Here is a 55,492-nt window from a genome sequence, read left to right on the forward strand (position 1 = left end):
CGCCCTGCCCTTCGAGGACATGCTGACCAACGCGCCGCCGGGCAAGGAAAAGATCATCGGCAAGATCAGCCGTGCGGTGATCAACCCGGCCTGGGACCTGCTCGTCGACAAGATCGGCCGCACCGAAATCGAGCAGATCGAAGAAGAAATCCGCAAGGTCGGACGCGGCACGATCAGCTGGACCGCACTCGGCCACCGGCTGTGGCCGCAATGCGCGCAAGCGCTGCGCGAGACGATCGTGCGCGGCGAAAAGACCGTCGCCTTCCGCGCCGAACTGATCCCGAAGCTCGGCGGACCGGAAATGTGGCTCGATCTGCAGGACATCGCCGACGTCATGGAGATCGCTGAAGAAATCCAGATGATGCGCGACAATCTGCCGCCCAAGCCCATCGTGGCGCTGACCGACCAGGACATCGCGGCGATCGGCAATGTCGTGATGGCGGTCGACGCCAAGATGAAGGCGCGCGCGCCCGTCGTCGTCTATGCGCTGGTCGCACGCCTCGACCAGCCAACCGAAATTCTGTCGATTTTCGTGCGCGTCGCGGAAAAGGGCATGGCCGGCTCGACCGGCGAGCTTGCCTCGATCACGACCGAAGTGATGGTGACCGACATGGAGCAGCGTTTCGAGGACGTGCGCCGATCGCTCTCAGCCGGCGACGGCGAGCGCAAGACGAGCGTGCGCGAGGATCTGGCCAAAGAGGTCGAGCACCATCTGGTCGGCATCCAGAAGGGCAAGGACTTGCTGAAGGGCACGTCGGGTGCGGCCGCCGCCAAGCGCCTCGACCGCGTGCGCATGAAGCTCAAAGACATGATCGCGGCCAACATCATCGAGAACACGAGCAAGGAAATCGCCTCGGTCCTTTCCGATCTCAAGCGGCTTGCGCCCATGGCGGCGGGCGAAGGCGACATCGCCGAGATCCAGCAGATGGAAGACCGCCTGCTCGCCCTGCAGCTCGCCTCCAAATTCGCGGGCGATCTCGGCCTCACGCAAGAGGTCAAGGACGAGCTCAAGCGCGTAGAAACGCAGATCGAAGGCCACACGGGCAAGATGTTCGGCGATCTGCGCTTGAACGGCCTCACGCCCGAGCAGCGCGACGCGATCGAAGCCGATCTATTCTCGAGCGTGCGCATGCTCGAACTCGTGTCGGGCGCCGAGCGCGCCGAAAAGACGCTGCTCGAAGGCCTCGACATCATCGACATCAAAATCGCCGAAGCCGCCAACGCCGCCCGCTGAGCCGGGCGGGGCGGGCGTCGGCTTCAGCGCGCTTCGATCTGCGCAGGCCCTGCGTGGACTGGCCGTGCCTGCAAGCGCGCCGGGGCGCGCCATTCCATGCGGTCAAAAGCGCCGCAATGCGTGCATAGGGCCAGCCACGTCTCGTGCGGCTGGCCGCACGAAGCACACGTCCAAGCAGGATCGGGGTTCGCGTCGGCCGCACGCGCCAGCCAATGGCGCACGCCGTCCGCGTCGTCGCCTTGCGCCTCGGCAATGCGCTGCATCAGGCGGCAGAGGCCGAGGCTGGGGGCGGGCCCGTTTGGCACGCCTTCAACCACGCCCTCGGCCGCAAGGGCCGCTTGCGCATGGCGCTTGGCCTCGCCCCACAAATCGGCCGCAAGGGCCGCCTCGGCAAGGGCGATATGGGTTTCGCGATGCAAGGGCGCGAGCTTGGCGAGCCGTTCGACCTGCTTCACCCATTGCAGCGCATTGGCCACGGGCCGAGCCAAACGATATGCCGCCAGCAGATCGGGATGCGGATGGCGCGCCCATTCTTTTTCGACGAGATTGCCCGCCGCACGCGCGCGCGCATCGCGCGCATAGAGGGTCGCAAGCGTTGCCGCCACTTCCGGCCGGTCGGGTGCAAGCCGCCAGGCGCGCTCGGCGGCGGCGATGGCACTGCGCAGATCGCCTGCCGCACTGAGTGCGCGGGCATGCGCATGCAAGGCCGCTGCCGCCTGTCCGTCGGCGACGGCAGGCTCGAGCAGTCTGTTGCGGCGGGCCTGGATGAGCGTTTCGCCCGCTTGTGCCCAGGCACCGCTCTTGGTTTCAAGCTCGACGAGGGCGGCCGACACCCAAGTCGCATCGGGCCGCAGCGCGCGCGCGCGCCGTGCAAGTTCGAGCGCCTGGTCGGTCTCGCCGCGCTTGATCGCCGCCGCCACGAGCCCACGCAAAGCCGCAAACTCGGTTTCGGGCAAGGCGCGCATCGCTTCGAGATATTTGTTCGCATCGGCCTCGTCGCCGGCAAGTTGCGCTGCCTGTGCGGCCAGCAAGTGCACGACCGGGGCGGCCCCGAGCTTGCCTTGCGCCGACCGCGCTTGGCGCCGCGCCTCGCTTGCGTCGCCCGACGCGATCGCGACGAGCCCGCGCGTGACGGCTTCGTAGCCTTTGCGCGTGCGCCGCGCCTGGCGCCAATCGGCAAAGCGCTTGGGCGTGCCCATCGTCGCCCGCCACACGCGATCCAACAGGATCAGCACGAAGCCGATCGCGGCCACGAGCACGGCGAGACCGCCGAACGAGGTGTCGAGCCGCCAGCCCGCGAACTCGACGCTCGCACTGCCCGGTGCGCCCGCAAGCCACGCGACCACGAGCATCGCAAATGCGGCAACCAGCATCAAAGAAAGGGTGCGGCGCATGGTTCTGCGGCCCCGCTCAGCCGCCGCCCGCAGCGGCAAGAGCGGCAATTTCGCGCTCGACCGCCAGGCGCAGACGCACCGCTTCGATCCAGTCGCGCGCCGGTGCAATCCACGCCGCCCCTTGCACGCCGTCGAACGCGGCAATTGCACCCGCAAGGTCGCCCGCATTCGCCATCACTTCGGCGCGCGCCACGCGCGCACTTGCATCGTCGCCTGCGATTTCGCCCACGCGCCGGATCGACAACAGCCCCTGAACGCGTTCGAGCAATTCGCCCCAGCGCCCGGCAACGTCGCCCGTGCGCGCCGCGGCGACCATCGCGTTTGCAAGGGCCGGAAAGCGCCGGGACAGGCTCGCGCGCGTCTCGATCCCGCGCTCGGCCGCCTGGGCCAGTGCGAGAAAATCTTCAGGCCGACGCGCCTCGCCCGCCATCTCGCGCACAAGTGCGAGCTCGGCGGCAAAGGGCCGGCCGACCATCGCAGCATCGCGCAACTGCCCCACAGCCAAGCGAAACTCGGCGCGCCGCACGGCCGCGCGATCGGCCGTCTGCTCGACAATGCCGCCTTGCAGGCGTTCGACCTCGGCCTGGATACGCGCAAGTTCGCCCGCCAAGCGGCGATTCTCGGCCATCATCGCGGCCAAGGCCGATTGCGTGCCTGGATCGACCGTCGCACGCGCCTCGAGCGCTTCGAGCCGCGTTTCGAGCGGACCAAGATCGACGGCGGCGCTTGGCGCCGCAGATGCAACTGTCGGCGCCGGTCGCTGTTCGATCTGCGCCAAGCGCCGATCGACGGCGGCCAGGCGCTGTTCGAGCGCACCGGTTGCCGGCGGCACGGCGACCGTCGCCGATACGCCGCTCTTGGGCGCCCCCATCGTGTTTTGCCAATAGAGCGCACCACCCGCCCCGATGCCGCCGGCGAGCAATGCCATCACGAACGGCAGCAATACGCCGCGCGACGCTGCCGGCGGTGCGACGGGCGGACCGCCGGACGCCGCCGCCGCCGCAGGCTTTGCAGCAGCGGGGCGCGGCTCTGGCCCAATTGCAGGCGCATCCGCTGTCTCGGCCAAGCGGTCGATCGCTTCGAGTAGGGAAGCTTCGTTGGGCTGTTCGGCGGCGATCGCGGCTTTGAAGCGGCAGCCTTGCTCGCGCGCGATTTCAAGCGCGCTGGGGGCAAGGGCAAGGGCCGTCACGCGCGCCAACGAATCGCCAAGCCCGGCATCGTGGACGAGGCGCGCGAAAATTTCGGCCGTGCGCGGCGAGAAAAAAGTGACCACGTCGATGCGTCCACTGCGCAACGCCTCGGCCGCATCGTCGGGCAGTTTGGTGGCCGTGTCGGCGCGATAGAGCTGCACGCGGCGCACGGTGAAACCTTCCGCGCCCAGCACGCCCGCAAGATCGCCCGCAACGGCCGTACCCGTTGCGTGGATCAGCGTGCCGTCTTTGGGGTCGAGGCGCTTTTGCACCAACGCCGCCAAAGTTTCGACGTCGCCCGAAGCGCTTTCGACCGTGCCGAAACCGGCATTGCGTGCTGCCGCCGCCGTCGCATCGCCCACGCAGAACGCTTTGAGGTCGCGGTTCTTCTGCGTATGCGCAAAAGCGCGCACGCCGTTGGCCGAGGTGAACAGCACCGCCTGCACGCCCGCAAGATCGAGCGGCGGCGCATCGTCCACGACGATGTCGAGCAAAGGCGCCACCACCGCGTCGTGCCCGCGCATGGCAAGGGCGACCGCAAACAGATCAGCCTCGCCGCGTGGCCGCGTGACCAGGATCTGCAGGCGGCGCTTGGGCCCCGTCATTGGAAATAGCCGGGGCCAGCCCGGCCCTTGAGTTCTTCGCCCGCGTCTTCCCCCATCGCCAGCGCGTCGCTCTTGGGGCCTTCGCGCGAAGTGGTCAGCAGCCCGCTGCCGTCGGGGCGCACAACGAGACCGTCGAGCCGCAGACGGTCGCCCGCAAGCCCAACCGCAAGTGCGCCGATCGGCGTGCGGCACGAACCGTCGAGCCGCTCAAGCAGTCCGCGTTCGGCCGTGACGGCCACATGCGTGGGCGCATCGTCGAGGGCGGCGAGGTAGCTGCGCGTCTGCGCGTCGTCGAGACGGCATTCGATGCCGATCGCTCCTTGCGCTACGGCCGGCAGCATGTCGGAAGTGGACAAAACGGCACTCACGTCAGCCAAGCGCCCAAGGCGCTTCAAGCCCGCATAGGCGAGGAACGTGGCCCCGACCGTGCCATTGCGGACCTTTTCAAGCCGCGTATCCACATTGCCGCGCAAGGGCACGACGACGATATCCGGACGGCGGGCACGCAATTGCGCCCCGCGCCGCAAGCTCGCCGTCCCCACGACCGTGCCCTTTGGCAGGTCGTCGAGGCCTGCCACGCCGGGGCCGGCAATCAGCGCGTCGCGCGGATCTTCGCGTTTCAGCATGGTGACGATGCCAAGCCCTGCCGGCAGGAAGGTCGGCACGTCCTTCATGGAATGGACGGCAAGATCGATTTCGCACGCCAACAGCGCTTCCTCGATCTCTTTGGTGAACAAGCCCTTGCCGCCCGCTTCCGCGAGCGTACGGTCCTGAATCCGGTCGCCGGTGGTCTTGATCACCGTGATGGCGATCGCCCCTTCGGCCGCCAACGCCGGATGGGCTGCTGCCAGCAACCGCTTGGTTTCGTTGGCCTGCCACAGCGCCAGCGGCGAGCCGCGCGTTCCGATCCGCAATAAAGCCGTCATGGTTCCCCTGTCCTTGTCGCCCTTTATCGCGTGCCGTGCGGGGTTGCTGCAAGCGCGCTTTCAGGTGCGCCCCGGATCGGCTAAAGCTGGCGCCGATGAAGCCGATTCTGGGTCTCGAAACCAGCTGCGACGAAACCGCCGCCGCCCTTGTGGCGCCGGACGGGCGCATCTTGGCGCAGCGCCTGCTCTCGCAGACGCGCGAGCACGCGCCATTCGGCGGCATCGTGCCCGAGATCGCAGCGCGCTCGCACCTTGCGCACTTGCCGCGCCTTGTGGACGAGACCTTCGCCGCCGCCGGCCTCGGCTGGAGCGATATCGAAGCGGTGGCGGCCACCACGGGGCCAGGCCTCATCGGCGGCGTGATTGTCGGGGCAACCTTCGGCAAGGCGGCTTCCCTCGCGCGCGGGCTGCCCTTCGTGGCGGTCAACCATCTCGAAGGGCATGCGCTGTCGGCGCGCATGGGCGCGGATGTGCGGTTTCCGTATCTGCTGCTGCTGGTCTCGGGCGGGCATTGCCAATTGCTCGGCGTGCTCGGCGTCGGGCGCTATCGCCTGCTCGGCAGCACGCTCGACGATGCGGTCGGCGAAGCGTTCGACAAGGTCGCCAAATTGCTGGGCCTGCCCTATCCGGGCGGACCCGAGATCGAGCGGCTGGCGCACAGCGGCCACGCCAAACGTTTCGATCTGCCGCGTCCGCTTGCGGGCCGGGCCGGCTGCGATTTTTCGTTCGCCGGTCTCAAGACCGCCGTGCGCTTGCTCGTCGAAAAAGTCGGCCCGCTCGACGAAAACGCCCGCGCCGACATTGCCGCGTCGTTCCAGGCGGCCGTTGCCGACACGCTCGCCGACCGAACGACCAATGCTGCGCGCATGTTCGTTGCGGAACTTCCGGCAGCATCCCATTTGGTCGTCGCCGGCGGGGTTGCCGCCAACCGCACCTTGGGCCAGCGTTTGGCAAAGACGGCCGAACGCTTCGGCCTCGCCTTCGTGGCGCCGCCGCCAGCCTTGTGCACCGACAATGCCGCCATGATCGCCTGGGCCGGGATCGAACGGCTGCAGCTCGGGCTTGTCGACGGACTCGGCATTGCCTGCCGGCCGCGCTGGCCGCTCGAAGAACTCGCGCGCGTGCCCGCCGCATGAGCCGCAATTTCAAAACCATTGCCGTGATCGGCGCAGGCGCTTGGGGAACGGCGCTAGCGCAAACGGCGGCGCGCGCGGGCCTCAAACCCACCTTGTGGGCGTACGAGCCCGCGACCGTTGCCGAAATCGCCGAGCGCCACACCAACAGCGTCTTTCTGCCGGGAGTGGCCCTCGATCCCACGATCGCAGCGACGGCCGATCTCGCTGCGGCCGTCGCCGATGCCGATATCGTGCTGGCGGCGACACCCGCCCAGCATCTGCGCGCGACCTTGCAGCGCTTGAAGCTGCCAACGGACGTGCCGCTGATCCTCGCCACCAAAGGGATCGAGCTTGGCACCGGCGCCTTGATGAGCACGGTGGCGCAAGCGGCGGCCCCCGGCCATCCGATTGCGATCCTGACCGGACCTACCTTCGCGCGCGAAGTGGCCCTCGCCCAGCCCACGGCCGTGACGCTCGCCGCAAGCGACGCCACACTCGGCCGAGCGCTCGCACAGGCTTTGGCGACACCGCATTTTCGCATCTACCGCAACGACGACGTGGTCGGCGCCCAAGTCGGCGGGGCCGTCAAAAACGTCGTCGCCCTTGGCTGCGGCATCGTCGCGGGCCTCGCCCTTGGCGACAATGCGCGCGCGGCCTTGATGACGCGAGGGCTGGCCGAAATGGTACGCCTGGGTGTGGCCCTCGGCGGCCGGGCCGAAACCTTGATGGGGCTCTCGGGCCTCGGCGACCTCGCACTCACCTGCAACAACGACCAGTCGCGCAACATGCGCTTCGGGCGCGCACTCGGGCGCGGCCTCACGCCTGCCCAAGCGCTCGCCGACCCGGCCTTGGGCTTGGCGCATGCCGTGATCGAGGGGGTGGAGGGTGCCGCCTCGGTCGGCGCCCTTGCCCGCGAGCGGCGCGTGGACATGCCGATCGTCGCCGCCCTCGACGCGATTTTGCACCACGGTGCGAGCGTGGCGCAGACCGTCGATGCGCTGCTCAATCGCCCGCTCAAAGAGGAATGAGAGATGGCTTTCTGGCTGATGAAAAGCGAACCCGACGTCTATCCGTGGTCGAAACTCGTCGCCGACAAGCGCGGCTCTTGGGATGGTGTTCGCAACCATCTTGCCAAGCTCAATCTCAAAGCCATGAAAAAGGGTGATCGCGCCTTTTTCTACCATTCCAACATCGGCAAGGAGATCGTCGGCACGATGGAAATCGTGCGCGAAGCCTATCCCGATCCGAGTGCGGAAAAGGGCGAATGGTTCATGGTCGACGTGGCCCCGCTCACGGCCGCCGCAACCCCGCTTGGCCTTGCGACGATCAAGACGCTGCCCGAGCTTGCCGAAATGTCGCTCCTCAAAATGTCGCGCCTGTCGGTGCAGCCGGTGCGCCCGGCGGAGTGGAAATTCATCTGCAAGCGCCTTGGCATTGCCCCATGACGGTGCTGTGCCGCCTCGACGAGATCCCCGATCCGGGCGGCAAAGGGTTTGTGTTCGGCGAGGCCGAGAAACGCGAAGAAATTTTTGTCATGCGCAAGGGTGACAAGGTCTACGGCTATCGCAATCGCTGCCCGCATGCGCTGGTCCCGCTCGACTGGACGAGCGACCAGTTTCTCGACCCCTCGCGCACCATGATCATGTGCGCAATGCACGGCGCGCTCTTCGCGATCGAAGACGGGCGCTGCATTGCCGGGCCGACGCGCGGGCGCGGGCTTGCCGCCATCGCCGTGCGGCTGGTCGAGGACGGCGCGGCAAGCCCCGTTCTGGTATGGGACAAATCGACCGATTGACGGCCAAAATGGGCCTCGAACGGCTTGCAACCGGACGGACGGCGCCCTAAAACCGACGTTAATAGTCGTTCTACGACGGCCGCCCGAGCGGCCGCGCCAACAGGGAGTCCCCCCAGATGTCCAACGAGTTGTTCCCGGTCCCGGCCAACATCGCCAAATCGGCGCTGATCGACGCTGCCAAGTACAAGTCGATGTACGACCGGTCGGTGGCCGACCCGGCAGGCTTCTGGGGCGAGGCGGGCAAGCGCATCGACTGGATCAAGCCCTATACGAAGGTCAAGAACACGAGCTTCACGGGCGACGTGCCGATCAAATGGTACGAGGACGGCACGCTCAACGTGTCGGCCAACTGCCTCGACCGGCACTTGGCCAAACGCGGCGACCAGGTTGCGATCATCTGGGAAGGCGACGACCCGAACGAGCACAAGCACATCACCTACCGCCAGGCCTACGAAGAGACGTGCCGCATGGCCAACGTGCTCAAGAAGCACGGCGTGAAAAAGGGCGACCGCGTCACGATCTATCTGCCGATGATCCCGGAAGCGGCCTACGCGATGCTCGCGTGCGCGCGCATCGGCGCCATCCATTCGATCGTGTTCGGCGGCTTCTCGCCCGACTCGCTCGTGAACCGCATCCAGGACTGCGATTCGAATTTCGTGATCACGGCCGACGAAGGCCTGCGCGGCGGGCGCAAAGTGCCGCTCAAGGTGAATGCCGACGCCGCCCTCAAGAGCTGCCCCTCGGTCAAGAAGATGCTGGTCGTCAAGCGCACGGGCGGCAAGGTTGATTGGGACCCGGCGCGCGACCTTTGGTACCACGAGGAAGCGGCCGGCGTTGCGGCCGAATGCGCGCCAGCCGAAATGGCGGCCGAAGATCCGCTCTTCATCCTCTACACGTCGGGCTCGACCGGCAAACCCAAGGGTGTCTTGCACACATCCGGCGGCTATCTCGTCTATGCGTCGATGACTCACCAATACGTTTTCGACTACCACGATGGCGACATCTACTGGTGCACGGCCGACGTGGGCTGGGTCACGGGCCACAGCTACATCGTCTACGGGCCGATGGCCAACGGGGCCACGACGCTGATGTTCGAGGGCGTGCCGAACTATCCGGACAGCTCGCGCTTCTGGCAGGTGGTGGACAAGCACAAGGTCAATATCTTCTACACGGCCCCGACCGCGATCCGCGCGCTGATGCGCGAAGGCGAAGCGCCGGTCAAGAAGACGAGCCGTGCCTCCTTGCGCATCCTCGGCTCGGTCGGCGAGCCGATCAATCCGGAAGCCTGGCTCTGGTACCACAACGTGGTCGGCGACGGCCGTTGCCCGATCGTCGATACGTGGTGGCAGACGGAAACCGGCGGCATTCTGATCACGCCGCTGCCGGGTGCGATCGCGACCAAGCCCGGTTCGGCCACCAAGCCGTTTTTCGGCGTGCAGCCCTTGCTCGTCGACAACGACGGTAAGCTGCTCGAAGGGGCGACCGACGGCAATCTGTGCATTGCCGACAGCTGGCCAGGCCAAGCGCGCACCGTGTTCGGCGACCACAAGCGCTTCATCGAGACCTATTTCTCGACCTTCAAGGGCTACTATTTCACCGGCGACGGCTGCCGGCGCGACGAAGACGGCTATTACTGGATCACCGGCCGCGTCGACGACGTCATCAACGTCTCGGGCCATCGCATGGGCACGGCCGAAATCGAGTCGGCCCTCGTCGCACACCCGAAGGTCGCCGAAGCGGCGGTCGTGGGCTATCCGCACGACATCAAGGGCCAGGGCATCTACGCCTACGTGACGCTGAAAGCGGGCCTCGCGACGTCCGAAGAGCTGCGCAAAGAGCTGGTCGGCTGGGTGCGCAAGCAGATCGGCCCCATCGCCTCGCCCGATCTGATCCAATGGGCGCCGGGCCTGCCCAAGACACGTTCGGGCAAGATCATGCGCCGCATCCTGCGCAAGATCGCCGCCAACGAACATTCGGCTCTCGGCGACACTTCGACGCTCGCCGATCCGAGCGTGGTGGACGAACTCGTCAACAACCGCATGAACAAGGGCTGACGGCGCGGTCGATGGCTTGTGGCGCGGGCAGGGTTTGCATTCCCTGCCCGCCCGCCCCTATATACCGGGCATGGTCGGACGCATTTTCACGGGCTTTGCCTGGCTCGGTTTCCTGTTTTGGTCGCTGCTTTGCTTGGGCGGCTGGGCCGTAATCGCGCTGGGCGGCGACATGCTGCGCTGGATCGCAGGCGCTGCCCTTGCCCCCGGTGCCGGCGGCACGGTTGCGTCCGTACTGACCTTCATCGAGGCGTTCGGCACGATCGTGCTGACCTGGATCTGGATTGCGGGCTCGGTGCTGATCCTCGTCGTCGGCACCATCCTGCGGCGGGCGGCTGCGAACGCGACCGTGGTGCGCTTCGAGCAGCGAACAACGAACTTTGGCGACATCGATCCTTCGCGTATGAAGGACGTCACGCCGCCTTCCGAAATGCAGCCCACGGAAGCCCGGCCGCCGGCACTCAAGCGCCTGCCGCCGGCCTAGCTATCCGCCCGCGAAGGATTGCACGAGCGAGCCCGCGACGAGATACCAGCCGTCGACGAGCACGAAGAAAATCAATTTGAACGGCAAGGCGACGATAGCCGGCGGCATCATCATCATGCCCATCGACATCAACACGGCCGCCACGACCATGTCGATGATCACAAACGGAATGAACAGCAGAAAGCCGATCTCGAAGGCACGCCGCAATTCCGAGATCATGAAAGCGGGGATGAGCACGCGATAGGGGGTCGCCTCCGCCGTTTCGGGGGGCGGAATTTTTGCAATGTCGATGAACAGGGCGAGATCGGTCTCGCGCGTCTGGCGCATCATGAAATCATGGAACGGTTTGGCCGTGCGTTCGATCGCCTGGACTTCCGTGATGCGGTTTTCGATCAGCGGCGAAATGCCTTCGCGCCAAGCCTGCTCGCCGGTCGGCAGCATGATGAAGAAGGTCAAGAACAGGGCAAGCGACGTGAGCACGGCGTTGGGCGGGGCTTGCTGCGTGCCAAGGGCGGTGCGCAGCAGCGACAGCACCACGATGATGCGCACAAAGCTCGTCGTCATCATCAGTACCGAGGGGGCAAGTGTGAGCACCGTCATCAGCAGGATGAGCTGGACGATGCGCCCCGTGGTCGAGCTGCCGTCGCCGAGATCGAGCGTGAAGCTTTGTGCCGCCGCCGCATGCGGCAGCGCCAGCACGACGAGCAGCGCCAGAGCGGGCATCAGGAGTTTGCGCAAAGAAACCTTCACGGGACGGGGCTCACGGGACTTGGGGCTGGCGGATCGTTTCGACGACGGCCAGCGAATCGGGGCCGATTACGACGAGGTGCTCAGTGTCGTCCCGGCGCAGCAGAACTGCACGCGTTTTCGAATCGAGCGGCAATATCTCGACCGTCTGCAGGCGCCGCTTGCGCCCGGCCGAAGACATGGCCCCCGCTCCCGGCACGAAGCGCTTGGCAATCCAAGCCACACCTGCGATCAGCGCCACGACGAAGGCGAGGGCGGCCGCGAATTTGAGCAGGCTTTCGGGATCGAGCGTCATGGATGCAGCCCCGGTGCCGTTTGCGGGCGCTTGGCGAACGCGAGCAGCATCTGCTGCAGTCGGTCGAGCGCTTGCAGGAGATTGTCGAGGGCACCGGCGCACGCAAGCCCCTCGGCGCGCGGCAAGGCCGACGTCGACAGGCACAGCTCGCGCACGCGGCCGTCGAGGCCGAGGAGATCGACCGACTTGCCGTCCTTGCAGGCGGCGTGGGCGGCATCGATCTCGCCGATCGTCGAAACAATGTCTTTCAGAACTTCGACGGCTCTCATTTCGCGTTTCCTTGCGGCTTGGCCCCTGGTGTGTCGGCGGCTTGCGGTTTGCCGGCAAGAGCCCCTTGCCTGCGATAGATGTAGCTCAATATCTCCGCGACAGCCTGGAACGCCTCGACCGGGATCGGACTGTCGACGTCGACCGTCGCCAGCAACCGGATGAGATCGCGGTCCTCGCGGACTTCGACGCCGTTGGCATGCGCGATCTCGATCATGCGCAACGCCAACAGCCCCTCGCCCTTGGCCGTTACGCGCGGGGCCGGATCCTGCTCGCGCGCATATTCAAGTGCCACGGCGCGCTTGGCGCCTTCGCGGCTCGGCTTCTCGGGAGGACGGTTGAAACGACGAACCAAAACTTCATGCCTTTTCGCGAGCGACGCGGACGGAGGACGATGACGATCTCGGGTTTACGCTAAACTCGCTAAAACTTTCTTAAAAATTACTTTTTATGCTCATTTTCAAGCGCTTAGCCCCTTCGGTAGCTTATGTAAGAAGAGGGATTCGTCGGACAAACACATGAGTCCATTCAGAGTTTTTCGTGTTGCAATTTCTCTAAAATTCGAGTTAATTTACACATTATTAACCCTTCCGACCTATCCTGCGGGCCATGGACATTTCGAAGCTTCCGCTGTTTGGCATGATTTCGCGCCGGATGGACTGGCTCAGCCAGCGCCAGACCGTGCTGTCGCAGAACGTCGCCAATGCCGATACGCCGAACTACCAGCCGCGCGACTTGAAAGCGCTCGATTTTCGCGCCGAGCTGCGCGGCCAGATGTCGCGCTTGGCGCCAGCCACGACAAGCCAGTCGCATCTGACGAGCCGTACCATCTCGGGCCCCAACCGCGAAGAAAAGCAGCGCCCGACCGAAACCACCTTGTCGGGCAACTCGGTGCAGCTCGACACCGAAATGATCAAGGTCGCCGACACGGCGATCGACTATCAGATGACGACCAACATCTACCGCCGCCAGCTTGCGATGCTGCGCACGGCCATCGGCCGCACGCAATAGACCCCGTTCCGGAAAGGCCTCCCCAATGGATCTGCAAAAAGCGATGCGCGTTTCGGCCTCCGGCATGGCGGCCCAATCGACCCGCATGCGCGTTATCGCCGAGAACCTCGCGAACTCGGATTCGCTCGGCGAAACGCCGGGTGCCGAGCCCTATCGGCGCAAGACCGTGAGCTTCCGCAACGTGCTCGACCGCCAGCTCGGCACCGACACAGTGCGCACCTCGCGGATCGGCACCGACAAGAGCGCGCTTGCGCGGCGCTACGAGCCGAACCATCCGGCCGCTGACGGCGAAGGCTACGTGCTCGCCCCCAACGTCAACAATCTGATCGAAGCCATGGACATGCGCCAGGCCCAGCGTTCGTACGATGCGAACATCAACGTCATCGAAACCTCGAAGAGCATGATCACGCGCACGATCGACTTGCTGCGCAGCTGATCCGTCACGCGAGAGTCCACCCCGATTAAGGAGTTCCATTGATGGCCATCACCTCGCCCTCGCTTGCCGCCGCCGCCTACCAAGGAGCCGCGCGCATCGCGCGCCCGGGAAGCGGCGAGGCAGCCGGCGAAGCGGCGCCCGCCGGTGCCGATTTCGGCTCGATCCTCGCCCAGGCATCTCAAAGCGCGATGCAGAGCCTGAAAGCGGGCGAGCAGGCAAGCTTGCGCGCCCTTGCGGGCAAAGCCGACATCGGCCAGGTCGTGCAGGCGATTTCGGCGGCGGAAACCACCCTGCAGGCGACCATTGCAGTGCGCGACCGCGTCGTGCAGGCTTACCAGGAAATCATCCGCATGCCGATCTGACGTTCGGCAGCGCGTTCCAAAGGCCAAGGTCCATGAACGCCACCGACGTGCTCGAGATTTCGCGCGACGCGATTTGGGTCATGCTCAAGATCTCGGCGCCGCTGATGCTCGTGGCCCTCGTGGTCGGCCTTGCGATCAGCCTCGTGCAAGCACTCACGCAGATCCAGGAGCAGACGCTCACCTTCGTGCCGAAGATACTGCTGCTGTTCGTTGTGTTCGTGCTGACGATCCCGTTCATGTCCACGACCTTGGTCGAATTCACGCGCGAGCTGATGGCCAAGGCTGTCGGCATCGGTGCGAGCGGCTAGGCGATGGAAGCGCTGGCCCAGAGCCTTGCGGCAGCTTTGCCTGCCGAAATCTTCGCCTATTTCCTCGTGTTCGTGCGCGTCGGCGCGGCCTTGCAATCGATGCCGGGCCTCGGTGAAATCTCGATCCCGCAGCGCATTCGCTTGGCCGTCGGCCTGCTGTTGACGGTCGTCGTGGCGCCCGTCGTCGGCCCCACCTTGCCGCCTTTGCCCGAATCCGCGATCTTGATGGCCGGTCTTGTCCTCGGCGAAACGCTGATCGGCATCTTCATCGGTCTCGCCGGGCGATTCGCGATGTCAGCGCTCATCGTCGCAGGCTCGATCATCTCGCAGCAGATCGCCCTCTCCTCGGCAACGTTGTTCGACCCGAGCTTCGGCCAGCAGGGTGCGGCCGTCTCGGCTTGGCTCGTGGCCGTCGCACTTACGATCGTGTTCGTGACCGACCTCCACCATCTGATGCTGCGCGCAGTGGCGGACTCCTACGCGCTGTTTCCGGCCGGCCAATTGGCCCCGCTCGGCAGCTATGCCGAGGCTTTGGTGCGCTGGACCGCGCACAGCTTCCTCATCGGCGTGCAGATGTCGGCGCCGTTCCTGGTGTTCGGCCTCGTGATCAACCTCGCCCTCGGACTCATCGCGCGCCTGCAACCCGCCATCCAGGTGTTTTTCATCGCCCAGCCTGCCTTGATCGCGGTCGGCTTGCTCGCGATGGGCTTGACGATCGTGGCCACGATGCAGGCCTTCGAGCGCGGGCTGCTCGACAAACTCGAACCGCTGCTGCTGGTCCCGTAGGGAGCCGCCATGGCCGAAGAAGCCGAAGACGATGCGTCAAAAACAGAAGAGCCAACAGCCAAAAGGCTGGAAGACGCGCGCGAAAAAGGCCAGGTCGTCGCCAGCCGCGAGATCAATCACTGGATGATCTTTTCGGGTGCGACATTGGCGGCCGTCTTTCTCGGCACGTCGATGTGGCAGAACCTGTCCAAAAGCCTGCGCCCCTTCCTCGACCGGCCGCACGAATTTTCATTCGAAGGGGCGGGCCTGCAGCGCGTGATCGCAAGCGCCTTGTTCGATCCGCTGCTGGCGATCCTGCCGCTGCTGGCGATCCTGATGGTGGCTGCCCTTGCAGCCCAGCTCCTGCAGAACGGGCTGCTGTTTTCGGCCGAACCGCTCATTCCAAAATTCAGCAAGATTTCGCCGTTCGCCGGATTCAAGCGCCTCTTCTCGAGCCATTCGATCGTCGAGTTCCTCAAAGGCCTCGCCAAAATCACGATCGTCAGCATCGTGTGCTGGTACGCGCTCGAAGGCGAGATTGCCAACGTCTCGCGCTTCATCGACATGGAGCCGCTCGAACTCATGCGCGTGATCGGCAGCCTGTCGCTGGTCGTAATGGTCGCCGTGATCGCCGTCATGACGTTGATCGCGGGCGGCGACTATTTCTACCAACGCTTCCAGCACTACAAGCGCCTGCGCATGTCCAAGCAGGAGATCAAGGACGAGTACAAACAGTCCGAAGGCGACCCCGTCGTCAAAGGCCGCATCAAGCAGCTGCGTATGGAACGCGCGCGCCGGCGCATGATGAGTGCGATCCCCAAGGCCACGGTCGTGGTCACCAACCCGACCCACTTCGCGGTCGCTCTGCAGTACGACGACAGCACGCCAGCACCGATCTGCATCGCCAAGGGCAGCGACCTTATCGCCCTCAAGATCCGCGAACTTGCAGCCAAACACCAGGTGCCGGTCGTCGAAAACAAGCCGCTGGCGCGGGCCCTCTACGCCACGGTCGAGATCGACGCCGAAATTCCGCAGGAGCACTACAAGGCGGTGGCCGAAGTGATCAGCTACGTGCTGAATCTGAAAAAGCGCTTGGCGCCGAAATCGGCACCGGCAAACGCACCGCGCTGAGACTCAATTCGACGCCGGATTGGGTGCCGTGTCGTAGGTCGGCACCGAGGACGAAAAACTGTTGAGCAAACGCGCAAACCAGCCCGGCTGCTCGCCTGCGGCGGGTGCCGACTGTGCCGGCGTGGAAGGTGCCGCATTCACCAACAGCGGCGCTTCGTCCGGCAGGACCGAGCCGGGCACGGCACGCGCGGGCAAACCGCGATGGGCTTCGACCATCACCGCCTTCCACAGGCGTGCGGGCAGCGAGCCGCCGGTCGTGCGTTCCATCTCCTCGCCGTCGTCGTTGCCGAACCAGGCCCCGCCCACGAAATCGGCCGTGAACCCCACGAACCACGCATCGCGATAGTCGTTGGTCGTGCCGGTTTTGCCGGCTGCCGGATGGTCGAACGCGGCTGCGCGCCCGGTGCCCGAGGCGACGACGGCCTGCATGAGATCGTTCATCGTCGCCAGCGCGGCACGGCTCATCACAGGGCCGGGGCCTGAGCCTTGGCGGCGATAGAGCACGTTGCCCGACGTGTCGCGGATTTCCGCGATCGCGTGGGGCAGCACGCCGTTGCCGCCGTTGGCAAAGGCCGCGTAGGCGCCGGTGAGTTCGAGCAGATTGACTTCGGACGAGCCCAACGCGGTCGAAAGGTTGCGCTGGATGGGCGACGCAATGCCGAGGCTGCGCGCGGTGCGCACGACATTGTCGATGCCGGCCTGCTGGGCGATGCGCACGGCTGAGGTATTGACCGAACGCGCGAACGCCTCGCGTACCGATATTTCGCCCGACACGCGATTGTCGAAATTGCGCGGCCGCCACGTTCCGATCTGCACCGGCGTGTCGGCGATGCGCGCGTCCGCCCGCAAACCCTGCTCGGCGGCAGCCAGATATACGAACGCCTTGAAGGCGGAACCCGGCTGGCGGCGCGCATCGACGGCGCGGTTGAACGCGCTCTGCGCGTAGCTGCGCCCGCCGACCATCGCCAGCACGGCACCGTCGGGACGCATCAGCACGAAAGCGCCTTGGCTGACTTCCACCTTCGGCCCTTCGCGCGCCAGAATATCTTCGAGTGCGGTTTCGGCCGCGCGCTGCAGGCGGCTGTCGAGCGTGGTCACGACCACGAGATCGCGCGTCTGCGTGCCGACGAAGCCCTGCACCTTGTCGGCAAGCCAATCGCTGAAATAGCGCCCGCTGCGCAAGGCCGTCGCGTTGGCAACCGCGATCGTACCCAGCGGCAATTCGCCGGCTGCGAGGCGCTGCGCCGGCGTGAGGAAACCGGCTTCGACCATGTTGTCGAGTACTTCGGCCGCACGATTGCGCGCGCGCGCAACGTTCGCCGTCGGCGCCAAGCGCGAGGGCGCTTTGAGCAGCCCTGCGATCACGGCGGCCTCGTGCGCGTTCACAGTGCGCGCCGATTTGCCGAAATAGCGCTGGGCTGCCGCCTCCACACCGTAGGTGCCCGCACCCAAATAAACACGGTTGAGATAGACCGTCAGAATCTCTTCTTTAGAAAAACGCCGCTCGATCGCAAACGCGAGCAGCATTTCCTGGATCTTGCGTGCAGCACTGCGCTCGTTCGTAAGGAACACGTTTTTGGCGAGTTGCTGGGTAATCGTCGACCCGCCCTGCACCACACGGCCTGCGCGGAAATTTGCGAGGGCGGCACGCGCAAGCCCCTGCGGATCGATGCCGAAATGGCTGTAGAAGCGCCTGTCCTCGGTCGCCAATACGGCCATCGGCAGCCAGGGCGGCATTTCCTCGAGCTTCACAAGCCCGCCGAACAGATCGCCGTATGTCGCGATCGTCTCGCCGGCGGGATCGACGAAGACGAGGCTCGGACGGCGCTCGAACACGTTGATGCGCTCGAACGGCGGCAGCGTGAACCAGAAGAACGCCAGCACGCAGGCGCCGGCTGCACCCGTCCACAGCCCGGCAACGAATCCCCATTTGAGCGCAACGGCGAGGACGCGCCGCAGCAGGCTCGGACCTTTTCGTGCGCGCGCGGGCTTGGCGCGGCCGGGCTTGGCGCTGCGGGGTGAAGTTTGCGCGCGCGCATCCGGATCGGCGTGCAGGCCGTCGCCGGACGAGGCTTTCGGCGCCGAACCCGCGAGGCGCGGCTCGCGCCGCTCGCGACCTTGCTGTTTGCGAATCGACATCGACGCGATTTTACACGCGATTGCGGCGAAGTTGCGTCGTGCGCCCGCGCTTCGTGCGCGCCACGAACGCGACCAACCCGCCGCCCGGCGGCCCCTGATGCTCGGCCCCGCCCGAGACGAAGGCGAAGGGCACGCCCGTCGCCGCCACGATCGTACCGGCCAACGCCCCGCGCACACGCCGGAAGGCGGGCTGCGAGGGGTCGGCTGCAAGCCCGAGGGGCACGCCGCGCAGGATTTCGTCCGCCGGCGGCCCGCCTTTGGCGATCGTCGCAACAAGGCGCTTGGCGTGCACGCGCGATAATTGCGGGCGGGCGCGCAAACCAAGATCGCCCAACGCCGCGACTACGGAAGGCAGATCGACCCAATCGGCCATCGCACGATGGGCGATGCGCAGATCGCCGACCCAGGCCGCGCTGTGGCCGAGTGCGACGACCTCGAAGCTCGGGAATTCCGCGGCCGACGACACGGCGACGCGCGCACTCCAACGGCCCATATCGCGGCGGCGCCACGCGCGTGTTGCAGCCGCAAGGCTAAACTCGCCAAGCGCCACGGATGCGCCAAGGGCCGTTGCCGCCCGTGCGCGCGATATGCCCTCGGCCCCTTCGCCGGCAGGCCCTTTGATCAGCACAAGATGCGTGTCGCGCGCGCGAAGCTTCGCCTCGCGCAAAGCAGCACGCACGCTGGCGGCCGCAGCCGAAATGAGCCGCGCATCGCCCAGCATCGTTGCGGCGATCGGCTGCGACACGTGATGTGCAATCGCCAAAGCAGGGCTGTTCGCCGTCTTGCCGGCGACCGTGCGGCGCGACAACACAATCATATGCGGTGCTGCCGACGCCTCGATGCCGCCCGAAACGACAAACGCCACGCGGGCCGCAACCGCACTGCCCGCAACGCCCAGATGGCGCGCCAGAATGCGCGTCGCGGCTGCAACGAACGTCTTGCGCGACCGATCTTTGGGACCGCCATCGCCCTGAGTCTTGGCGAGAATGGCGACGACGTCGCGCGCTGCCGGCTGTGCTGCAGTCAACGCTGCTTCAAGGGCACTCAAATCGTCGAGCCGCGGCAAGGCGAGTGCCAGCAGATCGGCTTTGCGGAATTGGGCTGTCATGGTTTTTGCAAAGCTCGCCCGTACAATTTTCGCGCCCATCGAACGGAGAGCCCGATGCCTGTCTCGAAAACGATTCTAACGGCCGCCACCCCCCTCGCCAAGCCCTTGTCGCGGCGGCATGTTCTGCTGGCGGCGGCGGCTGCCAGTGTGGCGCTGGCAAGCCCCGCCGTGCATGCGCAAACCCGCACGCCGATCCGGATTACGCTGAATGCGCCGCGCGATGGCTCCAACGCTGCCTTCTTTTACGCCGCCGCCAAAGGCTACTTCGCCGAAGCGGGCGTGGAAGCGACCCTCGATCCGTCACGCGGGGCCGGCGATTCGATCCAGCGCGTGGCCAGCGACACCTACGATTTCGGCTTCAGCGACTTCACGGTGCTGGTTCAGTTCGCCGCGCGCAATCCGGACGTGACGCCGATGGCAGTTGCCGCCCTCTATACGCGCTCGCCGATCTCGATCATCAGCCTTGCCAAGTCCGGCATCTCGGCGCCGAAGGATCTCGAAGGCAAAAAGCTCGGGGCACCGGCGACCGATGCGGGCTTCCTGCTGTTGCCCGCCTTCGTGCAATCGACTGGCATCGACCGCTCGAAGATCCAGATCGAGACGATCGACCTCACCTTGCGCGAAGCGGCCTTGGCGCAAGGGCGCGTCGATGCGGTGACGGGGTTCGATTCGACGACGTTGTTCAACTTGGCGCGCGTCGGCATTCGCAAGGAAGACGTACGCTTCCTCTATTTCTCGGACTACAAGCTCGATTTCTATTCGAACGGCCTCATCGTTTCGCGCAAGTTCCTGCGCGAGCGCGAGCCGTTGATTGCGGGCGTGGTCGCCGCCTTCGTCAAAGCCTGGCGCGAGACGGTCGCCAACCCGGCCGCAACCGTGGCGGCTCTTGCAGCATCCGATGCGCTCGTCGATGTGCCGCTCGAGGTCGAACGCCTCACTTGGCTGCTGTCGCACCAGGTCGTCAACGAAGAGAGCAAGCGCCTCGGCATCGGCACGCTCGATCCCGCACGCTTCGCCCGCGGTATCGACCAGGTTGCGGGTGCGATGGAACTGCCGCGCAAACCCACGGTCGCCGAGTTGTGGACCGACAAATACTTGCCGGCTCCTGCCGCCCGCCAGATCTAGGGCGGCAGGGTCGGCATCGCACGACGCAGTGCTGCGGCGGCGCGTCTGGGTCTAGACGCGCTTGCCGCTGGCCGCGTCGAACACGTGCAAAAGGCCCGCTTTGGGGGCGAGCGAGATCGCCGCACCCGGCGTGAAAGCGTGGCGCTCTGTGAACACGGCCGTTGCCTCCGTGCCGACGATATCGACCAGCACCAGCGTTTCGGCCCCGGTCGGCTCGATGACCTTGACGGTCGCAGGCAAGCCAGCACCCGTGGCGTCAAGATCGAGATGCTCGGGCCGAATGCCGACGCGCACGGCCGCACCTGCGGCGGCGTTCGTCGTCGCCGGAAGGGCAATGCCGCCGGGCAGTTCGACGGCGGCATCGGCCCCGGAGCGGCGCACTTTGCCGTCGACGAAATTCATCGCGGGCGACCCGATGAAGCCGGCCACGAAGATATTGGCCGGATTATCGTAGAGTTCGAGCGGTGTGCCGATCTGCTCGACGATGCCGTCATGCATCACGACGATGCGGTCGGCCATCGTCATCGCTTCGATCTGGTCGTGCGTGACGTAGACGGTCGTGGTCTTGAGGCGCTGGTGCAGCGCTTTGATCTCGGCGCGCATCGCCACGCGCAATTTGGCGTCAAGGTTCGACAAGGGTTCGTCGAACAGGAACACCTGCGGGTCGCGCACGATGGCGCGGCCCATCGCCACGCGCTGGCGCTGGCCGCCGGATAGCTGCTTGGGGAAACGCTGCAGATAGGGCTTGAGATTGAGGATGTCGGCGGCACGCTGCACGCGCTTGTCAATCTCGGCCTTGTCGGCCTTCTTGAGCAGCAGCGAGAAGGCCATGTTGTCGTAGACGGTCATGTGCGGATAGAGCGCGTAGTTCTGGAACACCATCGCCACGTCGCGCTCTTTGGGCGGCAGGTCGTTGACCACGCGGGCACCGATCGCGATCTCTCCGCCCGAGATTTCCTCGAGCCCTGCGATCATGCGCAGCAAGGTCGACTTGCCGCAGCCCGAAGGACCGACAAGCACCACGAACTCGCCGTCCGCGATTTCGACGTCAACGCCGTGGATCACGGCTGTGTTTTGATAGGCTTTGCGCACATTGCGCACCGATACGCCGGCCATGTTTCGCTCCCTAATGTGCCCGCCTGTCCCTGACGATCAGGCCGGGGGCGTTCGGGATCGGCTGCGGTGTGCCCGCAGTCCGCCCGACGCCAGGAGCGAACTTTAGTCGGTATCGCGGCGGGGCTGCAATGCATTATCAGTCCGCCCCAAACGCACGAAGGGCGCGGGGCAGATCTGCCCCACGCCCTTCGATATCGCGAAAGACTCTCGCGCAGGAAGCGTTAGACGGCTTCCTTGAGGTCCTTGGCGGCGCGGAAGGCGATCTTCTTCGACGCCTTGATCTTGATCGCTTCGCCCGTGGCCGGGTTGCGGCCCATGCGCGCGGGGCGCTTGCGCACCTGGAAGATGCCGAGGCCCGGAATGCGGATCTTGGCGCCCTTCTTCAGGCTCTTGGTCAACGCCGCGACGAACGCGTCGAGGACTTCCACAGCCTGCTTCTTGGGCATCTCGTGCTTCTCGGCGAGCTCATAAGCAATCGCCTTCAGCGTCACAACTTCTTGTTTCTCGGCCATCTGCGGATAGGCCTCCTCTTAAGGGTTCTTGGTTGTCGAGGATTTTCGGCGTTGCGCGGGCTTTGAAAGCCGCGCGCGTGGCTTGAATCCCAGCTCCATGACGTCGCGCGTGCAGTCGGGGAACGACCCCTTCTTGCGTTCGCGCCGCCGCCCGACCGACCGCCCCCCGTGCCGCTAAACGGCGACTCGACTGCGAATCGAACAAGCAAACGTAAGCCCGGTATGCCGTCTCGCCCGATTCTTGGCAAGCAGGAAAATTGCGGAAATGCTTATGGAATCGACATTGCAGCGCTGCCACCATGCAACAAAGGTAGGTTTATCAGCAACTTCTTGGCGTCGCCGTGCGTCAGCTTACGGGCCTTGCGCAGCGCGTCCAGGTTTGCGCCGATGCCGTTCCTTGCGGGCGAAACAGCATTGCGTGCTCGCCCATCAGACGCATTTCGATTTCGAGTCCCGCTTCGACTTCGCCTGCCGGCGCCTTGTAGGTGAAACCGTGGCGCGTGTAACTTCCCTCAATGCGTGCACCGGCCGGCGTGGTCAAACGCGGGCCGTCGATCATGAGGCGCCGCTGGCCGACGGGAGCACACCATTCGCCGTCGATCGCATCAGCAACGGCCGGTACAGCCCCGACAAGCGCCAATACTGCACCGCAAAAAATCGCCATTTTCCGCATGAGGCCGCTCCCGCAGGTCAAGGGTCGAGGGGGCCTTCATTGTCGGACTCGAAATGGCGCTTGTCTAGAATGCGCGCGTCGCAACCTCGCAGTTTTTGAACGCGACGCCCGTGAGCCGGTTTAGGAACGTGCCGTGGCCCACGACCGCGATTTCGTTTTCGGGGCGGGCCGCAAGCCATTGGCGGAACGCGGCAACGCGGCCCTGCAGCAGCGGCTCGGGCTCTTGCACGATCGCGGTCGGGCGCACGGGATCGTGGTGCCACCACGGATCGTCGAGATGGTCGAAGGCAAGGTCGGGGAAGTCGGCCTTCAAGGCGGCCGTCGGCCGACCGATATCGCCCGAATGCTCGCATTTCTCGCGGTGCAAGGCTTCCACGTGCCAGCGTGCCGCATGGCCCGCAAACGCGTGCCGCGCCGTCTGGATCGCGCGCGTGAGCGGCGAGACGACGACGAGTTCCACACGCGCCCAGCGCACCGGATCGGCAAGCGCTTGGGCTTGCGTGCGGCCAAGCTCGGTCAGATGCGGATCGAAAATCATCGGATCGACGCGCGCGATCGAATCGAAGGCGGCGTTGAATTCGGATTGGCCGTGGCGGATGAGATGGACTGTTTTGGGCATAGGCGGTTCGATAAGGCAAAGTGCGGCCCGGCGCAACGACCGTTTCCGCCCAGCGAATGCTGCGTTCGCAAAAGCCCCCTTCCCTTTGCCGCGCAAAAACCCCACATCTTCCCTTGAGCAACCAAGCAACGGAACGTCCGATGACAGCCTCCGAAAGAAACGTCGAAAAAATCGTGCGCGGCCAGGCCACCAGCGACGGGGCCGGCGTCAAACTCACGCGCGTAATCGGCACGCACCGGCTACCCGATCTCGACCCGTTTTTGATGCTCGACGAATTCGGCTCGGACGATCCGCAAGCCTATCTCGCGGGCTTTCCCGACCATCCGCATCGCGGCTTCGAAACCGTGACCTACATGCTCGCGGGCCGCATGCGCCACGGCGACAACAAGGGCAATGTCGGCCTGCTCGAGCCGGGCTCGGTGCAGTGGATGACCGCCGGACGCGGCATCGTGCATTCCGAAATGCCCGAACAGGAAGAAGGGCTGATGCGCGGCTTCCAGCTGTGGGTCAATCTGCCCGCGCGCGACAAAATGTGCGCGCCGCGCTACCAGGACATCCCGCCCGCCGCGATCCCGGTTTTCGAGCCCGGCGACGGCAACCGGGTCAAAATCATCGCGGGCCGCTATGCGGGCATTGAAGGCCCGGTTTCGGCGGTCGCGACTGAGCCGCTTTATCTCGACGTGCATCTTGTCGCGCAGACCGCGCTCGCCGTGCCGGTGGCGGCCGACCATGCAGGCTTTGTCTATGTCTACGAGGGGGGCGCGGTCGCAGGCGACAAGCCGCTCGCCAAGGGCGAGCTCGGCGTGTTGGGCGCAGGCGACCGGCTCACGCTGCGCACCGGCGACGAGCCCGCACGGTTGCTGGTCGTCGCCGGCAAAAAACTCGACGAGCCCGTCGCCAAATACGGCCCCTTCGTGATGAACACGCAGGCCGAATTGCACCAGGCCGTCGCCGACTATCGCGCGGGGCGTTTCTAGCCTATGCGATCGCGTGGGCGGCCGTCTGCTCAATCGAGCAGAACGATCGCCTCCACTTCGAAGCGCATCGCATCGACCGCGAGTTTCGGTACCGGCACCAGCGTCTGTGCCGGCAATGTCGCACCGAACATCCGCACAACATTTTCGGTGAGGATGCCGAGCTTCGACATGTCGTGGTCGACGACGAACACCGTCAGCTTCACGACCTTGTCCGGGCGTGCACCGAGTGCTTCGAGGACTGCGCCAAGATTCGCATAGGCCTGCTCCACTTGGCCGGCGAAATCGGGCGCGAGAGTCCCGGTTCGGTCCTGTCCGCCTTGCCCCGAGATGAAGGCCAGCCGCCCGGCGGCGGGTACGACAACTGCCGTGCTGTAGCCATTTGGCGTCGGGTCGTGCAGGTGGGAGGGGTTGACGATCGTCGGCGCTGTACCGCTTGCGACTGTTCGTTCCTTGGAAATCATGGTCGTTCTCCTTGCTGAATTGACCAAGATCCGTCTAAAACAAAACGGTGCCAAAAACTGGCACCAAATAGGCTAGAGTTCGGGCATGAACGTCCGCCTCCGACACGACGCCATCGTGCGCCTGCTGCGACGCCGCGGAACGGCGACGATCGGCGATTTGGCCGCAGCGGTCGGAGCATCGCGGCGCACGCTCTTGCGCGACATCGCGGCATTGCGCGACCAGGGCTTCGTCATACATTCCGAATGCGGGCGCGGCGGCGGCCTGCAGCTCGACCCGCAATCGGTGCAGACGACGGCACGGCTGTCGGTGACGGAGGTGTTCGCGCTACTGATCAGCGTTGCCGCAATGCGGGCTGCACGCGCGTTGCCCTTCTCGGATCTTGCCGATATCGGGCTCGCAAAAATCGAAAAGGCTTTGCCACCCGACAAAGCGCGGGATCTGCGCCGCTTCCTCGATTGCCTGCATGTCGGGCGATTGTCGCCCAAGCAGGACATCTCGAACCTTGGCTCGATCGACCCAGAACTCTTGCCGGCGTTCGAAACGGCGTTCCTCCAGCGGCTGCGGCTGCGGTTCGGCTACCGCGATGCGAAGGGGGCGCAGACGCACCGAACAGTCGAACCGCAGGCCATGCTGATCCTGCCGCCAATCTGGTACCTCGTGGCGTGGGATCCCGCGCGCGCCGATTTCCGCCATTTCCGCATGGACCGAATCGATCGACCCGAAACGGTTGAAGGCATGCCGTTTCGACGACGGCACGTGCCGTTCGAAGACGACGTGTGCCCCTTCAGGGATTTGAACCGCTAACCGCCTTCGATTTCCGCGCGCAGCATCTCGAGCTCGAGCCATTCGTCTTCGGCGGCGACAAGGCCTGCCTGCACGGCCTCAAGCTCGGCCGAGATGCGCGCAAAGCCGGCCGCATCGCGCGCATAGAAGCCCGCGTCGGCAAGGGTCGCTTCGAGGGACGATATCTTGGCGCGCATCTCGTCCATGCGCCCCGGCAGGTTTTCAAGCGCGTGCTTCTGCTTGAAGCTGAGTTTACGCTTGGGCGGTGCTGCGGCGGATGAAGCGGCCGGTCCGGCGGCGCGCTTGGTTTGTTTGGCTTGAGAGCCTGCCAGCGCCTCGACGCCGCGCCCGCGCTGGGCCACCATGTCGGAATAGCCGCCCGCATATTCCTGCCACACGCCCTCGCCTTCGGCGACGAGCGTAGACGTCGCAACGCGGTCGAGGAAGTCGCGGTCGTGGCTGACCAGCAGCACGGTGCCCGCATAGTCGGCCAGAAGTTCCTGCAAAAGATCGAGCGTTTCGATATCGAGATCGTTAGTCGGCTCGTCGAGCACCAAAAGGTTCGAAGGCTTGGCGAAGGCGCGCGCCAGCATGGCACGTCCGCGTTCCCCGCCCGACAAAGCGGCCACGCGCGTGCGCGCTTGCTGCGGCAAAAACAGAAAGTCCTTGAGATAGGCGAGCACGTGGCGCGTACCGCCGCCGAGCGACACGGTTTCGCCGTGCCCGCCGGTGAGCGTATCGGCAAGCGTCGCGTCGGGATCGAGCGATTCGCGGCGCTGATCGAGCGTCACCATCGCAAGGCCCGTGCCGATGCGCGATTCGCCCGTGTCGGGTGCCAAAGCGCCGGTCAGCAGATTGAGCAACGTCGTCTTGCCTGCCCCATTCGGGCCGACGATGCCAACACGGTCGCCGCGCAGAATGCGCACCGAAAAATCGGCGACGACCTTGCGCTGCCCGTAGCTTTTGGAAATCCCATCGGCCGCAATCACGAGCGTGCCCGAGCCGTCGGCGGCGAAGCTCGACATTTTGAGCGTGCCGGGGGCGGCCACACGCGCGCGGCGCTGGGCGCGCAGCGCTTGCAATTCGCCCACACGGCGCACATTGCGCTTGCGCCGTGCGGTCACACCGTAGCGCAGCCAGTCTTCCTCGCGCGCGATCTGGCGCGACAGCTTGTGCGCTTCGAGCTCTTCTTGCGCCAGAATTTCGTCGCGCCACGCTTCGAAATGCGCGAAGCCCCGGCCCAAGCGCCGCGTGCGGCCGCGGTCGAGCCACACCATGTCGCGCGACAACGCTTCGAGAAAGCGCCGGTCGTGGCTGATCAGCACGAGCGCACCACGCGACGAAGCAAGCTCGCGCTCGAGCCAGGCGATGGCCGGCAGATCGAGATGGTTGGTCGGTTCGTCGAGCAGCAGAATATCGGGCGAAGGGGCGAGCAGGCGTGCCAAGGCCGCACGCCGCGCTTCCCCGCCCGACAGGCGTTGCGGGTCTTCCGCTCCGCTCAAGCCGAGAGATTCCAGCAGATAGCGGGCGCGATGGATGTCGCGATCGGCCCCGAGTTCGGCCGTTGCAAAGTCGAAAACCGTAGCATAACCACTCAGATCGGGCTCCTGAGCCAAATAGGCGCAAGTGGTGCCGGGCTGCAGAAAGCGCGAACCGCCGTCCGGCTCGAGCGAACCTGCCGCAATCTTGAGCAAAGTCGACTTGCCGGAGCCGTTGCGCCCGACCAAAGCAAGCCGTTCGCCTGCACCAACGGCGAGTTCGGCGCCGTCGAGCAGGGAAGGCCCGCCAAAAGAGAGGCGAATGTCCTGTAAATTGAGCAGCGGCGACGCCATCGCAATAAAGTCCGATTCCGACCGAATAAAACGCGGGGCCGAAGACTTATCCCAAGTGCTGGCTTGTTGCGAAGGTTTCCGGATGTTAATTTTTCCGAAATGTCTGCCCGTGCAGACTTGCGGGCTTACGAGTCTCCTCCCTCTTTGGCCCCTCTCATCGACCGGCCGCCGAGCAAAAGATGCAAGAGCTTATCCGCAAATACCATTCGGGCGCCTACGTGTTTCGCGAAAACGAGGACGGGGACTACGCCTTCATCGTGCGCACGGGCAAGATCCGCCTGTGCTGCCAGCGCGGCTACGACCTCAACACGCTCGAAGATCTGCACGAGGGCCGTCTGTTCGGCGAGCAGGCCTTCGTCGAGCGCACGCCGCGCCCGTCGGCGGCCGTGGCGATCGCCGAAAGCGAATGCTATGCGATCAATCGCCGCGAGTTTCTGACCAAGCTGCAGCAGCTCGACGGCGAGCGCATGCGCGCCCTGCGCAATCTTCTACTGTTCGTGGTGCGCGTGCCGATGTTCGACGCGCGCGGCGTGCGCGTGAAGCCAGAACTCGCGGCCGACATTCTGAAGCAAATCGCCGCTTTGTGCGTGTCGGACCTTGCTTTGTCGCTGACACGCACCAAAGAGCCGCTGATCAACCTTGTGGCCGAACAGCTGCGCTTCGAGGTCGAACGGCGCTTACCGCGCGAATTGCGCGCCGAACCGCCCCCACCACCCCCCTCGCCGCTGCGCGACAAGCTCGCTGCCAAAAACGCCGCACCGGCAACGCGGGTCGCACCAGCAGCTGCGCCAGCACCCGTGCCGCGCGCAACCGCTCCATCGGCTGCCCCGGCATCGACCGCCAAAGCGAAGAGTGCCTATCCCAGCTTCGACATGCGCAAGATTTAGGGTGCCCGCCAGCGCGCTTGGCGCGTGCCGCCCGTGTGCGTGAACAGAAGCCGACGATGGCCCTCAGCGCGCAGATAAAGCCATTCGATCGACACGACCTCGATCTCGACCACGACAAAACGCGCGAACGAATGTTCCGAATCGGCCGAGAAAGCCGCGTCGTCGGGTCCTTCCAGAAAAATGCCCGGCCCCGGTTCGATCGCATAGGTGCGGCGCGCACTCAAGCCTGCCGCCTGCCACGCGGCTTGCGCTATCGCGTCGGCACAATGCAGCACGGCACGGCCTTCGAGGCGCAGCTGCAGCTTGGCGTCGGCATCGTAGAAATGCAGCGCTGCGCGCCCGTCTGCGCCAAGCTCTGCGCATTTGGCCGAGCGCATGTCGCTGTGGAAGCGCGCGCGCGCGCAGGCCGCATCGGCGCCGCGCAGCACGACCGTGCGCGCACGCGGTGCGCCGTCGAGGCCGATGGTGGCAAGCGTGGGCGTGCGCCAGGCGTGGCGGCGGTCGCCGACGGCGGCGGCGAGCCTTGCCGCGATGTCAGAGAAAATTTCGTCGGGGTCTGCGGAGTTCACGCGCGGTTCCTCTGGCTTGAAACGCCCGCATGAGTATAACCATGCCACGCCACGCAAGACATCGGGAGATCGTGCAATGAAATGGGTCCGCGCCCGCCACGCCACACGCGAAATCTTCGGCACGCTAGAAGGCGACCGGCTGCTGGTGCATGCGGGCGACATGTTCGCCGGAGCCGCACCGACGGACGAAAGCCTCGCTTTGGCCGATCTCGTCTATCTGCCGCCGGTGCGGCCAGGCAAATTCATCGGTCTGTGGAACAATTTCCACGCGGCGGCCGCCAAAAACGGCTGGGCCATCCCGGCCGAGCCGCTTTATTTTCTCAAAGGGGCGAACGCGCTTGCGGCCCACCAGAGCGAGATCGCGATGCCCGGAGAAGATGTCGGGCGCATCTTCTACGAAGGCGAACTCGGCATCGTGATCGGCAAGACCGCGAAAGCGGCGACACCCGAACAGGCGGCAGCTTCGATCTTCGGCTACACATGCGTGAACGACGTGACGGCGTTCGAACTGCTCGCGCGCGATGCAAGCTTCGCGCAATGGACGCGCGCCAAGAGCTTCGACGGGTTCGGTCCGCTGGGCCCGGTCATGGCAACCGGCCTCGATCCGCAGTCGCTCGTCGTGCGCACGCGCGTCAATGGGCGCGAGCGCCAGAACTATCCGGTCGCCGACATGATCTTCAGCCCCGTCTCCTTGGTCGAACGGCTCAGCCGCGACATGACGCTCGAACCCGGCGACGTAATTGCCTGCGGCACGTCGCTCGGCGCCCTGCCGGTCAAGGCTGGCACGCTGGTCGAAATCGAGATCGACGGGGTCGGCGTGCTCGCCAACCGCTTCGTGTGAGAGGGGCTCAAGGGCGGTAGTGGATCGCGATCATTAGATGCGTGACGCGCGCGCCCTCGCCCAGCGGCAGCAGCAGGCGCGACCAGCCGAAATCCGTGCCGCGATGGCGCGCGATCTCGGTGTACAGATAGACGGGAGCTGCCGCCGCGATCGTTCTGTGATAGCCCGCCGCCGCTTTCGTGCCGACTTCGGGAACTTGGCTCACAATGTCCGACAAGCGTCGGCCGGTATAATCGTGACCGAGCCACGCCGCCACGGCAGAGCCGAAAATGCGGAACTGGAAATCGTCGTCGACCAGTTCGAGCAGATGCAGATAGCCGAGCCACGGCACGATGTCATCGAAGCTGAAATGGGCGCGCGGCGGCAGCGGATTGGAACCGCGCTTTTCGTTCCAGATTTCGGCCAGGCGCAGCAGCGACGGCGGCGCCTCGGTCAAGGGCAGCTCGATTTCGCCCCCTTCAAAGGCAAAACGCAGCTTGTCAGGAGAATTCATCTCACTCAGATGCCACAAAATGGTTAGACGTAGGTTAACGCGTCAGCGGATGAACTGATCGACATAGTCCGCCCCCAAGCCGATCGCGGCGTAGTGCGCGCGGCATTTTTCGATGCGCGTGAACACGTCGTCGTAGCCGGTGTTTTTGCCGTCGGGATCGACATAGATCATCGCCCCGTTGACCTGGAAAAATGTGATCATTTCGGGCACGTGCGCATCGACGACGAGCGTGTGCGTCTCGCCCGGCGCTTCGTACACGTAGCCGCCTTCGCGCGCGATCCAATCGTGTTCGAGATAGCGCCATTCGCCCTTCAGCACGAAGCCGTGCACGGGCTGAGGATGGCGATGGCGCGACAGCACGCCCGATTTGCGCACGCGTAAGAGATTGGTCCAGTAGCCGGCCGAAGCCGACAGCAGCAGCGGCCGGAAATCGACATTCGGCTCGAGCGGCACCCAGACGCGTTCGTCGGTCGGGATCGCGGGCGCGATCACGAGCTCGGGCGGCGAGTCCTTGGGCTGCTTATGGCGGTAGGGCTCCCACTTTTTGGCGATCGCGGCATCGTCCATGGTCTTCGCTCCTCTCGGGTCAGACGGCAGCATAGCCGCCATCGACCGGCAACACGGCGCCGGTCACGAACCCGGCCTCCTTCGACAGCAGAAAGGCAACCGGCCCGCCGAGTTCGGCCGGCTGGCCCCAGCGCCCCATCGGCGTGCGCGCCAGGATGGGGGCGGCGCGCGCGGGATCGCCGACGAGCGGGGCCGTGAGCTTCGTGTCGATCCAGCCGGGTGCGATCGCGTTCACGCGAATGCCATCGGCCGCCCACGCGGCGGCTAAGCTCTTCGTCAATTGCACGATGCCGCCTTTGGAGGCCGAATAGCCGGGCACATAAGGCGAGCCGAAATAGCTCAGCATCGAGGCCGTGTTGACGATCGCACCCTGTCCGCGCGCCAAAGCTGCGCGTGCCGCCACGCAACAGCGCATCGTGCCCACAAGATTGACCTCGAGCGTGCGGCGAAACCCATCGACATCGAACTCCACGCCGCCGCGCTGGATGGTACCCGCACAATTGACGAGGCCCGCGAGCGCTTCGAAGCGGCCCATCAAGGCAGCGACGGCCGCATCGTCGGTCACGTCGAGCAGAAGGGCGTCGATGCCGGTTTGCGGCTCGAACGCCGCAATCTCGGCCGCCGACACCCCGGTCGCCGTCACGCTGTAGCCGCGCATCGCAAGATGGCGCGCAATCCCGGCACCGATGCCGCTTGTTCCGCCGGTTACGACGATATGCCCAGCACTGATGGAGGCGGCGCTCATGCGGCCACCCCCGCGCGCGCGGCAGCGACTTCGGCCGCATTCGGAATTGGGGCGACGGCCCCGTAGCCTTGCGTCGATAGGGCTGCTGCAACGGCGGCATAGCGTGCCGCCTCGACTGGGTCGGCACCACGCGCAAGGCACGCCACGAAAGCGCCGCCAAACGTGTCGCCAGCCCCTGTCGCGTCCACGGGCTTGCACGGGTGCGGGGCAATGCGCACGCGCTTTTCGGGCAAGGCCAGCAGCGTGCCTTCGGCACCGAGCTTGAGGGCGACGATGCCGGGCCCCTTGGCGAGCAGAAGGTCGGCAAGGCGGTCGGGGTCGCGCTCGTCGTAGATCGCGGCCACGTCGTCGTAGCTCGGCAGGCAGATGTCGCATTGGAAGACGGCCGCATCGATGGCGATGCGCGCTTGCGCAAGCGGCCACAATTTCAGACGCAGATTCGTATCGAACGAAACCTTGACGCCGGCGCTACGTGCCGCCGCGATCGCGGCAAAGCAGGCATCGTGGGCACTCTTTGAGATCGCCAGAGAAATGCCGGAGAGGTGGAGAATTTTGGCTTCGGCGATCGCCTCAAGTGGCAGATCTGCAGGCGCATAGCGGCTCGCGGCCGAGCCTTTGCGGAAAAACGAAAAATGATGGCCGCCTGCATCGTGCGTGACGAAATAGACGGCCGTGAACGCGTCCGCACGTTTGCGCACATGCGCGTCGTCCACGCCCTCTTCGCGCCACAGATCGCGCAGCATGCCGCCATAGATGTCGTCGCCCAGCGCCGAGACGTAGCCGACCGACGCTCCTTGGCGGGCGGCTGCGATCGCGAAGTTCGACGAGTCGCCGCCGAAACCTTGCAGATAGGTGCGGCTGCCGGGTCCGCCGGTCTGATTGAACTCGACCATCGGCTCGCCCATGGCAAGAATTTCGCGCGTCATCTCCCTCCCCTTCGTCTTCTTTGGTGCGGCAGCTAGTGTCGCAAGGCCAAGCACCGAGCGCAAGATCGCGGCAAGAAGCGGGTGGGTCGGCGCGAACGCTCGCGCCATGTTCTTGCCACAACCGCAGACGGAGAGGCACGATGCCCCAAACGATACGCTACGCAACGGCGGCGGCCGACATCGGCTGCGTGCTGATTGCGGCAACCGACAAAGGCCTGTGCTGGATTGCCATTGGCGACAGCGACGACGAATTGCTGGCCGCCTTGTGCGCGCAATACCCGGCCGCCGAACTGCGCACCGCCGATGCGGAGTTCGCGCGCTGGTTCGGGTCCGCCCTTGCCGCACTCGAACAGCCGCATGTGGCGTGCAACGCACCGCTGGCGCTTGAAGGTTCGGCCTTCCAGCAACAGGTGTGGCAGGCCTTGCGCAACATTCCCGCGGGGCAAACCACAAGCTACAGCCGACTTGCCGCCAAGCTCGGCGAGCCACAGGCGACACGCGCGGTCGCCCGTGCTTGTGCCGCCAACCGTTTGGCGGTGCTCGTCCCCTGCCATCGCGTGGTGGCCGCCGACGGTTCGCTTGCAGGCTATCGCTGGGGGCTTGCCCGCAAAAAGACGTTGCTCGCCCGCGAGCGCGCGGCATGAGGCTCGATACGCTCGACTGGGCGGCCCTTGGCGCCGAACTCGACGCCAAGGGCTTTGCCGCCACACGGCCGATTCTGTCGGCGGCCCAATGCAAGGCGGCCGCCGCAAGCTACGACGACGACGCCTTGTTCCGCTCCACCATCGTCATGGCGCGGCACGGGTTCGGGCGCGGCGAATATCGCTATTTCGCCTATCCGCTGCCCGAACCCGTCGCTGGGCTGCGCGAGGCGCTCTATGCGCGACTCGCCCCCATCGCCAATGCGTGGCACGAAAAGCTCGGCAAGCCTGAGCGCCTCCCGGCAACGCATGCAGCGTTTCTGGCGACCTGTGCAGCTGCGGGCCAGACGCGGCCCACGCCCTTGCTGCTGCGCTATGGTACCGGCGACTATAATTGCATGCATCAGGACCTCTACGGGGTCGTGCATTTCCCGATCCAAGCGGCATTTTTGCTGTCGCGACCTGAGGCCGATTTTTCGGGCGGCGCGTTCGTGCTGGTCGAACAGCGCCCGCGCCAGCAGAGCCGCGCGCATGTGGTCCCACTTGCGCAAGGGGCATGCGTGCTGTTTGCGGTGAACGAACGCCCGGCGACCGGCACACGCGGCATTCATCGCGTGAAGTTGCGCCACGGTGTCGCCGAGATAAGCAGCGGCCAACGCCACACGCTGGGCGTGATCCTGCACGACGCGGCGTAAAGCGTTATGTGCCGCAGAAGGTCGCTTCGACGATCTCGTGCGGCAAAGGCGGGGCGGCATAGCGTGCGGCATGGACTTGCGGCGCATAGGGTGCCGTGACCACGCGCAGCAATGCATCGAGCGGTTCGAGATCGCCGTTGATCTCGGCCGCCGCCAGCGCTTCTCCGACGAGATGGTTGCGCGGGATGTAGAGCGGATTGCCCGCATCCATGCTGGCGCGCACATCGGCCAAGCCCCGGCCTTCGGCGGCGAGGCGTTTGCGCCATTCGCCGACCCACGCTTCAAGCCCTTCGGGAACCGGCCCGCCGCCAAGATGGGCTGCCAGATGCCGGAAGGTCAGCGTGAAATCGGCTTTATGGTTGGCCATCGCAGCCAACAGCCCGTCGATCAGCGACGCGTCGTCGGGCAGCGCCGTTGCGAGGCCGATCTTGGCGCGCATGCGCGCGAGATACGCGTCTTCGAACAGGCCCGCAAACGCGTCGATCGCGGCTTGGGCGCTAGCAACTGCCGCGTCTTCGTCCTCGCCCAAGAGTGGGGCCAAAGCTTGCGCCAATCGCGCCATGTTCCAATGCGCGATGCGCGGCTGGTTGGCGTAGGCGTAGCGGCCCTGATGGTCGATCGAGCTGAACACGGTCGCGGGATGGTAGTCGTCCATGAAGGCGCACGGGCCGTAATCGATCGTCTCGCCGGCGATCGACATATTGTCGGTGTTCATCACGCCGTGGATGAAACCCACCGCCATCCAGCGCGCGATGAGGTCGGCAGTGCGCGCGACGACGCCGTCCAGAAACGCGCGATAGGGCTGGGCCGCGTTCGCCGCAGCCGGATCGTGGCGTTGGATTGCGTAGTCGGCGAGCGCTTTGACCGCCTCGCCGTCGCCGCGTGCCGCAAAAAACTCGAACGTACCTACGCGGATATGGCTCTTGGCGACGCGTGCCAGCACCGCCCCCGGCAGGATCTGTTCGCGAAACACGCGCTCGCCCGTCGCCACAGCCGCAAGCGTGCGCGTGGTGGGGATGCCCAAAGCCGCCATGGCTTCGCTCACCACATATTCGCGCAAGACCGGCCCCATTGCCGCACGTCCGTCGCCGCCGCGCGAATAGGGCGTGCGGCCCGAGCCTTTCAAATGCAGATCGTAGCGCTGCCCATCGGGCGCTTTGAATTCGCCGACCAGCAACGCGCGTCCGTCGCCGAGCTGCGGCGAGAAATGCCCGAACTGATGGCCCGCATAGACGAGAGCCATCGACGCGGCCCCCTCGGGCATCGCGGCCCCGGCAAGCATCGCGACCCCGGCAGGGCTTGCAAGCCACTCGGGATCGAGCCCGAGTTTCAGCGCTAACGGCATGTTGAGGCGCAAGAGCTTAGGGGCCGCCACACGCGCAGGGTCCATGCGCGTGTAGAAACGTTCGGGTAGACGGGCGTAGCTGTTGTCGAAAGCAAGCATGGATCGAGTTTGCCCGAGCTGTCGGCAAAACGCCAAGGGGTCTCTCGCGGGCTAGCCCGCTTCAAAAGCCTTGGCCGTTCGGATAGTTTTGTCGATCTTCGCGAAAGGGAAAACGATGCGGAACTACCCCGAAACGCGCGCACCGGCCGATGCAGACGCGCGCCGCGCCATCGCACCTGTGGTCTGCTATCCGGTCGAAACCTTGCCGCAGCCCGACATGGCGCTCTATCACGCGGCACGGGCCGCGCTCGAGACCGTCGAGACGCGGCGCATCGAACCAAGGCAAGGCGGTTGCTTCAAAGTGCCGGCCGGCCATTTCTTCCGCATCCGCAGCGTCGAGGGGCCGCAGGTCGGCGATCTCAATCTGTGGAGTGCAGCCGACCTCGCCGAGCGCTTCTATTCCGGCAAGACGCGCGCCTTGCACGCCACGCATCTCAGCACCGGCGACCGGCTGTGGTCGTGCTTTCCCTATCTACGGCCCATGGCCACGATCACGCACGATACGCTCGACTGGTACGGTGTGGACGACTATGGCGGACGCATCCACGACGTGATCGGCACGCGCTGCGATCCCTACACGCACAATCTTCTGTCGGGCGGCGGCCAGTATCACCATTGCTGCCATTCCAATCTCAGTCGAGCGCTTGCGGCACTGCTGCAAAAGCCCGTGCGCGACGTCGAAAACCACGTGCACGACGTTTTCAATGTGTTCATGTGCACGGGCTTCGCGAGAGACACCGGTCAGTATTTCACCAAAGCAACGCCGGTACGGCCGGGCGACTTCATCGAGTTTTTCGCTGAGATCGATCTGATCGGCGCGCTCTCGGCATGCCCTGGCGGCGATTGTTCGACCGTGCAGGCCTGCGGCGAGGCCGCGTGCCATCCGCTCGATGTGGAAATTTTGCGCCCCGTGCCAGATGCTTTGCGGGGCTGGATACCGCCTGCGGCAAACGGCTACGCGCGCGATCATGCGTCTTAGCCGTTTTGCGTCGCGAATCGCAAAGTGTCCTTGCGGGGGTGCCCGCTTCCCGGCAGAGTTTCGGCCCCATACCCCCCCCGAACGGAGGACCTTGGCCATGACAACCGACATTCTCGACGTCGCCGCCGCGCAGGCAAAGCCCGCGGCGTTGACGCAAGCCGACATCGACAGCCGCATTTTCGAACTCTACGACGAGTACTGCCATGGCGGCATCGACCGACGCACCTTCCTGCAGCGCGCTGCGGTCGTGACCGTTGGCGGGCTTGCAATGGCGCAGGCTTTGTTCCCGCGCTACGCCGATGCGCAGACGATCTCGTTCACCGATCCGCGCATCAAGGCAAGCTACGTGACCTATCCTTCGCCCGGCGGCTCGTCGGGCACGATGCGCGGCTATCTCGTGCAGCCGACCGGAGCCGGCCCTTTCCCGAGCGTGCTGGTGATCCACGAAAATCGTGGCCTCAATCCCTATATCGAAGACGTGGCGCGCCGTGCGGCGGCCGACGGGTTCCTCGCCCTCGCCCCGGACGGGCTTTCGCCGGTCGGCGGCTATCCCGGCAACGACGACGACGGCCGCACGCTGCAAGCGAGCCTCGATCCGGCCAAGCTGCGCACCGACATGCTGAACAGTGCGCGCTTCGTGAAGGCGCACGCGCTTTCCAACCGCAAACTCGGCGTCACGGGCTTCTGCTGGGGCGGCGGGGCGACCAACTTCCTCGCGGCCACAATGGGCGCCGACATGCAGGCGGCCGTACCCTATTACGGGGCTGCCCCCGAAACGTCGTCGGTCGCGTCGATCAAGGCGGCGGTCCAGGTGCACAATGCCGAGAACGATCCGGGCATCAACAATCTGTGGCCGGGCTACGAGGCAGCACTGAAGGCGGCCGGCGTTTCGTACGAGCACCATTCCTATCCGGGCACGATGCACGGCTTCCACAACAACTCCACACCGCGCTTCAACGAAGCGATGGCGAAGCTCGCCTGGGACCGCACCGTGGCGCATTTCAAGAAGCACCTCGCCTGACGAAACGCCGGAAGGCTTCGAGAGGGGGGGCGTCTGCGGGCGCCCCCTTTTTTTCAGCCGGGGCTGAAAATCGGGAAACTCACGCCGACCGCCCAGGCGAGGACGAGACCGAGCGCAAGACCTGTCGCACCCGGCGACTGCGTGCGCCGCCCGACCCAGCCCGCCATCGTTCCGAACACGGCGAAGAACAGCACGATGACCGGAATAATGATGAGCAGGAAAAACAGGCGCTCGAAATCGAGCGCCACCGCGGCACCCAGCGACGCCAGAAACGCAAGCCGTGCCGCGACGACCCGCCACACGCGCGCGCGTCCGCCTTCGGTCGCAAGGCTGTCGGCAAGCATATAAGGGATCGCACCAACAGCGATCGCCGCAACGATCGGCAGGCGTTCGGCATTCGGCATGAACGAGGCTGCGTAGCGGTCGAGCGCGCCCCCGAAAACAAAAATGCCGTAGGCGGCAAAAGCAGTAGCCGCCGCCCACGCGACGTGCCCGATGCGCACGCCGTTCCACGCCAGGATCGCCAAAGACAGAAGCCCGTACACAAACAGATGCACGGCCAGATAATCGGCCACGAGCACAGGCAGGAAACGCGTGTCGAACAGCGTGAGCAGCGGCGGTGTGGCCACCGCCGGCGCGAAGATCGCGACGAGAAACACGCGCAACTTCACAGCTTCGGCATGCCGCTCACGTCGTGGCAGCAAACTTGCCAAGGGCCAGGCCAGCAACACGAGCCCCGCCATTAGCAGCAGGATCGGGAGGCCTGTGGCGGCGACGGGCCCAGCGCTCGTACGGCCGAAAACGGCATCGAGCCAGTCGCGCGACTCCTGCAACGCCGCCGCCGAATAAAGCACGCCGACATGCTCGACATTCGGCGCTGATGCCGCACGCCGACCGCTGCCAGAGGCCGGATCGCCGGTCGTTGTCCCTTCCGCCGCCGTCGGATCGGCGAGCTTGGCATTGGCAAGCGCATTGGCGCGCAGAAAGCCTTCGAATTCGCCCGAGACCATTAGGAGATTGCGCGGTTCGCTCGGCGTGACGGCTTCAGAGAACATCGAGATCGCGACCGTGGCGCGCACACGCGGATCTTCGAGCGCCAGGCGCACGATGATGTCCGACGCCATCGAATGGCCGAGCAGGGCCACGCGCCCATCGACGAAGGGCAAAGCAAGGGCAGCATCGACCACGCGGCCGGTTTCGCGCATCAGCAATTGCGTGGTGCCGTCGATGCGCGACACGTCGCCCGACATCGGCACGGGATTGCGGCCGTGCCCTTCGAAATCGAATGACACCGCGACATAGCCGGCCTTTGCAAGCGTCAGCGCGTAGGCCTCCATCAATTGCCGCGAGCCCGCAAAGCCGTGCGCGATGACGACAACAGGCGCCGGGGCCGCATCGGCCTGCCGATAGACCGTCGCGGGCGTGGTGCCGACGGCAAGCGGCGTTATCGCCAGGCCCAAACGCGCGGCTTCGAGGTGCCAGACGCCCGTGCCGCACAGCACGAGCCCCACGATCGCCGCCGCCAAGTGCCGCAAGCGCATGGCTTTCAAACCGCGACTGCGCTCGCCATCATGCCAAGCACGTAGAGCGGCACGCCGAAGCCGCTATACCAATAGGCTTGGCCGACCGGATCACGCAGCAGCCGCTGCATCATCAATATCTGCCCGCCGAGCAGCGCGATCACGATCGAGGCCTCGATCGGCCGCCCCCAGCTCAACAGCATCAAGATTACGACGATCTGCGGCAGCGCCATGATGGCGCACGCTGCCATGGCGGCACGCGTCGGTCCCAGCATTACAGGCAGCGAGTTGATGCCCATCTCTCGGTCGCCCTTGATGGCTTTGAAGTCGTTGAGCGTCATGATGCCGTGCGCACCGGCTCCGTAGAGCAGTGCCAGCGCCAGGATCTCGGGTTTCGGCAAGGCGCCGCCGAGCATCGCGGCCGCCCCTGTGATCCAGGCAAGGCTTTCGTAGGAAAAGCCGCATGCGGCATTGCCGAGCCAGCCATTGCGCTTCAAGCGCAGCGGCGGGGCACTATAGGCCCACGCGAAGAAGAGACCTGCCACCGTCGCGATGACCACCCAGGTGCCGAGGGTTGCCGCCACAAGCAGCGACAGCACCGACCAGATACCCGCGATATAGAGCCCCCATTTGCCCGGAATGCGGCCTGACGGGATCGGCCGGTGCGGCTCATTGATCGCGTCGACGTCACGGTCGTACCAATCGTTGATGGCCTGGCTCATGGCGCAGACGAGCGGCCCTGCGAGCACGATGCCGGCGAGGGCGATGTACCAATTCGCCAGAATCGGCGCGCCCGACGACACGACGCCGCACGTGAACGCCCACATCGGCGGAAACCACGTGATCGGCTTCAGCAGCTCGAGCACGGCCGAAGGAGCCGGATAGGTCGGGCGCTGGGCGGTGGCGTTCGGCATGTCGGCGCTTGGCCGCTGTCACGAGCCAGAGAAATTGAGATTCATCACAAGGCAACCCTTTGTTCTTACTGTACGGCGAAAACAGAAATCCACCTATGCCTTTCAAGATAAGTGAGATTCGAAGTCGTTTGCATCAAAGAAATCGAGGCTCGATATCTGGACGCCCGAAGTTCAATGGCTTATCGCCTTTGGCCTGAGCCCATGAACTTAACCTTTTGTGTGTAGAGTCTGTTGCGTATTGCTCTGATACTAAACATTGGACCGCTGACTGCTAGAGTCTTCGACATCATGCTCCAAGACTGATTATCATGCACTCAACCGAGTAAGCTCACATGCTCAGGCTACGTTGGATAAACAATTCTGCTCAGCGGCATAGCTCGTGGGAAACCGACAAGCGCGGACCGGCTTGGTCCTCTTTAGTCGCCGCGACCTTGGGCACAAGAAGTCTCGCGATTAATCAAAGATTGGAAAACTTTCTGGCAAGTCAGCATGAAAACTAGGAACGACAAATTTTTGTGCCGCGCGACTCTTGCAGTTAGCACAAGCGACGAAACCCTTGCGAGGAAACACTTCGTTTCGGCAAGCGATGCCGCAGACTGGGCTCTCTTGACGGCCCAGCACATGAAACTCTCACTGGGGCCCTCGGCCTACGACAAAATCGACGACGAACTCACAATCGAGATCGGCGGTCACTTTGCAGACGACCCCACATTGGAGCGACTGACTGTTTTTGTCGGTTCTTTGGCGACCGCGAGTGCCCAACTTGCAAAGAGCGTTGCCGAATTTGAGCAGGACAAACTGCCAAAATTTCGTATTGAAGTCGTAAAGCGAGCCGCATCGCGCGCCAAACGAAGATATTGGGTGGCCGCAATGGGGGCAGGTACGCTGGCAGTTGCCGTGATCGGTGTATTGCTGGTGCCGCCCATTCTGGATCCCGAGCGCGTTGCGGAAGCAATCTTGTCTGGTCCGCCCCCTGCGTTTGCCGGACGCTGGGCAATCGGCGACCCAGCAGCGAATTGTCAGACCAACTTCATCGATCTGAGCCGCAGGCGATACGAAGCAGTGGTCGGAAGCAGTCGGCAGAGTTTCGTTGCGGCGTACTCCCAGACGAGTTCCGATGTATTGCGGGTTGAATACGCCCAAGGCGGAATAAAGCTTGCGCAGTTGTTTCGACTGTCACCTCAAACCGGACTTTTGACGATCGTCAATGTCGAGTCTAGCGAGCCTGAGATCGCAACGGCGGCGCGACGTGTAATTGGTACAGTTCTGACCAAATGCCCCGCTTGAATCGATCACAAACGCTCAGTTAACCAAGGTTAAGATTCGATAAAGAGAGTCTTTAGGATAGTCTGAGTAAGTTGCGCACAAGATTGTATGCAATGCATCATCAACGTGAATGAAGTATGGATGAGATCGATAAAGTAGGCCTCCTGCCGAAGGGCGACTCGTACGCGAGATCCACCAGAGATCTGAAAAGAACCCAAAACGGCACGCGCATGACAAACATCGCAATCGGTATCATTGGAGCGGGGTTGATTGGCCGCAAGCATCTGGCGGAGATCGCGACGCATCCAGATTTCGACCTTGTCGGGATCGCGGACATCAATGCCGAACAGGTCGCTGCCGAAAATCCTGCAGCACGTGTCTTCGCCGATTTCCGGCAGATGCTGGACGAAGCCCGGCCCAACGCCGTAGTCATCGCATCGCCGAACCAGATGCATGCGGAGAACGGCGTGGAATGCGCCCGCCGCGGCATCCATATCCTGATCGAGAAACCGGTCACGGATACGCTCGAGTCAGCCGCCAAATTGGTCGCCGCGGTCCGCAAAACGGGTATCCGGACACTTGTCGGACACCATCGTCGTCACCATCAGCAGGTCGCGGCGCTGCGTTCGCTGATCGCCGAGGGTCGAATCGGAAACATTGTTGGCGTCTCCGCCATTTGGGCAACCTATAAGCCCGATTCTTATTTCAAGGCTGCTCCTTGGCGGACGCAAGCCGGCGGCGGACCAGTTCTGATCAATCTCATCCACGAGATCGATTTCCTTCGTTTCGCTGTTGGCGAAATCTCCGCCGTCAGCGCAACGCTCTCGAACCGCCAGCGCGGCTTCGCAGTCGAAGATACGGCCGCCATCCTGATCGAATTCGAGAATGGAGCGGTCGGGACCTTTCTCCTCAGCGACAGCGCCGTCTCGCCATGGACGATGGAGCAAGGGCTCGGCGAGTCACCGGCGTTCCCGTCGAGCGGCGAGAGCAGCTATCGTCTCGTTGGCAGTCGCGGCGCGCTCGAATTTCCGAATCTGGTCGAGTGGACGCAGGCTGGGGGCGAACCGAACTGGAATCGACCAACCCATGCGCAGCGCATCAATGTCCCAACGATCAACCCCTACGCGGCACAGCTCGATCATTTCCGCGATGTGATCCGCGGCGTGGTGCCGTCTATTCTATCTGTCGAAGATGGTGCTCGCACACTGGTCGCGACGCTCGCCGTCAACGAAGCGTCGCTGGCAGGCAAGCGGATCGACTTGCGCGATCGCTATGCGGACTTTGTGCGGTGACCACCAAATGATCTTGACCTCTTATTCCAGTCGAAAACTTTAGTACGATTTGGCTACAACCGCCCTGGCCTGAGCCCGTGAACCCACCCATTTGAAGGTAGAGTCTGTTCCTTGGTTTGACCCTGTCTGGGTGGCTGTGGCAACGGGGCGAGGCGCGAAGCCCGGTGGACAGCGCAGCGTCTCGCTCCGCTGCATGGCGAAGACGCTTGCCGCTGCGAAGGCTGCCGGCGTTTGGGTGCCGATCGAACTGTGCGGACGTGTCGTGTTGTAGTCGATCCGCCAGGCTTCGATCTTCTCGATAGCATCGACGAGCGAGCCGAACAGTCACTCGTTCAAGCACTCATCGCGTCGCTTTCTGTTGACGCTTTTGATCGCCGCGTTCTCCGTCGGCCTGCCGGGCGCCATGTAATGCCATTCGATGCCAGTCTCCATCGTGTGCTGCACCGCCCGTGGCCGTGCCGCAGGCCTCAGAAGTTTCCCGACGCGCGTGAACGTATACGTTCACGCCTTCAAAGCGGCGTTGTCCAGCATCACCTTGGCCATCAGATTTTACAACTTCCGGTTCTCCGCCTCTAGAACCTTCAGCCCTCGGGCCTCAGACACCGTCATCGCCCCGTACTTGACTCTCCAGTGGTAGAGGGTCGCCTCGCTGCTTCCGTGCTGGCGGCACAGCTCCCCGACTTTCCCGCCGGACGCATGCAGCTTCACGATCTCGATGATCTACTCTTCCGTGAACGGCTCTTCTTCATAGTCCGCTCCTCTTATTGGGCGGACTCTACACTTCTCAGTGGGCGGGTTTTACGGGCTCAGGCCACAATTCCTCTAGAAGGAAGCTAGGGCTTGAGGCAACCACCCCGCTCTCTCGTCCAGAAACTTGCAATCCTATTACAAGATCACACACATCAATCAACAGCGACGTTAGAATCGTTAGGTTAACGCCTGCGCCGTGGTCGACGTCTATCGGCCCATGCTTTGTCATGATGCACCTCCTTAGGCGACCATTGCTGCCGACGCTTCGCGGACCTCTTTCGTCGATCGGTCGGCCGAACTCGCCGCTTCGGCGATCTCGCGAACGCTATTTGTGATTTCTTCCACAGCCTGTGCTGCCGTTTGCATGTTCTGCGACATGTCACGCGTCACGGCACTCTGCTCTTCGACCGCGCCTGCAGTTGAACTCACATACTCGCGGACAGCTTCAATCGACTGTTTGATATTGCCGAGGCCGGTCACTACGTCACGGGTTACAGCCTGAATGCCGTCGATCTCGGCAGCGATTTTTTCTGTCGCGTCAGCCGCCTGGCGCGCAAGGCTTTTGACTTCTGTCGCGACCACAGCGAATCCGCGACCTGCTTCACCTGCGCGAGCTGATTCGATCGTCGCGTTGAGCGCCAGAAGGTTGATCTGACCCGCAATGTTCTGAATCAGCGAAACTATGCCACCCATCGCAGTTGCAGCAGCGGACAGACGCTGTGTACTCGAGTCGGCCTCACCCACGCGTTGGAACGCCTTGTCTGCTTCAACCCGCGACTTCGACATACTTTGCGCAATCTCGGCCACCGAAGCGTTGAGTTGTTCGGCACCGGCCGCGACGGCTTGAACATTTGCGGTCGTTTGACTCGATGCAGCCGAGGCAGCCGTTGCACGAGTGCTTGCCTGAGATACCGCTTGATCGATCGACGAGAGGCTTTCGTCAATCATATGGCGAGCTTGCTCGTTCTTCTTGCGCGCCAAAACAGCCGCCGTCACATCAATTGCGAATTTGACGACTTTAAACGGGCGACCCGACATGTCGAGAATTGGATTATAGGATGCTTGAATCCAGACCTCCCGACCACCTTTCCCGAGACGCTTGAATTCAGCAGCCTGGAACTCTCCGCGTCGCAGCGAATCCCAGAATGCTCGGTACTCGCTGCTGGAGCGCGATTCCGGTTCAACGAACATACTGTGGTGCTTGCCGCGAATTTCGTCGGGCGCGTAGCCCATTGCGCTGCAAAAGTTCTGGTTCGCATCGAGAATCTTGCCGTCGAGATCAAATTCGATCACCGCCGAGGACTTCCCGATCGCGGCTAGTTGGCCTTGATAATCAGCGTTTCGTAGCTTGTCCGCTGTAACGTCAGTCGCAAATTTCACGACCTTGTAGGGTTTGCCGCTCGCATCAATGATTGGATTGTAGCTCGCGCGAATCCAAACCTCCTTTCCGTTCTTTCCGATTCGCCTGTACTCAGCCGATTGGTACTCACCTCGATTAAGCCGAGCCCAGAACTCATTGTAAGCCGGAGAGGCGGCTTCTGCCGCATCGACAAACATTCGATGATGTTTTCCGCGCACCTCTTCGAGTGTGTATCCAAGTGTATCGAGAAAATTTTTGTTGGCCGTGCGAATTGTGCCATCGAGACCGAACTCGATTACAGCCTGAGACTTATGGAGCGCGGTGAGTTGGTCCTGCATCTCCGACTTTGCGGAATGGAGGTTCAATCCAAACATTGGCGTCTCCCATTTTGTTTTGATCGCAGTTGCCGACTTAGAATCACCAATCTTCTTTTACATATGGTTAACGTAAACTACTTTACGCTTTAACACAGTATATCTTAGATAGTATCTATATATTTTTTTGTCAGAGGTGAATTTCCGAAATGCTTGCATGAGCTTCTATTGAGAAGTTCGATAAATGAACGATTAGTGCGCAATAAGTTTCGCGATCGATGATCGTAGCTATCAGGCAATGACGATACGCCAGAATCGATATTTCGATCGGCACCTGGTTTATTGCGATAGCGCGAGCCTGAACGTGGTCAAACTGTCTGCAACAGCACACGTCATTGAAATCGAATGCATAGGATCGATGCAATGATTGAAGATGACGTTCAATTGCACAGACGCGCAAAAGTCACGATTGGATCGCTTTTAACTAGCTTGGACCTTGTCTCTGACAGAAACCGCGATAGTCGACTCCGCCAACCGCATAGGCAATTCGACCGGTTGAGTCGGCCAACGGCATCAGCACCTGCTCAACTTCACGATAACTATCTGTGTACCGAAACGGCGTTGTACCAAAAAAGTATTGTGGCTTACCACTCAGCTGCAGTTTTGGAAGCAGCCGATATGTCGCTGATTGGGTTATTCGTGGAATTTCGTCGTCGTCTAGGCGGCAGCCTTTGAAGTCCTGGCCATAGGCATCGACAAGGTAAGTTCCTAGAAGCCGAACTCGATAGTTCCTGAGTCCTTCAAGAATATCGATCATGAATATTCGTGGCCAAACCAAGCCGGGAATATCGATTGGATTGAAACTTAGTTTCTCGGGAATGCCGGCGCGGGAGTTAAGACTCTCCCAGTAACCGAACAACGTCTCAAGAAGTTGGCATTTTATTTCAGGCCGAGGGTACCGAGCTGGGCTCGACACTTTTTGACTTAGATGCATGTTTCTTGATTACGGTGATTCGACTCACGCTGCCTTGATCTACATCAGAGCAGCAGAATAAATCGCGGAGGTAGCTTAGGATGCTGCAGTTGCGAACACAGACAAACATTTATTGTGTAAGTGTTTACGAATTTGAAACGAAGATTAGGCAGTCTTTGTATGTGGAACATTTTCGCGCCAAGCTTCTATCACCATCGGTAAGAGTCGGTAAACCTGACTTCATTGACGGCGCTGCGCTGCTTTCCGCGTGCAGTCCGCGCTTTGCCCAGTTCTACGGGCTTTGGGACAGTAAACGCGCGGGCCGCGTTATGCCGTCGCGAAGTGACTTTGAAATCAGCGACCTTAAGCCGTGGCTGGGGTGGATTGCGCTACTCGGTGTTTTGCCTGGCGCGCTACCGGAAGGACACGATTTCGTCTATCGGCTCGTTGGAACAAACTTTACGCGCTACTACGAAGCGGACCCGACACAGCAACGGGTATCCGAGGCATCTGTACTTGTTGAGCGCGACCTCACACTCCAAAACCTTCGGGTTATCTGCGATACCAGAACGCCGAGATATCGGTCCGACTCGATTATGTGCGCCAGATTTGAGGCATACAGACAGCCACGCTTGTACGTGCCGCTCGGCGAGGACGGTAGCTCGGTTGATGTCATTATGCTTCTCGGTTGCGACCCCCATGATTCGATGGGGCGACCTGTTTTTGCGAATCGTTCTTTCGAAAGATGAAGCCGCTTCCAACTTTGATCGATGATCCAGCATTCACCAATACGCGATACGCCATCTACGCCGTTTCAGACTTGCCATCCCTTTTGACGTCTACGCCTTCTCCGACCTTTCTGCGATTTCCATCGCAAAGCTGTTTGTGCATCGGATGAAAAGCCGAGCATTGCGGTACCGTATCAATCAGTCCGATTTGGTATTTGTCAGCCGAAACATCTTGGTTGGTTGATGAATGTCGAGAGTGACGACGCTTTTTGACCTCAATCAATTCATTTTCAGGGAGCGCGCATTAACTTCATCGAGCAATCGGCGAAAGTGTTGGTGGTCATACATTAGTAGTCTCTTAAGGTAACGTGTTCTAAGATTCCAATGCGTCATACCCCCTAAGAAAGAAGAGGCATCAACTATGCCCCACATCTTCCGGAGACTAATCGACGCCAAAATTGGCACAAAGATTTCAGCGGCAGTCGGCATCTTGCTTCTAGCAATTGCACTGATAAGTAGCTTAGCCGTTCGCGGAATTGACCGCGTTTACTATGCTTCCGAAGACGTCGCGAAAAACTGGCTTCCGGGCATTCAAGAGGCCGGATATTTACGTTTTGCCATTTCGCGCCATCGTACGCTCGCTGCACGGCACATACTTGTGAGCGAGCCGGCGCAGAAAACACAAACCGAGGCGGACATCAACGCAATACTGGAGCAAATCGCCAAGCACCGAATCGCGTATGAACCATTGATATCATCAGCTCAAGAAAAAGCGCTGTATGACGCTTTTGTCGGACAATGGGGCACTTATCTTGCGTCCATTCCGTCAGTTCTTGATGAGTCGCGGGCCAACAATCAGCAATCTGCAGCAACGATATGGGGGAACGTTACCGTACCCTTTACCTCAGCGGACAAAGCGCTAAGTGACATTATCGATCTAAATGAGGCAGGGGCTGTTGCGTCAAATAGAAGCGCCTATGCAATAGAACAGGCCGTGCTCTTGCAGGTCATCCTCATGGTCTGCTTTGCCATAGTGTTCGCGATCGCGGCGGCTGTATTTTTGGTCACTTCAGTCAGTAAGCCAATTGTAGCTATGACGGCTGCTATGAAGGGACTCTCTGAAAAGAACTTGGCGGTCGATATTCCAGCCGTCGGTCGCGGGGATGAGGTCGGCGCCATGGCTACCGCCGTCCAGGTGTTTAGAGACAACATGATGCGCGCCGACCGGCTTGAAGCCGAAGCCGCAAAAGACCGGGCGGTACGGGAGACCCGTGCTGCCGCAATCCTGAAGCTCACACAAAAATTTGACACAAGCGCAGGGAACGTCGTGAGCAAGCTGTCCAGCTCTGCTGAAGCGCTCCAGAAGAGTGCAGCCGAAATGACCCAAACAGCCGAAAGCGCCAGCCAACAAGCGACTGCAGTGGCGGCGGCGTCCGAGGAGGCATCAACGAATGTGCAAACGGTCGCATCGTCGGCCGAGGAGCTATCGGCTTCGATTCAGGAGATCTCTCGTCGGGTCAGCGAATCAGCCACCATTACCAAAACGGCGGTTGAACAAGCGGACAGAACGAGCGAGACCGTACAGGGGCTGGTCACTGTTGCCGCAAAAATTGGCGACGTCACCAAGCTCATCAATGATATTGCCGGCCAGACAAACCTGCTTGCACTCAACGCCACGATTGAAGCGGCGCGTGCAGGCGACGCGGGCAAAGGATTCGCAGTCGTTGCGTCGGAAGTAAAAGGCCTTGCAACCCAAACAGCAAGAGCAACGGAGGAAATCTCTGGTCAGGTTACGGCGATTCAAAAGGCGTCTGCGGAAACCGTCGTTGCAATTCAGGGGATCTCCGAAACCATTCGCTCGATTAGCGAGATAGCTGCCGCAATCGCGTCGGCCGTCGAAGAACAAGGCGCTGCGACGCAAGAAATCGCCCGAAATGTTCAGCAAGCTGCAGCGGGAACTTCGGAAGTTTCGTCGAATATCGCAGGGGTCACAAAAGCCGCATCGGACACTGGGCACGTGGCAACGCGGGTCAGTGGGGGAGCAGCTCAGATTACCGACCAAGCCGGGTTTCTGAAGCGTGAGGTCGAAAGCTTTCTTGACGGTGTGCGTGCAGCTTGAAAATGCGACTGGGAAAACGAGAAGTCTTGCGAATCGTTATTTCTGCAGCAGTTCTAGCTGCAGCAGCTTTTACATCTTATCGCGAGATCGCGAACGCAGAACTCATAGCGAAAAACCAAGTTTCGACCAATGCCTTCTCCGCCAACCGCAATGTTCATATCCTTCTGGATAGTGGAAGAACGGTACTCGACTCGGTCGCTTACAATGTCGATATCGTAGATGGCAAGATAGCGCCGAGCGCCAGATTAAACGTAGCGCTTGACCTGGCGAACAAGAGCAAGCTCTTTGTGATCGGAATAATCATATTGGACAAAGAAGGGACCGCAATTGCGACAGCGCATCCACGGACTGGGCTGGGGGTAAGTTATTCGTCCGGAGACTACTTCAATGCTTTGAAGAACGATCCCAGCAAACAATTCGCATTTGGCACGCCGCGATATTCTCGAGTCTTCAATGAAGTTCTAGTGCCACTTGCGCGATCGATCCGAGATGTGAATGGCGAGTTCTTAGGCGTTATCGCGGTCGGCATTTCCTTTCCGGAAATACAGAAAGCGCTCAAGCCGGCATCTGAGATTGGCGACGCAAAATCGCGACTATGGCGAGAAGACGGGTTGCTACTGGCAAGTTCGGAGAATGACCAAACAGAAGTTGGCATTTTCTATCCAAATATCCCCCTGTTCAGAGAAAGACATTCAGACGCTGATACAGGCATTTTCGTAGCGTACTCGCCCTTAAACAATGAAACGCGCATCTCTGCATGGCGGAATAACTTTTCATACCCGGTCTTTGTCTCCTCGGGCACGAACCGTACCCCTGCAATGTTTCGGGCCTACTACACCGCGGCCGCAGTTATGTTTGCCTCTTTCTGCCTGTTGGCGATGATCTGGGTGATCGCCTATCTCGCAGATCGTGAAATTCGTCAAAGAGAACGTTCAATCGAAGAACTGCGCATATCGCGCGACAAGGCTCAACGTAGTGAGGATGGCCTGCGTCGAGTTCTTGAATCTGCGAGTGACGGAATCGTCATTCTGGATTCAGAAATGAAAATACGCAGCTTCAATGATGCGGCCGAACGTATCTTTGGACGACGTGAAGCCGAGTTGCTCGGGCGACCACTGGACCTATTATTGCCGAACGAGATCCGGGAGAAGCATTCTAGCCTAATTGAAGGTTTTGCCGCAGGTAACGAGCAGGGGCGGCAGATGGGCAGTCGGCGCGGTGTGCATGGGCAGCATAGTGATGGATATGCTATTCCGCTCACAGTAACGATCAGTAAAGCCGGCTCGCTAAACGACGAAGTATACCTCGCCGTTGTTCGGGATATGAGCGAGACAATAGCTTACGAGAATCAACTCGTCGAGAATGCTCAAGAGCAGGAGCAGCTCCGGATCAAGGCCGAACAGGCGAACAAAGCAAAATCGCTCTTTTTGGCGACAATGAGCCATGAACTCCGTACGCCCTTGAACGCAATTATTGGCTTTTCCGAAGCGCTCCTTTCCGGCGTAGCTGGCCCGGTTCTGCCCGAGAGACAGCGGGAGTATCTTGGCTATGTTCTGCAGAGCGGGCGCCATTTGCTCGAAATATTTAACGACATCATCGACATCAGCCGATTGCAGTCTTGCATGCACACAGCCCAGCTTGAGAATGTCAACATCGCTGAGGTCGTCGATATGGCCGGTACAATGCTTCGTGCGAAGCTCGAGCAGAAGCAGATCAAGCTTGTTCTGGAACCGGCGGAAGATGTCATCGAAGCTCGAGCCGACGTCCGCGCGCTTCGCCAGATCCTTATAAACATTCTGGGCAATGCCGTTAAGTTCTCGCCCGCAGGCGCAACAATCATGTGTACGTGGGAACGTGATGACAGCCACGTATTCATCCGTGTCTGCGACCAAGGGCCCGGCATCTCGCCGAACGTCGCGCAGAACGTCGGGCTGCCCTTCAATCAGGATCGGCAAATGCATCAGGCAAACAATGATGGGCTTGGTTTGGGATTGGCAATTTCGACGGCACTCGCCCGGTCGATGAATGGGCGTATCGTTCTAAGGAATGGCGCAGACATCGGTCTTGAGGCGACGGTTGAACTCGAGTGTTTTGGCGTTGTTGGAAAGTCGGAACAGACGTTGCCGGCAGAGTAGAAATCATGCCGTCTTATGCTCGACAGAGTGCACCAATGCGAGACCTCCAATGAATACGCACACGAATTCGTCGGAAGCAAACCAGCGGAATCTCTATTCGCCTGAAGCGAGATCCAAACCGTTCCCGCTTACTTTTGCGGCAGCTTTTGTTGTTCTGTTGACCATATCGATGGGCTCCTACTCTCTTTATTGGGCACGAGAAGTCTCTGTGGAGGCGCGTCTTGAAGATGCAAAGCGTGTTCTTTATTCAGCAAGCCGCCATGTCCGCGAACAGTATGATCTGCTTAACGATGTTGCCAACGAAGTAGCTGAAACTGTCAACGGCCGCGATTTGACGTCCATATCCGCGTCAGAGCTGCGGGAGATCAAGACCCGCATTGAGCGACCACTCGTCAGCAAACAAATTGAGTTTTTCATATTCGATAAGACCGGACAGAATATCTACGCCTCCGGTCCGGGAACGAACGTTTCTGATCGTGAGTACTTCAGATTCCATGCGTTTCCGAGCGAATTTGAGCAAAGAGCGGATAGCATCGTCAACGCAGCCAATGGCTTGGTGATTAGCGTGCCGTATGTGGCGCGATTGCGACAAAGGGAGCTTCTGGCTGGCTCGAAGAAACTCAGTAATGCGTCGGGAGATTTTCAAGGCGTTGTCGCTGTATCTATTCCGACGTCGGCATTCCTCGAAATTTTTAGCTTGCTGCGGCGTGAAGCCGACGACACTATCTTCATGGCGCGCAATGACAGAATTGGGATGGTCCGCGAACCTGCGCACGAACGGTTCGCTGGTCAAAGCATTCCAAATGCACTGGTCTTCCAGAACTATCCGAGATTCCAAGAGGGGCGCTTTCGTGGTTCCGCTTCTACAGACGGAATTCGACGCGTCGGTGTTCACCTAAGTTTAGCGCCACTGCCGCTGGTTCTCGGAAATTCACTCGAGGTTCGCGGACTCGATTGGGAAGGCCTCAATCTTGTGCAGCCTCTTCTCGCCACGTCCCTTGCGACGGTATTCGTGGTTCTGGCGTTTTCTCTGGTAGCGGTTCTATTCCAACGAAACGCCGTTAAAGCCGAGGCGAGGCTCCGGGGTTCCCTCAAGGAACAGGAAGATTTGAGGATAGCCGCTGAAGCTGCAAATGTCGCAAAATCGAATTTTCTAGCAACCATGAGCCACGAGTTGCGGTCTCCGCTCAATGCGATCATTGGGTTCGCCGAAATGATCTACCATGGTCATATCGACGCAGCTAAGCGAGAGAAAGTGATCGAATATCAAGGATACATTCTCAAGAGTGGCCGCCATTTGCTCGCTTTGATTAACGACGTGCTTGATCTCAGCCGTGTGCAGAAACTTGGTCACACGCCGGAGATTTCTGCAGTCGAAATCAGGTCGCTGATCGAAGAGAGTGTTCTAATGGCCAGCGATCGCGCCGAGAAAAAGCAAGTTCATATCGTCGTTCAGTTCGAGACCGATGCCATTTGCTTTCAAACTGATCGCCGATTGCTATTTCAAGTCTTGGTAAATCTTATTGTAAACGCCATCAAGTTCTCGCCGCCGGGCAAGGATGTTCGGATTCGGGGGGTTCAGAAGAATGATACACTTGAAATCTCAATCTCCGACGAAGGGCCGGGGATGAGCCAAACAGCAATTGATTCGATTGGTAAGCCGTTTCTGCGTGAGCAAAGTGCGCATTTGGCAAACGAAGAGGGAATAGGTCTCGGTCTTGCGATCTGCGTTGAATCCTTAAATGCCATCGGAGGGAACTTACGCATTCAGAATAGGAGCCCCTCGGGGCTTCAAGCAGAAGTCAAGATCCCACAGCCAGAACAAACGTTGCAGTAACGATTTTTTGTATCGACGGGATCTATGTCGTCTCTAACAGGCCTCGCGCAAGTTTACGAATCAACGTTCAGCCAACTTCTTAACGCCCGCAAAATCTCATTTTCGACACCGGTGTCGGAGGCGGGCGAGACAGAGGGGATTTACAATTTAGACAGCGACGGAGTTACCTACTAGCGCGGATTTCGCAATAGCCACTCGCGCATCTCGGCGATTTCGCGCTCCTGGGCGGCAATGATCTCGTTGGCCCATTTTTTGGTTTGTTCGTTGGTTCCAAACTGCAGAACAACTCGCGCCATATCGATAGCACCCTGATGGTGCGGGATCATTCCGCGCACGAAGTCGATGTCGGCGTTCCCGGTAAACGCGATCCCCATGTCGCGATGCATCTTCGCATTTGCTTCTTCGAACGCGCGCGTGGAAGGTGTCACCGCGGCTGAAGCCTGCCCATGCTCCTGATGGCCCTGACCGCTCGCGGCACCCGCCCCCATGCCTTGCCCGCCCATCATGCCCTGCATCATCGGCATCATGTCCCGCATCATCGGGGCCATGCGCTCCATCATCTGTGCACGTTCCTCCGGCGACCCCGCACGCATCCGCTCCATCATGGGCATCATTTCGCGCATGGTTCGCATCATACGCTCCATATCGGCTGGTGGAGCGGCCGTCTGTCCTTGAGGCTGACCCGCGCCGTGACCGGCATGAGGATTCTGTGCAAAACTGCCGATGCTTGCGGTAGTAGCCAACACCATCACCAGTGCAGAGCGTTGTGCGATGGACTTGATCGACATGTTGAGGCCTCCGTTTGGGTCTTGGTTATTTCGGAGGTTGGACCGGGTTCATTGCAACACCATCTCCAACGTGTAACGGAATGTTGCGGCTCAGAACCGTGCCTGCGCGGTTGCACCGTCCGGCCCCGTGATTCGAACAGCGCCTTTGGTTCCCGGCGGCACCGGAACTGGTGCTGCGCCGACCAGACGGTTCGACTCGCCTGGCTGCAAAGGGAATCGTTGCGTTGCGCCGCCGACGACCAGGATCGCGTCGGCACGGTATCCTTGCGCTGACACCGGCCGGTCATTGGCGTCGTAGAGGAACACCACGACATGCGTCGTGCCGTTCGCCACGAGTTCGGCATGATGGCGTACTCCGGCATCGACCTTTAGGCCGCCATTCGGACCAGGGCGTGGATCATGCGCGAAGGCAGGTCCGGCGATCGACAAGCCAATCAGAGCGGCAGAAAGAAGGCGGGTCATGGAGATCTCCATTTCGGGGTCAGAAGGATTCCAGGGACTTCGAGGCGCTGGGTGTGCCGGCGGCTGCCGTATCCGTATCGCGGACCTGTGCCAAGAGACGTTCCAATGGCTTACGGCCGTAGCGCAGAAACAATGTTGGGGTCAGGAACGTGTCGAGCACCGTGGCAGTTACAAGGCCCCCAAAAATGGTGACGGCAACCGGATGCAGGATCTCCTTGCCAGGCGCGTAGGGGCCAATCATCAGCGGCAAGAGTGCGACGCCGGCCGAGAGGGCCGTCATCAGCACGGGCGTAAGCCGCTCCAGCGAACCGCGCATCACAAGTTCGTGCCCGAAGGGCACACCCTCGTGGATCGCCAGATTGATGTAGTGGCTGATCTTCAAGATGCCGTTGCGAGTGGCGATACCGGTCAGCGTGATAAAGCCGACCATTGAGGCGACGGACAATGGCTGTCCTGCCACCCAAAGAGCAGCCACAGCGCCGATCAATGCCAGCGGTACGCTTGCCATTATGATTGCCACGAACAGGATCGAGCGATAGCGCGAGTAGAGAATAGCGAAGATCATCGCCAACGAGATGAGGCTCAAGAGCCCGATCGTCCGCATGGATTCTTCCTGTGCCTGGAACGTCCCTTCGAGACTGATGAAGAAACCAGGCGACAGTTGTTGGGTCGCGAGCAACTGACGGATCTGCGCGACCACGGAAGCCATGTCGGCAGTGCCGTCCGTGTTCGCCATGACGACAATTCGCCGCTTGCCATTTTCGCGAAGTATTTGGTTGGGCCCATCGGTTTCGACGATGTCCGCGATCTGTCGTACAGGAATCCAACCAAGCGGGGTTTCAATAAGCAGATCGGCGAGGCCCTGGGTCGTCCGTCGTTCGTCCTGCAGACGGACCACCACGTCGAAGCGACGATTGCCATCGAGGATACGCGATACGATCCGTCCGTTCGACAGTCGCTCGAGTTGCTCGGTGATCTCGGCTGGCTGCAGTCCGTAAAGGGCAGCGCGCCGATAGTCGACGATGACTTCGAGCTGCGGAATCCGAACTTGCTTTTCGACTTGCAGATCGACAATACCCGGCACGCCAGCAAGCTTCTGGCGGAGTTCTTCGGACAGCGCTCGGATGCTGTCGAGGTCCTCGCCGAACACCTTGATCGCAATCTGCGCACGAACGCCTGAGAGCATGTGATCGAGACGGTGTGAGATTGGTTGCCCCATATTGGTACTGACCGGCAATACGGAAAGCCTGGCGCGGATGTCGTTGACGATCTCGTTCTTCGAACGTCCGCTCGGATGCAAATCGACATCGATCTCCGAGGAATGAACGCCTTCAGCATGTTCGTCGAGTTCGGCGCGGCCTGTACGTCTGCCGACCAGCTTCACTTTAGGCACCTCCATGATGAGACGCTCGGCGATCAATCCGACTCGATGGCTTTCGGCGAGCGAGATGCCAGGATTCAACAGCATCGAGATCGTCAGAGTCCCCTCGTTGAAAGGCGGCAAGAACGAGCGCGGCAAGTGCGTGGCGAAAGCGCCGGCGGCAACGACTCCGACGAGTGCACCCGACATCAACGTGCGCGGATGACGAAACGACCAGCCAAGGAGGCGGCGATTGCCGCCTTTCAAGACGCGGACGATCAGGCCGTCATGCGCGTCGAGGCGCTTCAGACCGGGCAGCATGTAGTACGCCAGGACCGGCGTAAGCGTGATCGAAACCACGAGACTCGCGAGGATCGAGATGATGTAGGCCTGCCCCAGAGGCG

56 protein-coding genes and 1 pseudogene (2 of these 57 cut by a window edge) are annotated in these 55,492 nt (G+C 62.3%); 28 read left to right on the top strand and 29 right to left on the bottom strand.

Annotated features, from left to right (window positions below; all coding sequences use genetic code 11):
* Window positions 1-1,234 carry the 3' portion of a hypothetical protein gene (locus O9320_03820; protein ID MCZ8309955.1) on the top strand. The gene continues 206 nt to the left of window position 1, outside the view, so only the last 1,234 of its 1,440 coding nucleotides appear in the window; the start codon falls outside the window, past its left edge; it ends in the stop codon at window positions 1,232-1,234.
* Between the two features lie 23 nt (window positions 1,235-1,257).
* On the opposite strand, the gene O9320_03825 is transcribed toward O9320_03820, so the two are convergent.
* The 3 genes from O9320_03825 to hemC are packed head-to-tail and all read right to left on the bottom strand — an operon-like array spanning window position 1,258 to window position 5,349.
* The gene (locus O9320_03825; GenBank protein MCZ8309956.1) at window positions 1,258-2,628 is read right to left on the bottom strand and encodes a hypothetical protein; all 1,371 of its coding nucleotides are present in this window, start codon (window positions 2,626-2,628) and stop codon (window positions 1,258-1,260) included.
* A gap of 16 nt (window positions 2,629-2,644) precedes the next feature.
* Window positions 2,645-4,423: a uroporphyrinogen-III synthase gene (locus tag O9320_03830; GenBank protein MCZ8309957.1), complete on the bottom strand. Its 1,779-nt coding sequence runs from the start codon at window positions 4,421-4,423 to the stop codon at window positions 2,645-2,647.
* A complete protein-coding gene (hemC, locus tag O9320_03835) occupies window positions 4,420-5,349 on the bottom strand; it encodes a hydroxymethylbilane synthase (GenBank protein MCZ8309958.1) in 930 nt (309 codons plus the stop codon). The genes O9320_03830 and hemC overlap by 4 nt, the downstream gene beginning before the upstream one ends.
* Before the next feature lie 95 nt (window positions 5,350-5,444).
* On the opposite strand from hemC, the gene tsaD reads away from it, so the two are divergent.
* The 6 genes from tsaD to O9320_03865 all read left to right on the top strand — a co-directional run bounded on the left by tsaD (window position 5,445) and on the right by O9320_03865 (window position 10,794).
* The gene (gene tsaD / locus O9320_03840; GenBank protein ID MCZ8309959.1) at window positions 5,445-6,485 is read left to right on the top strand and encodes a tRNA (adenosine(37)-N6)-threonylcarbamoyltransferase complex transferase subunit TsaD; all 1,041 of its coding nucleotides are present in this window, start codon (window positions 5,445-5,447) and stop codon (window positions 6,483-6,485) included.
* Window positions 6,482-7,492, top strand: coding sequence for an NAD(P)-dependent glycerol-3-phosphate dehydrogenase (locus O9320_03845; protein ID MCZ8309960.1), 1,011 nt, complete (start codon window positions 6,482-6,484; stop codon window positions 7,490-7,492). The genes tsaD and O9320_03845 overlap by 4 nt, the downstream gene beginning before the upstream one ends.
* Window positions 7,493-7,495: 3 nt before the next feature.
* Window positions 7,496-7,909: an EVE domain-containing protein gene (locus O9320_03850; protein MCZ8309961.1), complete on the top strand. Its 414-nt coding sequence runs from the start codon at window positions 7,496-7,498 to the stop codon at window positions 7,907-7,909.
* Window positions 7,906-8,259 (top strand): Rieske (2Fe-2S) protein, encoded by a 354-nt coding sequence (locus O9320_03855; GenBank protein MCZ8309962.1) that lies wholly within the window; start codon window positions 7,906-7,908, stop codon window positions 8,257-8,259. The genes O9320_03850 and O9320_03855 overlap by 4 nt, the downstream gene beginning before the upstream one ends.
* Window positions 8,260-8,375: 116 nt before the next feature.
* On the top strand, window positions 8,376-10,313 hold the full coding sequence (gene acs, locus O9320_03860; GenBank protein MCZ8309963.1) for an acetate--CoA ligase: 1,938 nt from the start codon (window positions 8,376-8,378) through the stop codon (window positions 10,311-10,313).
* A gap of 70 nt (window positions 10,314-10,383) precedes the next feature.
* A complete protein-coding gene (locus O9320_03865; GenBank protein MCZ8309964.1) occupies window positions 10,384-10,794 on the top strand; it encodes a hypothetical protein in 411 nt (136 codons plus the stop codon).
* Here O9320_03865 and fliP read toward each other — a convergent pair whose 3' ends face one another.
* From fliP to O9320_03885, 4 genes are read right to left on the bottom strand one after another with little or no spacing between them, the layout of a single operon-like run.
* Window positions 10,795-11,517: a flagellar type III secretion system pore protein FliP gene (gene fliP, locus O9320_03870; GenBank protein ID MCZ8309965.1), complete on the bottom strand. Its 723-nt coding sequence runs from the start codon at window positions 11,515-11,517 to the stop codon at window positions 10,795-10,797.
* 37 nt (window positions 11,518-11,554) lie between these two features.
* Window positions 11,555-11,836 (bottom strand): flagellar biosynthetic protein FliO, encoded by a 282-nt coding sequence (locus O9320_03875; GenBank protein MCZ8309966.1) that lies wholly within the window; start codon window positions 11,834-11,836, stop codon window positions 11,555-11,557.
* Window positions 11,833-12,105 (bottom strand): hypothetical protein, encoded by a 273-nt coding sequence (locus tag O9320_03880; protein MCZ8309967.1) that lies wholly within the window; start codon window positions 12,103-12,105, stop codon window positions 11,833-11,835. The genes O9320_03875 and O9320_03880 overlap by 4 nt, the downstream gene beginning before the upstream one ends.
* Entirely contained in the window at window positions 12,102-12,458 is a 357-nt protein-coding gene (locus O9320_03885; protein MCZ8309968.1) for an EscU/YscU/HrcU family type III secretion system export apparatus switch protein, read from the bottom strand. The genes O9320_03880 and O9320_03885 overlap by 4 nt, the downstream gene beginning before the upstream one ends.
* Window positions 12,459-12,712: 254 nt before the next feature.
* Between O9320_03885 and flgB the strand changes: the two genes are divergently transcribed.
* The 6 genes from flgB to flhB are packed head-to-tail and all read left to right on the top strand — an operon-like array spanning window position 12,713 to window position 16,116.
* Window positions 12,713-13,114: a flagellar basal body rod protein FlgB gene (gene flgB, locus O9320_03890; protein MCZ8309969.1), complete on the top strand. Its 402-nt coding sequence runs from the start codon at window positions 12,713-12,715 to the stop codon at window positions 13,112-13,114.
* Window positions 13,115-13,139: 25 nt separating this feature from the next.
* Window positions 13,140-13,550 carry a flagellar basal body rod protein FlgC gene (gene flgC, locus O9320_03895; GenBank protein MCZ8309970.1) on the top strand — a complete coding sequence of 137 codons (411 nt, stop codon included), beginning with the start codon at window positions 13,140-13,142 and terminating at the stop codon, window positions 13,548-13,550.
* Between the two features lie 41 nt (window positions 13,551-13,591).
* Complete coding sequence (locus O9320_03900; protein ID MCZ8309971.1) at window positions 13,592-13,912, top strand: flagellar hook-basal body complex protein FliE; 321 nt, start codon at window positions 13,592-13,594, stop codon at window positions 13,910-13,912.
* Between the two features lie 32 nt (window positions 13,913-13,944).
* On the top strand, window positions 13,945-14,220 hold the full coding sequence (gene fliQ, locus O9320_03905) for a flagellar biosynthesis protein FliQ (protein ID MCZ8309972.1): 276 nt from the start codon (window positions 13,945-13,947) through the stop codon (window positions 14,218-14,220).
* Between the two features lie 3 nt (window positions 14,221-14,223).
* Complete coding sequence (fliR, locus tag O9320_03910) at window positions 14,224-15,006, top strand: flagellar biosynthetic protein FliR (protein ID MCZ8309973.1); 783 nt, start codon at window positions 14,224-14,226, stop codon at window positions 15,004-15,006.
* Between the two features lie 9 nt (window positions 15,007-15,015).
* On the top strand, window positions 15,016-16,116 hold the full coding sequence (gene flhB / locus O9320_03915) for a flagellar biosynthesis protein FlhB (GenBank protein ID MCZ8309974.1): 1,101 nt from the start codon (window positions 15,016-15,018) through the stop codon (window positions 16,114-16,116).
* Window positions 16,117-16,119: 3 nt separating this feature from the next.
* On the opposite strand, the gene O9320_03920 is transcribed toward flhB, so the two are convergent.
* Together O9320_03920 and O9320_03925 are read right to left on the bottom strand one after the other, a co-directional pair.
* A complete protein-coding gene (locus tag O9320_03920; GenBank protein ID MCZ8309975.1) occupies window positions 16,120-18,255 on the bottom strand; it encodes a PBP1A family penicillin-binding protein in 2,136 nt (711 codons plus the stop codon).
* 10 nt (window positions 18,256-18,265) lie between these two features.
* Window positions 18,266-19,363, bottom strand: coding sequence for a ring-opening amidohydrolase (locus tag O9320_03925; protein MCZ8309976.1), 1,098 nt, complete (start codon window positions 19,361-19,363; stop codon window positions 18,266-18,268).
* Between the two features lie 54 nt (window positions 19,364-19,417).
* Between O9320_03925 and O9320_03930 the strand changes: the two genes are divergently transcribed.
* Window positions 19,418-20,488 (top strand): ABC transporter substrate-binding protein, encoded by a 1,071-nt coding sequence (locus O9320_03930; GenBank protein MCZ8309977.1) that lies wholly within the window; start codon window positions 19,418-19,420, stop codon window positions 20,486-20,488.
* Between the two features lie 51 nt (window positions 20,489-20,539).
* On the opposite strand, the gene ugpC is transcribed toward O9320_03930, so the two are convergent.
* The 4 genes from ugpC to O9320_03950 all read right to left on the bottom strand — a co-directional run bounded on the left by ugpC (window position 20,540) and on the right by O9320_03950 (window position 23,408).
* A complete protein-coding gene (gene ugpC, locus O9320_03935) occupies window positions 20,540-21,604 on the bottom strand; it encodes a sn-glycerol-3-phosphate ABC transporter ATP-binding protein UgpC (protein MCZ8309978.1) in 1,065 nt (354 codons plus the stop codon).
* Between the two features lie 221 nt (window positions 21,605-21,825).
* A complete protein-coding gene (locus tag O9320_03940; GenBank protein MCZ8309979.1) occupies window positions 21,826-22,116 on the bottom strand; it encodes an HU family DNA-binding protein in 291 nt (96 codons plus the stop codon).
* A 346-nt stretch (window positions 22,117-22,462) separates the two neighbouring features.
* Window positions 22,463-22,780 carry a hypothetical protein gene (locus tag O9320_03945; GenBank protein MCZ8309980.1) on the bottom strand — a complete coding sequence of 106 codons (318 nt, stop codon included), beginning with the start codon at window positions 22,778-22,780 and terminating at the stop codon, window positions 22,463-22,465.
* A gap of 73 nt (window positions 22,781-22,853) precedes the next feature.
* Window positions 22,854-23,408 carry a histidine phosphatase family protein gene (locus O9320_03950; GenBank protein ID MCZ8309981.1) on the bottom strand — a complete coding sequence of 185 codons (555 nt, stop codon included), beginning with the start codon at window positions 23,406-23,408 and terminating at the stop codon, window positions 22,854-22,856.
* A gap of 140 nt (window positions 23,409-23,548) precedes the next feature.
* Here O9320_03950 and O9320_03955 point away from each other — a divergent pair, with 140 nt between their 5' ends.
* The gene (locus tag O9320_03955) at window positions 23,549-24,385 is read left to right on the top strand and encodes a pirin family protein (protein MCZ8309982.1); all 837 of its coding nucleotides are present in this window, start codon (window positions 23,549-23,551) and stop codon (window positions 24,383-24,385) included.
* A gap of 29 nt (window positions 24,386-24,414) precedes the next feature.
* On the opposite strand, the gene O9320_03960 is transcribed toward O9320_03955, so the two are convergent.
* Window positions 24,415-24,846: a RidA family protein gene (locus O9320_03960; protein MCZ8309983.1), complete on the bottom strand. Its 432-nt coding sequence runs from the start codon at window positions 24,844-24,846 to the stop codon at window positions 24,415-24,417.
* 85 nt (window positions 24,847-24,931) lie between these two features.
* On the opposite strand from O9320_03960, the gene O9320_03965 reads away from it, so the two are divergent.
* Entirely contained in the window at window positions 24,932-25,651 is a 720-nt protein-coding gene (locus O9320_03965) for a WYL domain-containing protein (GenBank protein MCZ8309984.1), read from the top strand.
* On the opposite strand, the gene O9320_03970 is transcribed toward O9320_03965, so the two are convergent.
* Window positions 25,648-27,462 carry an ATP-binding cassette domain-containing protein gene (locus tag O9320_03970; protein MCZ8309985.1) on the bottom strand — a complete coding sequence of 605 codons (1,815 nt, stop codon included), beginning with the start codon at window positions 27,460-27,462 and terminating at the stop codon, window positions 25,648-25,650. The two genes, O9320_03965 and O9320_03970, sit on opposite strands and share 4 nt — an antisense overlap.
* A gap of 179 nt (window positions 27,463-27,641) precedes the next feature.
* Here O9320_03970 and O9320_03975 point away from each other — a divergent pair, with 179 nt between their 5' ends.
* Window positions 27,642-28,349, top strand: coding sequence for a cyclic nucleotide-binding domain-containing protein (locus tag O9320_03975; GenBank protein ID MCZ8309986.1), 708 nt, complete (start codon window positions 27,642-27,644; stop codon window positions 28,347-28,349).
* Here the strand turns inward: O9320_03975 and O9320_03980 are convergent.
* Window positions 28,346-28,918: a pyridoxamine 5'-phosphate oxidase family protein gene (locus tag O9320_03980; protein ID MCZ8309987.1), complete on the bottom strand. Its 573-nt coding sequence runs from the start codon at window positions 28,916-28,918 to the stop codon at window positions 28,346-28,348. The two genes, O9320_03975 and O9320_03980, sit on opposite strands and share 4 nt — an antisense overlap.
* A gap of 76 nt (window positions 28,919-28,994) precedes the next feature.
* Between O9320_03980 and O9320_03985 the strand changes: the two genes are divergently transcribed.
* Complete coding sequence (locus O9320_03985) at window positions 28,995-29,759, top strand: fumarylacetoacetate hydrolase family protein (protein ID MCZ8309988.1); 765 nt, start codon at window positions 28,995-28,997, stop codon at window positions 29,757-29,759.
* Between the two features lie 7 nt (window positions 29,760-29,766).
* On the opposite strand, the gene O9320_03990 is transcribed toward O9320_03985, so the two are convergent.
* Genes O9320_03990 through O9320_04005 form a run of 4 tightly spaced genes read right to left on the bottom strand, consistent with a single transcriptional unit; the run spans window position 29,767 to window position 32,490 of the window.
* Window positions 29,767-30,252 carry a PAS domain-containing protein gene (locus O9320_03990; GenBank protein ID MCZ8309989.1) on the bottom strand — a complete coding sequence of 162 codons (486 nt, stop codon included), beginning with the start codon at window positions 30,250-30,252 and terminating at the stop codon, window positions 29,767-29,769.
* Window positions 30,253-30,294: 42 nt separating this feature from the next.
* A complete protein-coding gene (locus O9320_03995) occupies window positions 30,295-30,819 on the bottom strand; it encodes a 2,4'-dihydroxyacetophenone dioxygenase family protein (GenBank protein ID MCZ8309990.1) in 525 nt (174 codons plus the stop codon).
* Window positions 30,820-30,838: 19 nt separating this feature from the next.
* Window positions 30,839-31,564, bottom strand: coding sequence for an SDR family oxidoreductase (locus O9320_04000; protein MCZ8309991.1), 726 nt, complete (start codon window positions 31,562-31,564; stop codon window positions 30,839-30,841).
* Window positions 31,561-32,490: a sugar kinase gene (locus tag O9320_04005; GenBank protein ID MCZ8309992.1), complete on the bottom strand. Its 930-nt coding sequence runs from the start codon at window positions 32,488-32,490 to the stop codon at window positions 31,561-31,563. Before O9320_04005 ends, O9320_04000 begins: the two co-directional genes overlap by 4 nt.
* A gap of 140 nt (window positions 32,491-32,630) precedes the next feature.
* Here O9320_04005 and O9320_04010 point away from each other — a divergent pair, with 140 nt between their 5' ends.
* Window positions 32,631-33,134, top strand: a complete 504-nt coding sequence (locus tag O9320_04010; protein ID MCZ8309993.1) for a methylated-DNA--[protein]-cysteine S-methyltransferase — start codon at window positions 32,631-32,633, stop codon at window positions 33,132-33,134.
* Window positions 33,131-33,826, top strand: a complete 696-nt coding sequence (locus O9320_04015; GenBank protein ID MCZ8309994.1) for a 2OG-Fe(II) oxygenase — start codon at window positions 33,131-33,133, stop codon at window positions 33,824-33,826. Before O9320_04010 ends, O9320_04015 begins: the two co-directional genes overlap by 4 nt.
* 4 nt (window positions 33,827-33,830) lie before the next feature.
* On the opposite strand, the gene O9320_04020 is transcribed toward O9320_04015, so the two are convergent.
* Entirely contained in the window at window positions 33,831-35,270 is a 1,440-nt protein-coding gene (locus O9320_04020; protein MCZ8309995.1) for a YdiU family protein, read from the bottom strand.
* A gap of 115 nt (window positions 35,271-35,385) precedes the next feature.
* On the opposite strand from O9320_04020, the gene O9320_04025 reads away from it, so the two are divergent.
* Together O9320_04025 and O9320_04030 are read left to right on the top strand one after the other, a co-directional pair.
* Window positions 35,386-36,249, top strand: a complete 864-nt coding sequence (locus tag O9320_04025) for a DUF1989 domain-containing protein (protein ID MCZ8309996.1) — start codon at window positions 35,386-35,388, stop codon at window positions 36,247-36,249.
* A gap of 97 nt (window positions 36,250-36,346) precedes the next feature.
* Window positions 36,347-37,270: a dienelactone hydrolase family protein gene (locus O9320_04030; protein MCZ8309997.1), complete on the top strand. Its 924-nt coding sequence runs from the start codon at window positions 36,347-36,349 to the stop codon at window positions 37,268-37,270.
* A gap of 53 nt (window positions 37,271-37,323) precedes the next feature.
* On the opposite strand, the gene O9320_04035 is transcribed toward O9320_04030, so the two are convergent.
* Window positions 37,324-38,811, bottom strand: coding sequence for an alpha/beta fold hydrolase (locus O9320_04035; GenBank protein MCZ8309998.1), 1,488 nt, complete (start codon window positions 38,809-38,811; stop codon window positions 37,324-37,326).
* 5 nt (window positions 38,812-38,816) lie between these two features.
* Window positions 38,817-39,704, bottom strand: a complete 888-nt coding sequence (chlG, locus tag O9320_04040) for a chlorophyll synthase ChlG (protein ID MCZ8309999.1) — start codon at window positions 39,702-39,704, stop codon at window positions 38,817-38,819.
* 621 nt (window positions 39,705-40,325) lie between these two features.
* Here chlG and O9320_04045 point away from each other — a divergent pair.
* Together O9320_04045 and O9320_04050 are read left to right on the top strand one after the other, a co-directional pair.
* Entirely contained in the window at window positions 40,326-40,991 is a 666-nt protein-coding gene (locus O9320_04045; GenBank protein MCZ8310000.1) for a hypothetical protein, read from the top strand.
* A gap of 116 nt (window positions 40,992-41,107) precedes the next feature.
* On the top strand, window positions 41,108-42,262 hold the full coding sequence (locus O9320_04050; GenBank protein ID MCZ8310001.1) for a Gfo/Idh/MocA family oxidoreductase: 1,155 nt from the start codon (window positions 41,108-41,110) through the stop codon (window positions 42,260-42,262).
* Between the two features lie 213 nt (window positions 42,263-42,475).
* On the opposite strand, the pseudogene O9320_04055 reads toward O9320_04050, so the two are convergent.
* The 3 genes and pseudogenes from O9320_04055 to O9320_04065 all read right to left on the bottom strand — a co-directional run bounded on the left by O9320_04055 (window position 42,476) and on the right by O9320_04065 (window position 45,680).
* Window positions 42,476-42,982, bottom strand: a pseudogene (locus tag O9320_04055) (integrase core domain-containing protein).
* Between the two features lie 270 nt (window positions 42,983-43,252).
* Entirely contained in the window at window positions 43,253-44,746 is a 1,494-nt protein-coding gene (locus tag O9320_04060; protein MCZ8310002.1) for a PAS domain-containing methyl-accepting chemotaxis protein, read from the bottom strand.
* Window positions 44,747-45,170: 424 nt separating this feature from the next.
* The gene (locus O9320_04065) at window positions 45,171-45,680 is read right to left on the bottom strand and encodes a PAS domain-containing protein (protein ID MCZ8310003.1); all 510 of its coding nucleotides are present in this window, start codon (window positions 45,678-45,680) and stop codon (window positions 45,171-45,173) included.
* A gap of 80 nt (window positions 45,681-45,760) precedes the next feature.
* Here O9320_04065 and O9320_04070 point away from each other — a divergent pair, with 80 nt between their 5' ends.
* The 4 genes from O9320_04070 to O9320_04085 all read left to right on the top strand — a co-directional run bounded on the left by O9320_04070 (window position 45,761) and on the right by O9320_04085 (window position 52,478).
* Window positions 45,761-46,408, top strand: coding sequence for a hypothetical protein (locus O9320_04070; protein MCZ8310004.1), 648 nt, complete (start codon window positions 45,761-45,763; stop codon window positions 46,406-46,408).
* Between the two features lie 400 nt (window positions 46,409-46,808).
* Window positions 46,809-48,506: a methyl-accepting chemotaxis protein gene (locus O9320_04075; protein MCZ8310005.1), complete on the top strand. Its 1,698-nt coding sequence runs from the start codon at window positions 46,809-46,811 to the stop codon at window positions 48,504-48,506.
* Between the two features lie 2 nt (window positions 48,507-48,508).
* Entirely contained in the window at window positions 48,509-50,641 is a 2,133-nt protein-coding gene (locus tag O9320_04080; protein MCZ8310006.1) for a PAS domain S-box protein, read from the top strand.
* A gap of 49 nt (window positions 50,642-50,690) precedes the next feature.
* A complete protein-coding gene (locus tag O9320_04085; GenBank protein MCZ8310007.1) occupies window positions 50,691-52,478 on the top strand; it encodes an ATP-binding protein in 1,788 nt (595 codons plus the stop codon).
* Between the two features lie 170 nt (window positions 52,479-52,648).
* Here the strand turns inward: O9320_04085 and O9320_04090 are convergent, their stop codons facing one another.
* The 3 genes from O9320_04090 to O9320_04100 all read right to left on the bottom strand — a co-directional run.
* Window positions 52,649-53,266 carry a DUF305 domain-containing protein gene (locus tag O9320_04090; GenBank protein MCZ8310008.1) on the bottom strand — a complete coding sequence of 206 codons (618 nt, stop codon included), beginning with the start codon at window positions 53,264-53,266 and terminating at the stop codon, window positions 52,649-52,651.
* A 90-nt stretch (window positions 53,267-53,356) separates the two neighbouring features.
* Entirely contained in the window at window positions 53,357-53,728 is a 372-nt protein-coding gene (locus O9320_04095) for a hypothetical protein (GenBank protein ID MCZ8310009.1), read from the bottom strand.
* A gap of 19 nt (window positions 53,729-53,747) precedes the next feature.
* On the bottom strand, window positions 53,748-55,492 hold the 3' portion of the coding sequence (locus O9320_04100) for an efflux RND transporter permease subunit (GenBank protein MCZ8310010.1). 1,405 nt of this gene lie beyond the right edge of the window; the window shows 1,745 of its 3,150 coding nt (coding positions 1,406-3,150); its start codon lies beyond the right edge, outside the window; it ends in the stop codon at window positions 53,748-53,750.

This window comes from Magnetospirillum sp., assembly GCA_027532905.1.
GTDB lineage: Bacteria > Pseudomonadota > Alphaproteobacteria > CACIAM-22H2 > CACIAM-22H2 > Tagaea.

Coding starts and splice junctions, on each gene's coding strand:
- O9320_03825 (MCZ8309956.1), bottom strand. CDS start 2,628: ATGCGCCGCACCCTTTCTTTGATGCTGGTTGCCGCATTTGCGATGCTC.
- O9320_03830 (MCZ8309957.1), bottom strand. CDS start 4,423: ATGACGGGGCCCAAGCGCCGCCTGCAGATCCTGGTCACGCGGCCACGC.
- hemC (MCZ8309958.1), bottom strand. CDS start 5,349: ATGACGGCTTTATTGCGGATCGGAACGCGCGGCTCGCCGCTGGCGCTG.
- tsaD (MCZ8309959.1), top strand. CDS start 5,445: ATGAAGCCGATTCTGGGTCTCGAAACCAGCTGCGACGAAACCGCCGCC.
- O9320_03845 (MCZ8309960.1), top strand. CDS start 6,482: ATGAGCCGCAATTTCAAAACCATTGCCGTGATCGGCGCAGGCGCTTGG.
- O9320_03850 (MCZ8309961.1), top strand. CDS start 7,496: ATGGCTTTCTGGCTGATGAAAAGCGAACCCGACGTCTATCCGTGGTCG.
- O9320_03855 (MCZ8309962.1), top strand. CDS start 7,906: ATGACGGTGCTGTGCCGCCTCGACGAGATCCCCGATCCGGGCGGCAAA.
- acs (MCZ8309963.1), top strand. CDS start 8,376: ATGTCCAACGAGTTGTTCCCGGTCCCGGCCAACATCGCCAAATCGGCG.
- O9320_03865 (MCZ8309964.1), top strand. CDS start 10,384: ATGGTCGGACGCATTTTCACGGGCTTTGCCTGGCTCGGTTTCCTGTTT.
- fliP (MCZ8309965.1), bottom strand. CDS start 11,517: ATGCCCGCTCTGGCGCTGCTCGTCGTGCTGGCGCTGCCGCATGCGGCG.
- O9320_03875 (MCZ8309966.1), bottom strand. CDS start 11,836: ATGACGCTCGATCCCGAAAGCCTGCTCAAATTCGCGGCCGCCCTCGCC.
- O9320_03880 (MCZ8309967.1), bottom strand. CDS start 12,105: ATGAGAGCCGTCGAAGTTCTGAAAGACATTGTTTCGACGATCGGCGAG.
- flgB (MCZ8309969.1), top strand. CDS start 12,713: ATGGACATTTCGAAGCTTCCGCTGTTTGGCATGATTTCGCGCCGGATG.
- flgC (MCZ8309970.1), top strand. CDS start 13,140: ATGGATCTGCAAAAAGCGATGCGCGTTTCGGCCTCCGGCATGGCGGCC.
- O9320_03900 (MCZ8309971.1), top strand. CDS start 13,592: ATGGCCATCACCTCGCCCTCGCTTGCCGCCGCCGCCTACCAAGGAGCC.
- fliQ (MCZ8309972.1), top strand. CDS start 13,945: ATGAACGCCACCGACGTGCTCGAGATTTCGCGCGACGCGATTTGGGTC.
- fliR (MCZ8309973.1), top strand. CDS start 14,224: ATGGAAGCGCTGGCCCAGAGCCTTGCGGCAGCTTTGCCTGCCGAAATC.
- flhB (MCZ8309974.1), top strand. CDS start 15,016: ATGGCCGAAGAAGCCGAAGACGATGCGTCAAAAACAGAAGAGCCAACA.
- O9320_03920 (MCZ8309975.1), bottom strand. CDS start 18,255: ATGTCGATTCGCAAACAGCAAGGTCGCGAGCGGCGCGAGCCGCGCCTC.
- O9320_03925 (MCZ8309976.1), bottom strand. CDS start 19,363: ATGACAGCCCAATTCCGCAAAGCCGATCTGCTGGCACTCGCCTTGCCG.
- O9320_03930 (MCZ8309977.1), top strand. CDS start 19,418: ATGCCTGTCTCGAAAACGATTCTAACGGCCGCCACCCCCCTCGCCAAG.
- ugpC (MCZ8309978.1), bottom strand. CDS start 21,604: ATGGCCGGCGTATCGGTGCGCAATGTGCGCAAAGCCTATCAAAACACA.
- O9320_03940 (MCZ8309979.1), bottom strand. CDS start 22,116: ATGGCCGAGAAACAAGAAGTTGTGACGCTGAAGGCGATTGCTTATGAG.
- O9320_03945 (MCZ8309980.1), bottom strand. CDS start 22,780: ATGGCGATTTTTTGCGGTGCAGTATTGGCGCTTGTCGGGGCTGTACCG.
- O9320_03950 (MCZ8309981.1), bottom strand. CDS start 23,408: ATGCCCAAAACAGTCCATCTCATCCGCCACGGCCAATCCGAATTCAAC.
- O9320_03955 (MCZ8309982.1), top strand. CDS start 23,549: ATGACAGCCTCCGAAAGAAACGTCGAAAAAATCGTGCGCGGCCAGGCC.
- O9320_03960 (MCZ8309983.1), bottom strand. CDS start 24,846: ATGATTTCCAAGGAACGAACAGTCGCAAGCGGTACAGCGCCGACGATC.
- O9320_03965 (MCZ8309984.1), top strand. CDS start 24,932: ATGAACGTCCGCCTCCGACACGACGCCATCGTGCGCCTGCTGCGACGC.
- O9320_03970 (MCZ8309985.1), bottom strand. CDS start 27,462: ATGGCGTCGCCGCTGCTCAATTTACAGGACATTCGCCTCTCTTTTGGC.
- O9320_03975 (MCZ8309986.1), top strand. CDS start 27,642: ATGCAAGAGCTTATCCGCAAATACCATTCGGGCGCCTACGTGTTTCGC.
- O9320_03985 (MCZ8309988.1), top strand. CDS start 28,995: ATGAAATGGGTCCGCGCCCGCCACGCCACACGCGAAATCTTCGGCACG.
- O9320_03990 (MCZ8309989.1), bottom strand. CDS start 30,252: ATGAATTCTCCTGACAAGCTGCGTTTTGCCTTTGAAGGGGGCGAAATC.
- O9320_03995 (MCZ8309990.1), bottom strand. CDS start 30,819: ATGGACGATGCCGCGATCGCCAAAAAGTGGGAGCCCTACCGCCATAAG.
- O9320_04000 (MCZ8309991.1), bottom strand. CDS start 31,564: ATGAGCGCCGCCTCCATCAGTGCTGGGCATATCGTCGTAACCGGCGGA.
- O9320_04005 (MCZ8309992.1), bottom strand. CDS start 32,490: ATGACGCGCGAAATTCTTGCCATGGGCGAGCCGATGGTCGAGTTCAAT.
- O9320_04010 (MCZ8309993.1), top strand. CDS start 32,631: ATGCCCCAAACGATACGCTACGCAACGGCGGCGGCCGACATCGGCTGC.
- O9320_04015 (MCZ8309994.1), top strand. CDS start 33,131: ATGAGGCTCGATACGCTCGACTGGGCGGCCCTTGGCGCCGAACTCGAC.
- O9320_04020 (MCZ8309995.1), bottom strand. CDS start 35,270: ATGCTTGCTTTCGACAACAGCTACGCCCGTCTACCCGAACGTTTCTAC.
- O9320_04025 (MCZ8309996.1), top strand. CDS start 35,386: ATGCGGAACTACCCCGAAACGCGCGCACCGGCCGATGCAGACGCGCGC.
- O9320_04030 (MCZ8309997.1), top strand. CDS start 36,347: ATGACAACCGACATTCTCGACGTCGCCGCCGCGCAGGCAAAGCCCGCG.
- O9320_04035 (MCZ8309998.1), bottom strand. CDS start 38,811: ATGCGCTTGCGGCACTTGGCGGCGGCGATCGTGGGGCTCGTGCTGTGC.
- chlG (MCZ8309999.1), bottom strand. CDS start 39,704: ATGCCGAACGCCACCGCCCAGCGCCCGACCTATCCGGCTCCTTCGGCC.
- O9320_04045 (MCZ8310000.1), top strand. CDS start 40,326: ATGAAACTCTCACTGGGGCCCTCGGCCTACGACAAAATCGACGACGAA.
- O9320_04050 (MCZ8310001.1), top strand. CDS start 41,108: ATGGATGAGATCGATAAAGTAGGCCTCCTGCCGAAGGGCGACTCGTAC.
- O9320_04060 (MCZ8310002.1), bottom strand. CDS start 44,746: ATGTTTGGATTGAACCTCCATTCCGCAAAGTCGGAGATGCAGGACCAA.
- O9320_04065 (MCZ8310003.1), bottom strand. CDS start 45,680: ATGCATCTAAGTCAAAAAGTGTCGAGCCCAGCTCGGTACCCTCGGCCT.
- O9320_04070 (MCZ8310004.1), top strand. CDS start 45,761: ATGCTGCAGTTGCGAACACAGACAAACATTTATTGTGTAAGTGTTTAC.
- O9320_04075 (MCZ8310005.1), top strand. CDS start 46,809: ATGCCCCACATCTTCCGGAGACTAATCGACGCCAAAATTGGCACAAAG.
- O9320_04080 (MCZ8310006.1), top strand. CDS start 48,509: ATGCGACTGGGAAAACGAGAAGTCTTGCGAATCGTTATTTCTGCAGCA.
- O9320_04085 (MCZ8310007.1), top strand. CDS start 50,691: ATGAATACGCACACGAATTCGTCGGAAGCAAACCAGCGGAATCTCTAT.
- O9320_04090 (MCZ8310008.1), bottom strand. CDS start 53,266: ATGTCGATCAAGTCCATCGCACAACGCTCTGCACTGGTGATGGTGTTG.
- O9320_04095 (MCZ8310009.1), bottom strand. CDS start 53,728: ATGACCCGCCTTCTTTCTGCCGCTCTGATTGGCTTGTCGATCGCCGGA.